The sequence below is a fragment of the Tsukamurella spumae genome, assembly GCF_012396015.1.
GTDB lineage: Bacteria > Actinomycetota > Actinomycetes > Mycobacteriales > Mycobacteriaceae > Tsukamurella > Tsukamurella spumae.
Map to the genome: position 1 here is coordinate 1 of NZ_JAAXOQ010000030.1, position 46,329 is coordinate 46,329.

The 46,329-nt window shown below is 71.1% G+C and carries 45 protein-coding genes, 1 other RNA gene and 1 pseudogene; 19 read left to right on the forward strand and 28 right to left on the reverse strand.

What is annotated here, in order from left to right:
* The 3 genes from sucB to lipB form a co-directional block, all read left to right on the forward strand.
* A partial coding sequence (sucB, locus tag HF999_RS18325; protein ID WP_168547288.1) for a 2-oxoglutarate dehydrogenase, E2 component, dihydrolipoamide succinyltransferase occupies window positions 1–1,039 on the forward strand: 1,039 nt, incomplete at its 5' end.
* Between the two features lie 22 nt (window positions 1,040–1,061).
* On the forward strand, window positions 1,062–1,979 hold the full coding sequence (locus tag HF999_RS18330) for a TIGR01777 family oxidoreductase (protein ID WP_168547289.1): 918 nt from the start codon (window positions 1,062–1,064) through the stop codon (window positions 1,977–1,979).
* A gap of 10 nt (window positions 1,980–1,989) precedes the next feature.
* Window positions 1,990–2,700, forward strand: a complete 711-nt coding sequence (lipB, locus tag HF999_RS18335) for a lipoyl(octanoyl) transferase LipB (protein WP_168547290.1) — start codon at window positions 1,990–1,992, stop codon at window positions 2,698–2,700.
* Between the two features lie 25 nt (window positions 2,701–2,725).
* Here lipB and HF999_RS18340 read toward each other — a convergent pair whose 3' ends face one another.
* Both HF999_RS18340 and HF999_RS18345 read right to left on the reverse strand, forming a co-directional pair.
* The gene (locus tag HF999_RS18340; protein WP_168547291.1) at window positions 2,726–4,492 is read right to left on the reverse strand and encodes an HNH endonuclease signature motif containing protein; all 1,767 of its coding nucleotides are present in this window, start codon (window positions 4,490–4,492) and stop codon (window positions 2,726–2,728) included.
* Window positions 4,493–4,543: 51 nt separating this feature from the next.
* Window positions 4,544–4,942: a winged helix-turn-helix transcriptional regulator gene (locus tag HF999_RS18345; protein ID WP_312854197.1), complete on the reverse strand. Its 399-nt coding sequence runs from the start codon at window positions 4,940–4,942 to the stop codon at window positions 4,544–4,546.
* A 143-nt stretch (window positions 4,943–5,085) separates the two neighbouring features.
* Between HF999_RS18345 and HF999_RS18350 the strand changes: the two genes are divergently transcribed.
* From HF999_RS18350 to HF999_RS18360, 3 genes are read left to right on the forward strand one after another with little or no spacing between them, the layout of a single operon-like run.
* A complete protein-coding gene (locus HF999_RS18350; protein ID WP_312854198.1) occupies window positions 5,086–8,136 on the forward strand; it encodes an MMPL family transporter in 3,051 nt (1,016 codons plus the stop codon).
* 59 nt (window positions 8,137–8,195) lie between these two features.
* On the forward strand, window positions 8,196–9,224 hold the full coding sequence (lipA, locus tag HF999_RS18355; RefSeq protein ID WP_168547292.1) for a lipoyl synthase: 1,029 nt from the start codon (window positions 8,196–8,198) through the stop codon (window positions 9,222–9,224).
* A gap of 51 nt (window positions 9,225–9,275) precedes the next feature.
* Window positions 9,276–10,037, forward strand: coding sequence for a DUF4191 domain-containing protein (locus HF999_RS18360; protein WP_168547293.1), 762 nt, complete (start codon window positions 9,276–9,278; stop codon window positions 10,035–10,037).
* Window positions 10,038–10,089: 52 nt separating this feature from the next.
* Here HF999_RS18360 and HF999_RS18365 read toward each other — a convergent pair whose 3' ends face one another.
* Complete coding sequence (locus HF999_RS18365; RefSeq protein WP_168547294.1) at window positions 10,090–10,572, reverse strand: RDD family protein; 483 nt, start codon at window positions 10,570–10,572, stop codon at window positions 10,090–10,092.
* Window positions 10,573–10,760: 188 nt separating this feature from the next.
* Between HF999_RS18365 and glnA (HF999_RS18370) the strand changes: the two genes are divergently transcribed.
* From glnA (HF999_RS18370) to HF999_RS18385, 4 genes are all read left to right on the forward strand, one after another.
* Complete coding sequence (gene glnA / locus HF999_RS18370; protein WP_168547295.1) at window positions 10,761–12,194, forward strand: type I glutamate--ammonia ligase; 1,434 nt, start codon at window positions 10,761–10,763, stop codon at window positions 12,192–12,194.
* A 128-nt stretch (window positions 12,195–12,322) separates the two neighbouring features.
* Complete coding sequence (locus HF999_RS18375; RefSeq protein ID WP_168547296.1) at window positions 12,323–12,868, forward strand: FKBP-type peptidyl-prolyl cis-trans isomerase; 546 nt, start codon at window positions 12,323–12,325, stop codon at window positions 12,866–12,868.
* A 79-nt stretch (window positions 12,869–12,947) separates the two neighbouring features.
* Window positions 12,948–13,424: a nitroreductase family deazaflavin-dependent oxidoreductase gene (locus HF999_RS18380; protein WP_168547297.1), complete on the forward strand. Its 477-nt coding sequence runs from the start codon at window positions 12,948–12,950 to the stop codon at window positions 13,422–13,424.
* 260 nt (window positions 13,425–13,684) lie between these two features.
* Window positions 13,685–14,368, forward strand: a complete 684-nt coding sequence (locus HF999_RS18385; protein WP_168547298.1) for a hypothetical protein — start codon at window positions 13,685–13,687, stop codon at window positions 14,366–14,368.
* Between the two features lie 9 nt (window positions 14,369–14,377).
* On the opposite strand, the gene HF999_RS18390 is transcribed toward HF999_RS18385, so the two are convergent.
* Genes HF999_RS18390 through glnA (HF999_RS18400) form a run of 3 tightly spaced genes read right to left on the reverse strand, consistent with a single transcriptional unit; the run spans window position 14,378 to window position 19,721 of the window.
* On the reverse strand, window positions 14,378–15,316 hold the full coding sequence (locus HF999_RS18390; protein ID WP_168547299.1) for an endonuclease/exonuclease/phosphatase family protein: 939 nt from the start codon (window positions 15,314–15,316) through the stop codon (window positions 14,378–14,380).
* A gap of 24 nt (window positions 15,317–15,340) precedes the next feature.
* Window positions 15,341–18,370, reverse strand: a complete 3,030-nt coding sequence (locus HF999_RS18395) for a bifunctional [glutamine synthetase] adenylyltransferase/[glutamine synthetase]-adenylyl-L-tyrosine phosphorylase (RefSeq protein WP_168547300.1) — start codon at window positions 18,368–18,370, stop codon at window positions 15,341–15,343.
* A gap of 10 nt (window positions 18,371–18,380) precedes the next feature.
* Entirely contained in the window at window positions 18,381–19,721 is a 1,341-nt protein-coding gene (glnA, locus tag HF999_RS18400) for a type I glutamate--ammonia ligase (protein WP_168547301.1), read from the reverse strand.
* A gap of 101 nt (window positions 19,722–19,822) precedes the next feature.
* Between glnA (HF999_RS18400) and HF999_RS23080 the strand changes: the two genes are divergently transcribed.
* Complete coding sequence (locus HF999_RS23080) at window positions 19,823–20,407, forward strand: FKBP-type peptidyl-prolyl cis-trans isomerase (RefSeq protein WP_168547302.1); 585 nt, start codon at window positions 19,823–19,825, stop codon at window positions 20,405–20,407.
* Here the strand turns inward: HF999_RS23080 and HF999_RS18410 are convergent, their stop codons facing one another.
* The gene (locus HF999_RS18410) at window positions 20,408–22,015 is read right to left on the reverse strand and encodes an alpha/beta hydrolase (RefSeq protein ID WP_168547303.1); all 1,608 of its coding nucleotides are present in this window, start codon (window positions 22,013–22,015) and stop codon (window positions 20,408–20,410) included.
* Between the two features lie 54 nt (window positions 22,016–22,069).
* Here HF999_RS18410 and HF999_RS18415 point away from each other — a divergent pair, with 54 nt between their 5' ends.
* The 4 genes from HF999_RS18415 to HF999_RS18430 all read left to right on the forward strand — a co-directional run bounded on the left by HF999_RS18415 (window position 22,070) and on the right by HF999_RS18430 (window position 27,188).
* A complete protein-coding gene (locus tag HF999_RS18415) occupies window positions 22,070–23,803 on the forward strand; it encodes an NAD+ synthase (protein ID WP_168547304.1) in 1,734 nt (577 codons plus the stop codon).
* A gap of 62 nt (window positions 23,804–23,865) precedes the next feature.
* Window positions 23,866–24,723, forward strand: a complete 858-nt coding sequence (gene panB / locus HF999_RS18420; protein ID WP_168547305.1) for a 3-methyl-2-oxobutanoate hydroxymethyltransferase — start codon at window positions 23,866–23,868, stop codon at window positions 24,721–24,723.
* Window positions 24,723–25,715: a prolyl aminopeptidase gene (gene pip / locus HF999_RS18425; protein ID WP_168547306.1), complete on the forward strand. Its 993-nt coding sequence runs from the start codon at window positions 24,723–24,725 to the stop codon at window positions 25,713–25,715. The genes panB and pip overlap by 1 nt, the downstream gene beginning before the upstream one ends.
* A 3-nt stretch (window positions 25,716–25,718) precedes the next feature.
* Window positions 25,719–27,188, forward strand: coding sequence for a CYTH and CHAD domain-containing protein (locus tag HF999_RS18430; RefSeq protein ID WP_168547307.1), 1,470 nt, complete (start codon window positions 25,719–25,721; stop codon window positions 27,186–27,188).
* Between the two features lie 12 nt (window positions 27,189–27,200).
* On the opposite strand, the gene HF999_RS18435 is transcribed toward HF999_RS18430, so the two are convergent.
* The 11 genes from HF999_RS18435 to HF999_RS18485 form a co-directional block, all read right to left on the reverse strand.
* Window positions 27,201–27,935, reverse strand: coding sequence for a cutinase family protein (locus HF999_RS18435; protein ID WP_168547308.1), 735 nt, complete (start codon window positions 27,933–27,935; stop codon window positions 27,201–27,203).
* A 9-nt stretch (window positions 27,936–27,944) separates the two neighbouring features.
* Window positions 27,945–29,360: an RNB domain-containing ribonuclease gene (locus tag HF999_RS18440; RefSeq protein ID WP_168547309.1), complete on the reverse strand. Its 1,416-nt coding sequence runs from the start codon at window positions 29,358–29,360 to the stop codon at window positions 27,945–27,947.
* A gap of 4 nt (window positions 29,361–29,364) precedes the next feature.
* The gene (locus HF999_RS18445) at window positions 29,365–30,147 is read right to left on the reverse strand and encodes an acyl-[acyl-carrier-protein] thioesterase (protein WP_312854199.1); all 783 of its coding nucleotides are present in this window, start codon (window positions 30,145–30,147) and stop codon (window positions 29,365–29,367) included.
* 9 nt (window positions 30,148–30,156) lie between these two features.
* Entirely contained in the window at window positions 30,157–30,999 is an 843-nt protein-coding gene (locus HF999_RS18450) for an ABC transporter permease (protein ID WP_376766504.1), read from the reverse strand.
* Complete coding sequence (locus HF999_RS18455) at window positions 30,990–31,976, reverse strand: ATP-binding cassette domain-containing protein (RefSeq protein ID WP_168547311.1); 987 nt, start codon at window positions 31,974–31,976, stop codon at window positions 30,990–30,992. Before HF999_RS18455 ends, HF999_RS18450 begins: the two co-directional genes overlap by 10 nt.
* A 34-nt stretch (window positions 31,977–32,010) precedes the next feature.
* A complete protein-coding gene (locus HF999_RS18460) occupies window positions 32,011–32,484 on the reverse strand; it encodes a DUF6194 family protein (protein WP_210733945.1) in 474 nt (157 codons plus the stop codon).
* Window positions 32,485–32,493: 9 nt separating this feature from the next.
* A complete protein-coding gene (locus HF999_RS18465; protein WP_168547312.1) occupies window positions 32,494–33,231 on the reverse strand; it encodes a DUF2127 domain-containing protein in 738 nt (245 codons plus the stop codon).
* A 61-nt stretch (window positions 33,232–33,292) separates the two neighbouring features.
* Window positions 33,293–33,706: RNase P RNA component class A (rnpB, locus tag HF999_RS18470), an RNA gene on the reverse strand.
* Complete coding sequence (locus HF999_RS18475) at window positions 33,699–34,361, reverse strand: histidine phosphatase family protein (protein WP_168547313.1); 663 nt, start codon at window positions 34,359–34,361, stop codon at window positions 33,699–33,701. The genes rnpB and HF999_RS18475 overlap by 8 nt, the downstream gene beginning before the upstream one ends.
* On the reverse strand, window positions 34,358–35,116 hold the full coding sequence (locus tag HF999_RS18480; protein WP_168547314.1) for a zinc ribbon domain-containing protein: 759 nt from the start codon (window positions 35,114–35,116) through the stop codon (window positions 34,358–34,360). Before HF999_RS18480 ends, HF999_RS18475 begins: the two co-directional genes overlap by 4 nt.
* A 10-nt stretch (window positions 35,117–35,126) precedes the next feature.
* On the reverse strand, window positions 35,127–36,242 hold the full coding sequence (locus HF999_RS18485) for a Nif3-like dinuclear metal center hexameric protein (RefSeq protein ID WP_168547315.1): 1,116 nt from the start codon (window positions 36,240–36,242) through the stop codon (window positions 35,127–35,129).
* Window positions 36,243–36,315: 73 nt separating this feature from the next.
* Here HF999_RS18485 and HF999_RS18490 point away from each other — a divergent pair, with 73 nt between their 5' ends.
* Window positions 36,316–36,786: a low molecular weight protein-tyrosine-phosphatase gene (locus HF999_RS18490; protein WP_168547316.1), complete on the forward strand. Its 471-nt coding sequence runs from the start codon at window positions 36,316–36,318 to the stop codon at window positions 36,784–36,786.
* Window positions 36,779–37,660, forward strand: coding sequence for an SURF1 family cytochrome oxidase biogenesis protein (locus HF999_RS18495; RefSeq protein WP_168547317.1), 882 nt, complete (start codon window positions 36,779–36,781; stop codon window positions 37,658–37,660). Before HF999_RS18490 ends, HF999_RS18495 begins: the two co-directional genes overlap by 8 nt.
* On the opposite strand, the gene HF999_RS18500 is transcribed toward HF999_RS18495, so the two are convergent.
* The 6 genes from HF999_RS18500 to HF999_RS18525 form a co-directional block, all read right to left on the reverse strand.
* Entirely contained in the window at window positions 37,599–38,531 is a 933-nt protein-coding gene (locus tag HF999_RS18500; RefSeq protein WP_068569273.1) for a cobalamin biosynthesis protein, read from the reverse strand. The genes HF999_RS18495 and HF999_RS18500 overlap by 62 nt on opposite strands.
* Before the next feature lie 23 nt (window positions 38,532–38,554).
* A complete protein-coding gene (locus HF999_RS18505; protein WP_068569274.1) occupies window positions 38,555–39,811 on the reverse strand; it encodes an NAD(P)/FAD-dependent oxidoreductase in 1,257 nt (418 codons plus the stop codon).
* Window positions 39,808–41,232 carry a cytochrome P450 gene (locus HF999_RS18510; RefSeq protein ID WP_068569275.1) on the reverse strand — a complete coding sequence of 475 codons (1,425 nt, stop codon included), beginning with the start codon at window positions 41,230–41,232 and terminating at the stop codon, window positions 39,808–39,810. The genes HF999_RS18505 and HF999_RS18510 overlap by 4 nt, the downstream gene beginning before the upstream one ends.
* A gap of 70 nt (window positions 41,233–41,302) precedes the next feature.
* Entirely contained in the window at window positions 41,303–41,623 is a 321-nt protein-coding gene (locus tag HF999_RS18515) for a 2Fe-2S iron-sulfur cluster-binding protein (protein ID WP_068569276.1), read from the reverse strand.
* Between the two features lie 204 nt (window positions 41,624–41,827).
* Window positions 41,828–43,093: a PucR family transcriptional regulator gene (locus tag HF999_RS18520; RefSeq protein WP_068569277.1), complete on the reverse strand. Its 1,266-nt coding sequence runs from the start codon at window positions 43,091–43,093 to the stop codon at window positions 41,828–41,830.
* Between the two features lie 97 nt (window positions 43,094–43,190).
* Complete coding sequence (locus HF999_RS18525) at window positions 43,191–43,334, reverse strand: hypothetical protein (RefSeq protein WP_156485737.1); 144 nt, start codon at window positions 43,332–43,334, stop codon at window positions 43,191–43,193.
* A gap of 382 nt (window positions 43,335–43,716) precedes the next feature.
* Between HF999_RS18525 and HF999_RS18530 the strand changes: the two genes are divergently transcribed.
* Window positions 43,717–44,214: a hypothetical protein gene (locus HF999_RS18530; protein ID WP_068569279.1), complete on the forward strand. Its 498-nt coding sequence runs from the start codon at window positions 43,717–43,719 to the stop codon at window positions 44,212–44,214.
* Window positions 44,214–44,696, forward strand: coding sequence for a hypothetical protein (locus HF999_RS18535; RefSeq protein ID WP_068569280.1), 483 nt, complete (start codon window positions 44,214–44,216; stop codon window positions 44,694–44,696). The genes HF999_RS18530 and HF999_RS18535 overlap by 1 nt, the downstream gene beginning before the upstream one ends.
* Before the next feature lie 79 nt (window positions 44,697–44,775).
* Here HF999_RS18535 and HF999_RS18540 read toward each other — a convergent pair whose 3' ends face one another.
* The 4 genes and pseudogenes from HF999_RS18540 to HF999_RS23180 form a co-directional block, all read right to left on the reverse strand.
* Window positions 44,776–45,393 carry a VOC family protein gene (locus tag HF999_RS18540; RefSeq protein WP_068569905.1) on the reverse strand — a complete coding sequence of 206 codons (618 nt, stop codon included), beginning with the start codon at window positions 45,391–45,393 and terminating at the stop codon, window positions 44,776–44,778.
* 67 nt (window positions 45,394–45,460) lie between these two features.
* Complete coding sequence (gene infA, locus HF999_RS18545) at window positions 45,461–45,685, reverse strand: translation initiation factor IF-1 (protein WP_068569281.1); 225 nt, start codon at window positions 45,683–45,685, stop codon at window positions 45,461–45,463.
* The gene (locus HF999_RS18550; RefSeq protein ID WP_068569282.1) at window positions 45,682–46,155 is read right to left on the reverse strand and encodes a hypothetical protein; all 474 of its coding nucleotides are present in this window, start codon (window positions 46,153–46,155) and stop codon (window positions 45,682–45,684) included. Before HF999_RS18550 ends, infA begins: the two co-directional genes overlap by 4 nt.
* Before the next feature lie 47 nt (window positions 46,156–46,202).
* Window positions 46,203–46,329: pseudogene (locus HF999_RS23180) on the reverse strand (IS630 family transposase); the annotation flags it as partial.

The window sequence follows — 46,329 nt, forward strand, 5'->3', positions numbered from 1 at the left end:
GGCCCCTGCCGCTCCCGCTCCCGCGGCGCCTGCGGCGCCCGCCGCTCCGGCACCCGCGGCGGCTCCCGCCCCGGCCGCCTCGTCGTCGGACTCGACGCCGTACGTGACCCCGCTCGTCCGCAAGCTGGCCGCGGAGAACAACGTGGACCTGAACGCGGTCAAGGGCACCGGCGTCGGTGGGCGCATCCGCAAGCAGGACGTGCTGGCGGCGGCCGAGTCCGCCAAGGCCCCCGCTGCAGCGCCTGCCGCTGCCCCCGCGGCTGCCGCACCGGCGGCACCGTCGGTGCCGAAGGGCGTGCGTCCCGAGCTGGCGGCGCTCCGCGGCACCTCGCAGAAGACGAACCGCATCCGCCAGATCACGGCGCGGGTCACCCGGGAGTCGCTGCAGGGCTCCGCGCAGCTCACCCAGGTCTTCGAGGTCGACTTCAGCAAGATCGTCGCGCTGCGCGCGCAGGCGAAGGCCTCGTTCAAGGCCAACGAGGGCGTCAACCTCACGTACCTCCCCTTCATCGCGAAGGCGGTCATCGAGGCGCTCAAGGTGCACCCGAACGTCAACGCGTCGATCAGCGACGACTTCAAGGAGATCACCTACCACGGTGGCGTGAACCTCGGCATCGCCGTCGACACCCCGCAGGGCCTGCTGTCGCCGGTGATCAAGAACGCCGACGACCTGTCGCTGGCCGGCCTCGCGCGGGCCATCGTGGACCTCGCCGACCGCACCCGCGGTAGCGGCCTCAAGCCCGACGAGCTGTCCGGCGGCACCTTCACCATCACCAACATCGGCAGCGAGGGTGCGCTCTTCGACACCCCGATCCTGGTCCCGCCGCAGGCGGCGATGCTCGGCACCGGTGCGATCGTCAAGCGCCCGGTCGTGGTCAAGGACGCCGCGGGCACCGAGTCCATCGGCATCCACCCGATGGCCTTCCTGCCGCTGACCTACGACCACCGCCTCATCGACGGTGCCGACGCGGGCCGCTTCCTCACCACGGTCAAGCACCGTCTCGAGGAGGGCGCGTTCGAGGCCGACCTGGGCCTGTAGGCGCAGGACGCACCCGGAACCCATGGAACGACGGGTCGCCCTCGCCGGATCGTCGGGGCTCATCGGCAGCGCGCTGTCGAGAGCACTGACCCGGCGGGGCGACACCGTCGTTCCGCTCGTTCGGGGCGATGCCCTCGTCCCGGTCGGTGCGCTCCCCTGGAACCCGCGACACGGCGAGGTTCCGGACCTCACCGGTTTCGACGCGGTGATCGTGCTCAACGGCTCCCCGATCGCGGGTCGCCGGTGGACCGGTGCGGTCAAGCAGGAGCTGCGCGATTCGCGGATCGAGCCCGCGGCCGCGCTCGCCGAGGCGGCGGCGCGCGACGGCGTCCCGGTGTTCCTGGGCGCCGGCGCGATCGGCGTCTACGGCGACGCGGGCGAGGCCGAGTGCGTCGACGGCACCGTCGGCACGCCGCCCGGCTCGGGGTTCCTCGCGGGGCTGTGCGTCGAGTGGGAGGCCGCGGCGGATCCCGCCCGTGCCGCGGGGGCCACCGTCGCCCACCTCCGCTTCAGCCACGTGCTCTCCGGAGCGGGCGGGCTGCTGCCCGTGCTGCGCCGGGTCTACCGGCTCGGCCTCGGCGGACGCCTGGGCAGCGGCCACCAGTGGATGTCCTGGATCGCGCGCGAGGACGCCGCGCGCGCCGTCCTGCACGTGCTCGACGGTGCGCTCGCCGGCACGATCGCCGGTCCCGTCAACATCACCTCCCCCGCGCCCGTACGACAGCAGGCCTTCAACGAGGCCCTCGGTCGCGAGCTGCACCGCCCCGCCCGGTGGGTCGTACCGCGGTTCGCCCTGCGCGCGGCGGTCGGCGAGATCGCCGACGAGGGCCTGCTCGGCTCCCAGCGGGTCGTGCCGCGCGTGCTGCACGAGAGCGGATTCCGCTTCGCGCACACCGCACTTCCCGGCGCTCTCGCCGTGGCGATGACCGACGAGGCGTAGCGTCGACGGCATGCCTGCACGCTCCGCCCGCGCCGAATCCACGCCGATCGTCGTCGAGGACCTCGGCACCATCGGCTACCAGGAGGCCTTCGACCTCCAGCACGATCTCGCCGGCCAGCGCGCCGACGGCACGATCGACGACCGGCTGCTGCTCCTCGAGCATCCCCCTACGTTCACGGCGGGTAAGCGCACCGAACCCCAGGACCTGCCCACCGACGGCAGCACCGTCATCGACGTGGACCGCGGCGGCAAGATCACCTGGCACGGCCCCGGCCAGCTCGTGGGCTACCCGATCATCAAGCTCGGCTCGGCGATGGACGTGGTCGACTACGTGCGGCGCATCGAGCAGGCCCTCATCGAGGTCTGCCGCGGCCTCGGGCTCGACGCCGGGCGGGTCGAGGGCCGCTCGGGCGTCTGGTTCCGCGCCGACGGTGCGCGCCCCGAGCGCAAGGTGGCGGCGATCGGCATCCGCGTCGCGCGCGGCGTCACCCTGCACGGCTTCGCCCTCAACTGCGACAACACTCTCGGCGGCTTCGATGCGATCATCCCGTGCGGCATCCCCGATGCGGGCGTCACGACGCTGAGCGCCGAGCTCGGCCGCGATGTCACCGTCGGCGAGGTCCGCGACGCCGTGGTCGACGCGGTGCGGCGCGCGCTCGACGGCGACCTGCCCGTCACGGACGAGTCGCTGCACCAGACCTCGGCGCCGACCGCGCGCTGAATCCGCGCCGCCCGGACCACCCCGGTCAGTACGGGGGCGGCTCGTCGGCGGGGTGCGCCGGCTCGGGTTCCCGACGGTGCCGCCCCTCCGGAGGGAGCAGCGCGGCGCGCTCCGCGCGGATCTCGGCGCGAACGCGCCGACCGTGCGTGCGCAGCACGCATCGCAGTCGCTCCTCGACGATGCTGATACCGGTGCCGGTGCCGGTGCGCGCAGGCGGGTCCGGGGGCGACACCTCCGACCGCGGCTCGCGCAGCCGCTGCGCTGCGTCGCGATTGCGTTCGCGGATCTCCTCGCGACGCCGGTGCTCACGCTGCAGCTTGGTGGGCCCGTTCCGGACCCGATACTTCGGGTCCGGCAGGTCCGGCACCGTCCATTCCACCCGTGTCAGGTCCGGGAACAACGTCAGCACGATGCCGGCCGGGTCGACGATGATGCGCTCGCCGTCCGGGGTGATCCACAGGATCCGGCCGTCCGCGAGACGCGCGTCGATCCACCCGCCCGCCGTCTTGAGCTGATGGTGCTTCACGCACAGCGGCTGCAGGTTGTCCGCCGCGGTCCGGCCACCGCGGGCGGGATCGGCGTGATCGAACTCGCGTGAATGATCGATCTGGCACCGACGCGCAGGCCGGGTGCACAGCGGGAACACGCACCGCGGGTACAGGATGGTGAGATAGCGGGCGAGGTCCGCGGTCAGGCGATAGCTCGCACTGCCGCGGGCCCGCACGAGGGCGGCGGAATCCGCACCGGCGTCGGTCCGCTCGCCGAACTCCCGGACCACTGCGTCCTCCCGGCCGGCGAGATCGCGGGCGTGCGCACCGGTGATCGGGCCGTACCCGATCAGGTACCCCGATTCGTCGTTTCCGGGCTCGGCGAGCGTACGTTCGTTCACCACCACCTGCACCAGCGCGCGGTACCGCACGATCACGCCGTCCTCGACACCGCTCTCGGCGGCGCGCGCCTCGGCCCTGCCGCACACCCCGCAGTCGCACCCCAGCGTCACGTACCCGCGCAGCAACATCATGAGCCCGTCGGCACGTCGCTGCGCCACCGTCCGCGAATCCGCGTCGCAGACCGTCGCGACGATGTCCTCGAGGCGCCGCGCGAACTCCACCCCATCCTCCGCGGGCAACAGCGCGAACGCCGAGGCCAACCCGTCCTCCTCGGAACGGAACGTGACCGTGCGATCATCGCGGCATCGCTCGCGGCGCTTCACCGCCGCCTCGGGGTCGATCCGCTGGACCAGCAGGTCCGCGAACTCCCGCAACGCCGGGATCGCCAGCAACTCCCGCGCGTCGGCCTCCAACCGGTCGGCGAGAGCATCGTCGAACTGGCGAACCTGCGCCCTTCCGAGCGCCCGCGACCGGGCGAGCGCCTCACGACCGCCCTGCACCGAGATCACGCCCGTGGCGATCAGCCCGAACACCCGCGGCAGCCGCTCGACGAACCCCACCGCCTCCTCCACCGCGCGGTCCGCCGCGGCGGAACCGACCCGCAGCACCACGGACACCTGCGCCTGCAGCGCGGTCTCCCGCAGTCGCAGGTCCCGCCGACGCGCCCGAAGATCCGCGATCTCCGCATCCGCGGGCAGCCCCAGCAGCTCCGCCTCGGCGTCGGCGTACATCGTGCGATAGAGGCAGTACAACGTGGCGACGCGACGGCAGTAGGCCGCGTTCTCCGCGTGCCGCTGTTCGAACAACAGCTTCGATAGCTGGTCCCGATAGCCGTGCACACCCGCCAACCCCTCGGGGATCACTTCCCCAGGTAGATCGCGGATCAGGTGCGGCAGCTCCATGACTTCATGATACGCCTGTTCGATATGTCGGGCAACCAATCGAACGGATAACTAACCTGCGGGCGGTGCCGGTCGCGCCTCATCGTCCGGCACGTCCTCCGCGCCGTCGCGGACGCCGCGAGCCCACGCCTGCGCCCACAGCTCCAGCGGCCCGAGGGCGATCAACAGGGCCTTGCCCTGGTAGCTGAGGCGGTAGGCGCCATCAGTCGTCTGCGTGACGATGTGCGCGGCCGTGAGCTCCGAGAGGCGCTGCGAGAGCGTGCTCGACGAGATCCCCTCGATCCCCGTGCGCAGCTCCGAGAAGCGGGTCCTGCCGAACCGCAGCTCCCAGACGATGCGCAGGGACCAGCGCCGGCCGAAGAGGTCGAGCGCGGCCATCATCGGGCGGCCGCTGTCCGAGCCGCGGACCGGCCGGCCCGGTAGCGGACGATCGACCTCGTTGTGATCCACGTCACTCCCCCTACTGCTGTGCGTCCGAACCCACACCCGGACTCGCTAGGCGAACTCCGGCGATAGGGATACCGTTCACACCTATCAGTTCGGTTCGATTTTTGGACCACGGCCGGGATCCCCCCGGCGGAGCGGAGGCGACCGTGATCGACACCCATGATAATTCCGCGGCCAAGACCACGGTCTTCGCGCGGATCGGCCGGCTCTGCGTGCGGTACGCCGCATGGATCCTGCTGTTCTGGGTCGCACTCGCGGGCATCCTCAACGTCGCGATCCCGCAACTCGAGCAGACCGTGCATCGACACTCCGCGCCGTTCATCCCCGGCGATCTCCCCGGCGTCGACGGCCTGCGCGCCATGGCCCAGGAGTTCGGCACCCCGTCCTCGACGGCGCAGGGCAATGTCATCGTCGCCGCCGAGGGGAGGATCGGACCGGAGCAGGAGCAGTACTACCGCGCCCTCACCACCGCGCTGCAGGCCGACCGCGAGCACGTGGCCTATGTCATCGACACCTTCGGCAAGCCCGCCGCGCGCGAGGTCGGCCTGAGCCCCGATGGCAAGGCGATCAACCTGCTCGTCGCGGAGGTCGGCGACATCGGTTCCACCCGTGCGCAATCGAGCACCGAGGCGATCCGCGCCACGATCCGGTCGATCCCCGCGCCACCCGGCACCACCGTCGAATTCACGGGCACCGCACCGACGCTGTCCGACCTGTTCACCGCGATCGACTCCTCGCTGCTGGTGATCACCGCCGTCTCCGTGGCACTGATCACGGCGCTACTGCTCATCACCTACCGGTCCGTGGGCGCCGCGCTCGTGCCACTGCTGACGATCGGCCTCTCGCTCGCCGTGGCGCGCCCCATCGTCTCGCTGCTCGGCGAGCACGAGGTGATTCCCGTTTCGAACTTCTCCATCGCGATCATGACCGCGATGGTGCTCGGGGCCGCCACCGACTACGCGATCTTCGCGGTGGCCGGCTATCACGAGGCACGCCGCGCAGGGAGCTCCTCCGACGAGGCCGTGGTCGCGGCGTCGTCGCGCGTCGGCCGCATCATCGCCGCCTCCGCGCTCACCATCGCCGTGGCCAGCGGCGCCATGATCTTCTGCAAGGTGGGCATCTTCGTCACCGCGGGCCTGCCCACGACGATCTCGATCATCACCACCTGCCTGATCGCCCTCACCCTGCCGCCGGCCCTGCTGCGCTACCTCGGCGCCCGGGGCTGGGTGGAGCCGCGGGCGGGCACCGAGAAGCGCTGGCGACGCACCGGCGCGCGGGTGATGCGCCGCGCGGTACCGCTGTCGGCGGCCGCCCTGGTCGTTCTGCTCGCCGCCGCGGCGGCGCTCCCGAGCATGGTGATCGGCTTCGACGAGAATCGGATGCAGTTGCGCGCCACCGACTCCCGCAAGGGCTACGAGACGGTGGTCAAGCACTGGGGCGTGAACGAGGCGGTGCCCGAGTTCCTCCTGATCCGCACCGACCACGACATGCGCAACACCCACGACCTCGCGGCGCTCGAGGCGGTCGCGATCGGCGTGAGCAACCTGCCGCAGGTCGCGTACGTCCGGTCCATCACCAGGCCCGACGGTAAGCCCATCCCCGAGTCCGCGGTCGGGTATCAGACGCAGCAGGTGGCGAACGGCCTGGGCGATGCGAACCGTCAGCTGACGGAGGCGTCGCCGCAGCTCAAGGCGCTCGCGGCCGGCGTCGATCAGCTCAACGCCGGGGCCGGCGAGGCCGCGCGCCGCGTGCCGGAGCTCGTCGCGGGCACCCAGCGGGTGACCGGCCTCGCCTCGGGTGTGCTGGACGCGCTGACCTCCGCCCAGCAGGCGCTCGCGACCGCGAGCGGGGGCACCGTCGACGTGAACGCCGCGACGGCCCTGCTGCGCACCGCCGTGTCCACCCTGACCACCGCCGCCGATGCGGTGCGCGCCGCGCAGCGGCAGCAGTCGGCCGCCGGCATCGGCGAGGTCCTCGGACCGCTGGTCGGCCCGATCTCCCCGTCGTGCGCCGCCGACGGTGCCTGCGCCGCCGCGCATCGGGCCTTCGCCGAGCTCGACCGCGCGACCTCCGGGCGGGCGGCCACGGCGGTGCGTGCGGCCACCGTCGTCCTGCCCGCCGGCACGACCGATCGTGCCGCGACCGCCCTCGCGCAGGCCGACGATGCCCTGGCCCGGCTGCAGGGCCTGCTCAAGGGCCTGGGCGGGCTGAGCCCCGAGCAGGTCAAAGCGCAACTCGCCGAGCTCACCTCGGGTGTCACGCAGTTGAGCACGGGCCTCGCGCAGCTGAGCACGGGCCTGGGCCAGGTCAAGACCGGCACCGACCAGGTGGTGGAGATGACGGGCCGCCTGCAGGTCGGCCTCGGGACCGCCACCGACTACCTCACGGGGCTCAGCGCCGGCACCACGTCCGGCCCGGGCCGGGGCTTCTACCTCCCCGAGCAGGGGCTGCACTCGGACCGCTTCATCGACGGCTCGCGGGTGCTCCTGTCGCCCGACGGCCGCACCGCCCGCATGCTGGTGGTCTGGAACATCAACCCGTACTCGGACGAGGCCCTGGGCACAGCGGCGTCCATCCCCGCCGCCGCGCGGGCCGCCGCGAAGGGCACCGTCCTCGAATCGGCCGCCATGGACGGCTTCGGGCTCGGGTCGATCTCCGCGCAGATGCGGGAGCAGGTGCTGCGCGACTTCCTGTTGTTCGGCGTGGTCGCGGTGATCGGCGTCTTCCTCGTGCTGCTGGTGCTGCTGCGGTCCGTGATCGCACCGCTGCTCATGGTCGCCACGGTGGTGCTCTCCTTCGCCGCAGCCGCGGGGGCCTCCGTCCTGCTCTGGCAACACGGCCTGGACATCCCGGTCGATTGGTCGGTGCTGCCGATCTCGTTCATGGCGCTGGTCGCCGTGGGCGCGGACTACAGCATGCTGTTCGCCGACCGCATCCGGGAGGAGGCCGCGGGCGATTCGACGGTGCGCGGCGTGCTCCGCGCGTTCGGCACCACCGGCAGCGTGATCACCACGGCGGGCCTGGTCTTCGCCATCACCATGTTCGCCCTCATGAGCGGCAGCGTGATCAACCTGCTGCAGATCGGGTCGACCATCGGCATCGGGCTGCTGCTCGACATCGTGGTGGTGCGCACCGTCTTCGTCCCCGCCGCGATCACGGCCCTCGGCGACCGGGTCTGGTGGCCGTCGAAGCCCTGAGGGCGGGCGGTCGCGCGGCGTGACCCGCAGCACCGTCGAGCTGCGGGACCGGGCGTAGCATGGGGCGGGTGAGTACCCCGGAGAACCCCCGCAAGCTACTCCGCCTCGAGGTCCGCAACGCGCAGACCCCGATCGAGCGCAAGCCGAACTGGATCCGCACGCGCGCGAAGATGGGCCCTGAATTCACCGAGCTCAAGGGCCTCGTCAAGCGTGAGGGCCTCCACACGGTGTGCGAGGAGGCGGGCTGCCCCAACATCTACGAGTGCTGGGAGGACCGCGAGGCCACCTTCCTCATCGGCGGCGAGCAGTGCACCCGCCGCTGCGACTTCTGCCAGATCGACACGGGCAAACCCGCAGAGCTGGACCGGGACGAGCCGCGTCGCGTGGCGGAGTCCGTCCAGGCGATGGGCCTGCGCTACTCGACCATCACCGGCGTCGCGCGCGACGACCTGCCCGATGAGGGCGTGTGGCTCTACGCCGAGACGGTCCGCCAGATCCACGCGCTGAACCCGAACACCGGCGTCGAGAACCTGATCCCCGACTTCCACGCGAAGCCGGAGCTGCTGGCCGAGGTGTTCGAGTCGCGCCCCGAGGTGCTGGCCCACAACCTGGAGACGGTGCCGCGCATCTTCAAGCGCATCCGGCCCGCGTTCCGCTACGAGCGCTCGCTCGACGTGATCCGGCAGGCCCGCGACTTCGGCCTGGTCACCAAGTCGAACCTGATCCTCGGCATGGGCGAGACCCCCGAGGAGGTCACGGCCGCGATGCGCGACCTGCACGACGCGGGCTGCGACATCATCACGATCACCCAGTACCTGCGCCCCTCGCCGCGGCACCACCCCGTGGAGCGGTGGGTCAAGCCGGAGGAGTTCGTCGAGCACACCGCCGCCGCGGAGGAGATGGGCTTCGCCGGCGTCATGGCCGGGCCGCTGGTCCGCTCGTCCTACCGCGCGGGCAAGCTCTACGCCAAGGCGATGGCGCACCACGGCCGGCCGATCCCGGAGAACATGGCGCACCTGACCGCTGAGGGCGACGCGGCGCAGGAGGCCACCTCCGTGCTCAGCCGGATGGCCGCGGCGGCCAAGTAGCCCGGCACTCGGCCGCAGGGCCCCGAACGACCGCACATTAAGCTGGGAGACATGGCACAGGACAAGGCAGCCGCCGACAAGCTCAAGGCGCAGAAGGCCGAGGCGAAGCGCGCCCGCAAGGAGAAGTCCCGGGCGAGCCGCAAGCAGATGTGGCAGGCGTTCCAGATGCAGCGCAAGGAGGACAAGGCGCTGCTGCCGATCATGATCGGCGTGTTCGTCGGCGCGATCGCGCTGTCGCTGGTCATCGGCTTCCTCATCAAGCCCTGGTGGATGTTCCTGATCCTCGGCGTCCTGCTGGGCGCGCTGGGCGCGTTCATCGTCTTCACCCGTCGCCTCGAGCGCAATGTCTACAGCAAGAACGAGGGCCAGGTGGGCGCCGCGGGCTGGGCGTTGGAGAACATGCGCGGGTCGTGGCGCGTCACGCAGGCCGTGGCCCGCACCACCCACGCCGATGCCGTGCACCGCGTCGTCGGCAAGCCGGGCGTGATCCTGGTGGCCGAGGGCAACGAGGGGCGGGTCAAGGGCCTACTCGCGCAGGAGAAGAAGAAGACGGCGCGCGTCGTCGGCCAGACCCCGATCTACGAGTTCGTGGTCGGCTCCGAGGAGAACCAGGTCCCCCTCCGCAAGCTGCAGCGCGCGCTGAACAAGCTGCCGTCGAACATCAGCGGCAAGAAGATCGACGAGTTGGAGGGTCGCCTCGCTGCCCTGTCCAACCGGGGCGGCGGCGCACAGATGCCCCGCGGCCCGATGCCGCAGGGCGCCAAGATGCGCAGCGTGCAGCGCACCGTCCGGCGCAAGACCGGCTCGAACTGATCACGCCTCCGGGGCCCGCACCTGCGGGCCCCGAGTGCTGTCCGGACCGGCGCTACCGGGACCGGACGACGACGGTGCCGGTGGCCCGGTCCTGCATGCCGCGCCCGTCCACGTCCTGGATGAGCGGCGGCACGATGAACAGGATCAGCAGGTTCCGGGCGAGGGCCCGGACGATGCCGACCCGCATCTGCGGGTTCTCGATGCGCGCCACCCGCAGGCCGGCGAAGTACTGGCCGGGCGTGAAGCCGAACAGCGTCACCGACAGCACGCCGACGACGAACCAGATGCCGAGCGCCAGCGTGTCGTAGGACGTCGGCTCCCCCGCGAACACCTTGTTCGGGCCGACCACCGCGACCGCGATCAGCGCGGACGGCACCCAATCGAGGAACAGTCCGAGCACGCGGCGACCGGCACCCGCGACCGAGCCGGCACCGTCGCGCGGGAGCCCCAGCTGCTGGCCCCGGTAGTCACCGTGGGCGCCCTCCGGCAGTGCCGCAGAGGCTCCGGAGAGCCATGATCCCGTTTCTCGACGCATGCGACCCAGGGTACGTGGGCGAGCTTTCCCACCGTGTTCCGGACAGGTCCCGATGTGTAACACCGTTGAAACATTGCGTTAGTTCCCGGGCAACACCTCGTCCATACCGTTCATTCTCGTAACCTCGATGGTGGTGGTCACGGTTCAGACCGTGTCGCACCACCGGACGACGAAGGAGCAAGTAACAGGTGTTCACTACCAAAGAGGAACTTCTCGACTACCTGAAGAAGGAAGACGTCGAGTACGTCGACATCCGCTTCTGCGACCTGCCCGGAACGATGCAGCACTTCAGCATCCCCGCCTCGGCATTCGACGAGAGCGTCTTCGAGGACGGCCTGGCGTTCGACGGATCGTCGATCCGCGGCTTCCAGTCGATCGACGAGTCCGACATGATGCTGCTGCCGGACGTCACGACCGCGCGGATCGACCCGTTCCGCGCAGCGAAGACCCTGAACGTCTCGTTCTTCGTGCACGATCCGTTCACCCGCGAGGCCTACAGCCGCGACCCGCGCAACATCGCGCGCAAGGCCGAGGAGTACCTGCTCAGCACGGGTATCGCCGACACCTGCTTCTTCGGTGCCGAGGCCGAGTTCTACATCTTCGACTCGGTCTCGTACGACTCGTCGATCAACGGCTCGTTCTACGAGGTCGATTCGATCTCCGGCTCCTGGAACACCGGCCGCCCGATCGAGGAGGACGGCTCGCCTAACCGCGGCTACAAGGTCAAGACCAAGGGCGGCTACTTCCCCGTCGCGCCGTACGACCACTACGTGGACCTGCGCGACAAGATCTCGACCAACCTGCAGAACGCCGGCTTCACGCTCGAGCGCGGCCACCACGAGGTGGGCACCGGCGGCCAGGCCGAGATCAACTACAAGTTCGACACGCTGCTGCACGCGGCCGACGATGTCCAGCTGTTCAAGTACATCGTGAAGAACACCGCGTGGCAGGAGGGCAAGACCGTCACGTTCATGCCGAAGCCGCTGTTCGGTGACAACGGCTCGGGCATGCACGCCCACCAGTCGCTGTGGAAGGACGGCAAGCCGCTGTTCTACGACGAGGCCGGCTACGGCGGCCTGTCGGACCTGGCGCGCTGGTACATCGGCGGCATCCTGCACCACGCCCCGTCGCTGCTCGCCTTCACCAACCCGACGATCAACTCGTACAAGCGCCTCGTGCCGGGCTACGAGGCCCCGATCAACCTGGTGTACAGCCAGCGCAACCGCTCGGCGTGCGTCCGCATCCCGATCACGGGCAACAACGCCAAGGCCAAGCGCATCGAGTTCCGCTGCCCCGACAGCTCGGGCAACCCGTACCTGGCCTTCGCCGCCATGATGATGGCGGGCCTGGACGGCATCAAGAACAAGATCGAGCCGCACGCCCCCGTCGACAAGGACCTCTACGAGCTGCCGCCCGAGGAGGCCAAGGGCATCCCGCAGGCCCCCACGCAGCTCGCGGACGTGATCGACCGTCTCGAGGAGGACCACGAGTACCTCACCGCCGGTGGCGTGTTCACCGAGGACCTCATCGAGGAGTGGATCTCCTACAAGCGCGAGAACGAGATCGCGCCGGTGAACCTGCGTCCGCACCCCTACGAGTTCGAGCTCTACTACGACGTGTGAGTCGTAGCCCCGCACGACGATTCGAGCCCGCACCGGTTCTCCGGTGCGGGCTCGTCCCGTTGGTCGGTACCGGAAGGATCGACACCACGAACTTCCAGTACCCCCGCCGCAGACGGTAGGTTCGGGGGATGCGCCCCTCCCGCCTGCTCCTCGCCGCGACCGCCGTCACCCTCGTCACCGGGACCCTCACGGCGTGCTCGTCGAACGCCGCGGCGACGTGCCCGACCGCGGCGCCCAGCACCGCGAACGCGCCGGACTGGACCTACCAGGGGCAGACCGGTTCGATCGTCGTCACGGGCCCCTCCGACAGCGCCTCCCCGCAGATCACCGTCGAGAAGCCCTTCGCCGTCGCGGAGACGCACGTCCAGGCCTTCAATCCGCCCGGCGACGGTGCCGTGGTCGGCGCCGGCGGGACCGTCTCGGTCTGCTATCTGGGCGTCAACGGCCGCACGGGCGAACGTTTCGACAGCACCTACGACCGCGGCAAGCCCGCGTCCTTCTCGCTCGACGGCGTGATCCCGGGCTTCCGGAAGGCCCTGACGGGACAGAAGGTGGGCAGCTCCATCGGGGTCGCCATCGCACCGGCCGACGGCTACCCCACCGGTCAGCCCTCGGCGGGCATCCTGCCGGGCGACACCCTGATCTTCGTCATCAAGATCCTGTCCGCGAAGTAGGCCCGCAACCAGGGATTCACCCGATGTGCCGGACCGGTCCGCACGGTAGGACTGGAGGCACACCGAACCTGGAGGCCTCATGCGCGTACTGTCCGCCGTCGTCGGAGCCGTGGTGCTCCTCCCCCTCGCGGCGTTCGCCGTGATCCTGGCGGGTATCCGATTCCGGATCCGGCCCGTCCTCGACCTGGTCCGCCGCTTCAACCGGGACGTCACCAATCCACGCGCCGTGCACGGCGCGCAGTCCCCGGACTCGACGCGGACCGTCGTGCGCCACCTGGGACGACGCAGCGGGAAGGCCTACGAGACGCCCGTCGACGCATTCGCCACCGACCGGGGCACCCTGCTCATCGCGCTGCCCTACGGCTCGGAGACGGACTGGGTCCGCAACATCCGCGCGGCGGGCACCGTCGAACTGGTGCGGCAGGGCGAGACACTGACGGCGAGCGAGCCCCGGACGGTCGCAACGGCGGACGTACTCAGCGAGATCCCGCCCGGCGCGCAGCGCACGCTGCGGCTGTTCGGCGTCGAGCAGTGCCTGGAGCTGCGGCTGCCCTGATCCGGCAGCGCCACCGGTGGATTCGTCCGTTCGGGGGACTGTGCGGCGCATCGGCCGCACGTAACCTGGGCGGATGAACGCCCCCCGGCCCCCACTACGGCGCTCGTTCGTACGGCGGCCCTCCGCCCACCCGGCAGGCTCCGCCCGGTGGTGCGCCGCAGTACGGCTATCGCCCCGTTCCCGGCCCGGCTCCGCTCCCCGGCCCGGCTCCGCTCCCCGGCCCGGCTCCCGCGCCGGACCGCCGCGGCACCCCCACTGCGGTGATCGTCTCCTGCGCACTGGGTTTCGCGGCGCTCGCCGCCGTGGGCGGGTTCGTCCTGGGCCGGAGCACGGCACCGCGTTCCGCCGCGCCGATCGTGGCCGCGGAGCGGACCACGTTGTCGCCGACGATCGCCGCGGTCCCCACGGGCGCGAGCACCTCGGTCACCCCCACCGGCGGAATCACGCTGACGGACAGCGCCTCCGACGCGCAGCCGCACCCGGTCCGCGATGGCACGGTGTACGGCCCGAGCGACCTGACGGCGATCACGGTGACGGCCAACGGGTCGCGCCTGGTCTCCACGATGACCTTCAAACCCGGCACGAACATGGCGGCGATCTCCACCGAGATCGCGATCCGGACCGACCCGGACCGGTTGCGCGGCTGCGATTTCAGCGTCCTCGCCGACTCGGACTGGGCCCTGAGCTACGACATCGACGGAGCCGAGATCCTGTCGGCGCCCTCCACCTGCGACGGCAGGTGGACCAGTACGTCGATGTCGCTGGAGGCCTCGGTGTCGGGTACCACCCTCACCCTCAGTGCGCCCCTGTCGAGCCTGAATCTCAGCGCGGGGCAGCGGGTCACCGTGCGCGGGTGCGCCAGCACGCGGATCGATTCGACCTCGTCCACGTTCATCCAGGACTACGTGCCGGACGTGGCCTCGGGGGCCGTCGGAACGATCTGAGCCGGGCGCTCAGCCGACCCGGGCGAGCAGCGCCAGGTGATCCGCGCCGGACACCTCGTGTGCCGTGACCTCGGCCGCGCCGAGCCCGCGCAGGAGCACGTGATCGATCCCCACCAGCGGCGGATAGGCCTTGTCCGTGGGATAGGTGGGGAGCCATCCCGCGCCGGCCAGTTGCCCCGCGTCGCGGTAGCCGCCGGCGAGCAGGCGACGGAACTGCACGTGGTCGTAGGTGGCGTTGTAGTCGCCCAGGGCGATCACCGGTCGCGGCTCGGGGACACCGTGCAGCAGCGCCCCGATCTTCGACAGCTCATCGGCCCAGTCCGAGGGTTCCAGCGGCGGCACCGGGTGCACCGCGAACAACTGGACGTCACCTCTGCCGGGCACCGCCGCGACCGCCGTGAGCGCGGCGAGCGCGAAGCCGGGGACCGTCGCCGTGCTCGAGAGCGGATGGCGGCTGTAGAGCCCGGTGCCGTAGGCGAGCCGGTCCGGGTGCACGAAGGAGTACGGGAGGTCGGCCGCGATGGTGCTCCCGGCGATCCGCTGCGCCGCCTCGGGCGTGAGCTCCTCGACGGCCAGGAAGTCGACACTGTTCTCGCGCACCAGCTTCGCCAGCTGGCCCGCGTCCCCGCCGCCCAATTGAATGTTGGACGTGAGCACCGTCAGCGTCTTCCCGCTCGGGGCGGCCTCGCCGCGCCAGAGCGGCGCCTGGACCCCGATCGCGGACACCGCCACGGCGATCGCGACCGCCAGCCGGATGAACGCCCCCGCGTACAGCAGGCACACCACTGCCAGCGCCACGGTCGCCGCCAGGAGCACGGGCACCATCGCCGCGGCGGCCACCGTGACCTTCTGCGCTCCGGGCCAGTAGTGCAGTCCGATGGTCGCGAGCGCGGCGAGCAGCGCCACGGTGCCCACGATGCCCGCCACCGGCCGGATGAAGATCCTCATGCCGACAGTCTGCCGGGCGAACCGCTATTCGCCCCAGAACACCCGGTCGACGACGGCCCGGGCGCGCCGCGTGGTGCGCAGGTAGTCCTCCAGGAAGTCCAGCGCGGGACCCCGCCAACCGGCCACGAAGGCGACGTTCGCGAGGACCGCGCCCGGTCCGGGCAGCTGGTCGACCGGCTTGCCGCGCACCAGGAACAGGGCGTTGCGGGAGCGGGTCGCGGTGAGCCACGCGTCGCGGAGCAGTTCCACGTCGCTCTCCGGCTCCAGCTCCGCCGCCCCGATGACGTCCAAGGACTCCAGGGTGGACGTGTTCTTCAGCGCGGGCACGGCGCTCGCGTGCCGCAACTGCTCGAGCTGCACCGTCCACTCCACGTCGGAGAGCCCGCCGCGACCGAGTTTGGTGTGGGTGGCGGGATCGGCGCCGCGGGGCAGCCGCTCGGAGTCGACGCGCGCCTTGATGCGGCGCAGCTCGTTCACCGTCGCCGCCGAGACGCCGCCGTCCGGGTAACGCACCTCGTCGACCATGTGCAGGAACTCGAGCGCGAGCCCCTCGTCGCCCGCGACGTGGGTGGCGCGCAGCAGCGCCTGCACCTCCCAGGGCTGCGCCCATTCGTGGTAGTAGGCGCGATACGCCGCCAGGGTGCGCACGACCGGCCCGTTGCGGCCCTCGGGGCGCAGCCCGGTGTCGACCTCCAGGCCCGGGTCCACCGACGGTGCACCGAGCCGCTTACGCACCGCGTCGGCGACGAGGTTCGCCCAGCGCACGGCGTCGGACTCCTCGTACCCCTCGTTGGGCACGCAGACGAACAGGACGTCGGCGTCCGAGCCGTAGCCGATCTCGTGCCCGCCGAGCCGCCCCATGCCGATCACCGCGAGCCGGGCGGGCGCGCCGGGCTTGTAATCGCTTCTGCTGGATTCCCGTTCGACGACCGAGGTCGCGATCTCCGACACCAGTGCCGCGTCGAGCGCCGCGCCCCACACCGAGGACAGCGCGGTGCAGACCTCGGGCACCGTCATCATCCCGAGGATGTCGGCGGACGCGATGCGCGCGATCTCGCTGCGGCGCATGGCGCGGGCCACCGCGATGGCCCGGTCCCGGTGGTGCGCACGGCTGACCGCCGCGAGCATGCCGTTGTAGACCTCGTGCGGGGAGGTCTCCGTGAGCTTGGGTCCGGCGGCGCCGTCGGCGTAGAGGCGGATCACCTCGGGCGAGCGCCCCAGCAGCTCGGCGACGAAGGTCGAGGAGCCCAGCACCGTCATCAAGCGCTGCGCCACGACGGACTCGTCGCGCAGCACTCGCAGGTACCACTCCACATCGCGCAGGTCCTCGGACAGCTTGCGGTAGTTCAGCAGGCCGGCGTCGGGGTTCGGTGTCTCGCTGAGCCATTCGAGGAGCGTGGGCAGCAGGATGGTCTGGATGCGGCCCCGGCGCGACGAGTCGGCCATCGCCTTGAGATGCGCCAGGGCGTGCTGCGGCTGGTGGAAGCCGAGGGCCCCGAGTCGCGCGATGATCGCGTCGTCGGACAGGCTCACCGCATCGGCGTCGAGATCGGCGATGGAGTCGAGCAGCGGCCGGTAGAACAGCTTCGTGTGCAGCCTTCGCACCCGCGCCGACTGCCGCTTGAGTTCGGCCCGCAGCACCCCCGCGGCGTCGCGGTCGCCATCGGGCCGGATGTGCGCGGCCCGGGCCAACCAGCGCCAGGCCTCCTCGTGATCCTGCGGCGGCAGCAGGTGCGTGCGCTCCATGCGGCGCAGCTGCAGCCGGTGCTCGAGGCGGCGGAGGAACTCGTACGAGGCGGTGAAGTTGGCCCCGTCCTCGCGGCCCACGTAGCCGCCCGTCGTCAGGGCCTCCAGGGCGTCGACGGTGCTGCGCTCCCGCAGGGTCTCGTCGGTGCGGCCGTGCACCAGCTGGAGGAGCTGGACGGCGAACTCGACATCGCGGAGGCCGCCGCGGCCCAGCTTGAGTTCGCGCTCGCGCAGGTCGGGAGCGATGTTCTCCTCGACGCGGCGACGCATCTCCTGCACGTCCTGCACGAAGTCCTCGCGCTCGGACGCCTCCCACACCATGGGGCTGAGCGCCGCGAGGTAGTCGTGACCGAGCTGCATGTCGCCGGTCTGCGGCCGAGCCTTGAGCAGCGCCTGGAACTCCCAGGTCTTGGCCCACCGCTTGTAGTACGCCACATGCGAATCCAGGGTGCGGGTGAGGCTGCCGGCCTTGCCCTCGGGGCGCAGGGCCGCGTCCACGTCGAAGAAGGCGGCGGAGCCGATCCGCATCATCTCCCCCGCCAGCCGCGCGGACGGACCGTCGGCCGGCTCGGCCACGAAGATCACGTCCACGTCGGAGACGTAGTTCAGTTCTCGCGCACCGCATTTGCCCATCGCGACCACGGCGAGCCGACCCTCCGGATCGGCGTCGGGGAACACCGTCGCCACGGCGACCGACAGGGCGGCCGTCAACGCCGCGTCCGCGAGGTCGGCGAGGTGCGCACCCACGACCGGGAAGGGCAGCGTGGGCTCGTTCTCCACCAGCTCGGCGAGGTCGCGCGCGGCCAGCACCATCGCGAGGTCGCGGTAGCCGTCCCGCAGCCGCGCGATCGCCTCGCCGCCGGTGACGGCGGCGCGATACAGGAGGTCGTCGTCGCGCCGCCCCGGCACCTTCACGGCGTCGACGGTGGCGAGCATCGCCGTGATCAGGTCGTCCCGCGATTTCAGCGGCGCCGTGTCCTGCAGCAGCCGCCAGGATCCCGGGTGGCTGATCAGGTGATCGCCCAACGCGTCCGAGGCGCCGAGCAACCCGAACAGGCGGCCGCGGAAGGTGGTGTCGGAGCGGATCAGGCCGTCGATCTCGGCCCAGTCCTCGCCCGTCGTCTCCCGCAGCCGCACCAGGGCGCGCAGCGTCCAGTCCGGATCGGCGGCACGCGAGAGCGCCCACAGCACGTCGGAACAGGCTGTGTCGGCCCATTTCAGGAGTTCGAGGTTCGACTCCGCTGCGGGGTCCAGCAGGCCGAGCCTGCCCGCACTCGGACGGCGGACCTCACGACTGGTCGGCGGCACCGTCGGCCCCCTAGAGGGAGAGGAAGCGGTCGAGCTCGAACGGAGTGACCACCGAACGGTAGTCGTTCCACTCCGCCCACTTGTTCCGCAGGAAGTACTCGAAGACGTGCTCCCCCAGCGTCTCCGCCACGAGCTCGCTCTTCTCCATGAGGACGAGGGCGTCGTCGAGGCCGGACGGGAGGTCGCGGAAGCCCATCGAGCGGCGCTCGCGGGCCGTCATCTGCCGCACGTCGTCCTCGGCGGCCTCGGGCAGCTCGTATCCGCCCTTGATACCGGCCAGGCCCGCGGCGCACAGCACCGCGAACGCGAGGTACGGGTTGCACGCCGAATCGGGCGACCGGACCTCGATGCGGCGGCTGCTGGACTTGTTCGGCGTGTACAGCGGCACGCGCACCATCGCGGAGCGGTTGGCTGCGCCCCAGGTGGCGGCGGTCGGCGCCTCGTCCCCGGTCACCAGGCGCTTGTAGGAGTTCACCCACTGGTTCGTCACGGCGGAGATCTCGGGCGCGTGGTGCAGGATGCCGGCGATGAAGGCCTTGCCCGTCGCCGAGAGCTGCAGCTCGTCGTCCGGGTCGTGGAAGGCGTTGGAGTCGCCCTCGAACAGGCTCATGTGGGTGTGCATGCCCGAACCCGGGTGGACCGAGAAGGGCTTCGGCATGAACGAGGCCTTGACGCCCTCGGTCATCGCCACCTCCTTGACGAGGTAGCGGAAGGTCATCACGTTGTCGGCCATCGAGAGTGCGTCGGCGTAGCGCAGGTCGATCTCCTGCTGGCCGGGCCCGGCCTCGTGGTGGCTGAACTCGACGGAGATCCCCATCGCCTCCAGTGCCTCGATCGCCTTGCGCCGGAAGTTCGGCGCCGACTCGTGCACCGCCTGGTCGAAATAGCCCCCGGTGTCGGCGGGGATCGGCATGCCGTGCGGCCCGGACTCCTTGGACAGCAGGTAGAACTCGATCTCCGGGTGCACGTAGCAGGAGAAGCCCAGATCGGCGGCGCGGTTGAGCTGGCGCCGCAGCACGTGCCGGCTGTCGCCCCAGGACGGCGTCCCGTCGGGCATCGCGATGTCGCAGAACATGCGGACGGAGTGCATCTCCCCGTCTCCGCTGGTCCAGGGCAGCACCTGGAAGGTGGACGGGTCGGGCTTGGCGACGGTGTCGGCCTCCGAGACGCGGGAGAAGCCCTCGATCGAGCTGCCGTCGAAGCCGATGCCCTCGGTGAACGCGCCTTCCAGCTCCGCGGGCGCGATCGCCACGGACTTGAGGAAACCGAGCACATCGGTGAACCACAGCCGCACGAAGCGGATGTCCCGTTCCTCGATGGTGCGAAGCACGAACTCCTGCTGCCGATCCATGCTCACGACCCTAGGCGAGAAGGTGTTAACGGCGTGTTACATATGGGCTTGTCGTACCGGCGTGGATCACCGGAGGGGACTTCCGCGCTAGGGTCCGGGACGTGTACACACCGTTCGCTCGGCTCACCGCCGCCGCAGCCTGCGCCACGGCGCTCGTCGGGATCGCCGGCTGCGGCGCGGCATCGGAGAAGCACTCCGCCGGCAGCAGCAGTCGCGCCCACTCGATCGACGCGTGTCCGACGTCCGCGCCCGCGGAGAACGCACGGACGATCACGCTGGCCGGAGTCACGGGGAGCGCGTCGGTCGTCGCGCCGGCCGCCGACTCGGCGCCGAGGATCACCGTCACCACGCCCTTTCAGGTCGATCGACTGCACACCGAGACCGCACACACCGGGACCGGGCAGACCGTCACCGAACAGTCCGTCGTGACCCTCTGCTACCAGGGCGTCAACGGCCGGACGGGCGCGGTCTTCGACGACGCCTTCGCCCGTGCGACCTCCGCGGAGATGGCGCTGCCGGATCTCGTCCCGGGATTCCGGGCCGCGCTCGTGGGACAGCGGGCCGGCGCCGCCGTCGTCACCGCGATCCCCGCCGCGCAGGCCTATCCGAAGGGCGAGCCCGACGCCGGCATCGCGCCCGGCGACAGCCTGATCTTCGCGATCAGCGTGATCGCCACGAACTCCTGACTACGCGGTGCAGCGCAGGTCGGCCGGCGGGATCGTGAGGTTCCGGAAGTACGCGCCCACCGCACCGTCGACGCATGCATTGCCCTCCAGCGAGACGGTGTGCTGGCTGCCCTCGTAGCTGATCAGCGACGCGCCGAGCTGCTTGGCCAGGCTGACGCCGTTCGCGTAGGGCGTCGCCGGATCGTGCGTCGTCGAGATCACGACCAACTTGGGAGCGCCGACCGCGTGCACCTCGTGCGGCTTGAGCGTGGGCGCCGCCGCCCAGAAGGCGCAGGTGCCCTTCGCGGCGCGACCGGTGCCGCGGCCGTCGTCGAGGAAGGGCGCCGCCTTGCGGATCCCGGAGTCGAGGCGCGACAGGTCGGCGGGATCGGTGACCGCCGGACCGTCGACGCAGTTGATGGCGGTGTTGGCGTCCATCATCGGCGAGTAGTGGCCCAGCTCGTCGCGGTTGAGGTAGAGGTCGGCGATGCGCTGCAGCAGTGAGCCGTCGCCCTTCTGCAGGCCGGTCAGGCCGCGCCGCAGCGGCTCCCACAGCTGCGTGGCGTACATCGCCTGGATGGTGGCGGTGGTCGCGTCGCTGTAGCTCAGCTGCCGGCCGCCCTGGCCGCGCACCGTCTTGTCGATGAGCGGGCGCGTCAGCTGCTGGAAGCGCTCCGTGGCCTTCGACGGGTCGGTGCCCACCGGGCAGGTCGGGTACTTGGCGCAGTCCTTGGCCCAGTCCTCGAACACCGTCTGGAACCCGGCCATCTGCTGGATCGACGATTCGATCGGATCCTCCGCCGGGTCGACGGCACCGTCGAGCACCATGGCCCGCACCTTCTCGGGGAAGGTCTCGGCGTAGATCGCGCCGATGAACGTGCCGTAGCTGTACCCGAGGTAGGTCAGCTTCTCGTCGCCGAGCACGGCCCGCAGCACGTCCAGATCACGGACGGTGTCCGCGGTTCCGACGTGCTCGAGGAACTTCTTGCCCATCTTCTCGGCGCACAGATCGGCCTGCGACTTGTTGAACTCCTCCTGCTTGGTGATGCCCGCCGGGGAGTTGTCGTAGCCGATGGTGGAGAGCCGGTTCTCGTCGCGCTGCTCGTCACTGAAGCACTTGACCGCGGGCGAGGACGCGCCGATGCCGCGCGGGTCCCAGCCCACCAGGTCGAAGGTCTGCGCGATGGGCAGCTTGTCGGCCTCCAGCGACTTGCCGGCGATCTGTTGCACGCCGGAGCCGCCGGGACCGCCCGGGTTCATCAGCAGCGAGCCCTGCTTCTGCCCGGTGGCCTTGACCCGCGCCACCGCGAGGCTCGTCTGCCCCGACCCCGGATCGTTGTAGTCGATCGGCACGGTGAGGCGCGCGCACTCGAGCTTGGTCTTGTCGTACTCGTCGATGTCGTCGGCGCGCGCCATCTCGGCGCACGACCCCCACGACAGCCGCTGCCCGTAGTACTTCTGCAGGCCCGACGGGGCGCCCGGGACGGTGCTCGTGGGCTCGGCCGGGCCGCCGTCCACCGTCGAACTGTCCGACGGTGCGGGGCTGCCCGCGATCTGGACCGAGCATCCCGCAAGGGCGACGACGGACACGACCGCGAGCGCGGCGAACGGGAGCTTCCTGGCCTTCACCCTGTCGATCCTGCCACGCGGCGGGCGCGGTTCCCGGGACGCTAGGGTTGAGCCATGACGCCCCTTCGTGTCGCGGCATGCCAGATCAACCCCGTCGTGGGCGACCTGGACGCCAATGTCACTCGCATCACTGCCGCCGCCCGGGACGCCGCCCAGAGCGGCGCGCAGGTCGCCGTGTTCGGCGAGATGGCCCTGACGGGCTACCCCGTCGAGGATCTGCTGCTGCGCCGGTCCTTCGCCGTCGATTCGCGGCAGGCCGTGCAGCGCCTCGCCCGCGCCCTCGACGACGCCGGCTGCGGCGACCTGATCGTCGTCGTCGGCTTCCTCGACCGCGACCCGGATGCCCCCGAGACCAGCACGAACCCCACCGGCGGCGCCCGCAACGCCGCCGGCGTGCTGCACGGCGGCGAGCTCGTGGCGCGCTACGACAAGCACTTCCTGCCCAACTACGGGGTCTTCGACGAGAAGCGCTGGTTCACGCCCGGCGACCGGCTCGTGGTCCTGGACGTCGACGGGGTCCGGCTCGGCCTGGCCATCTGCGAGGACGTCTGGTGGCCCGACGGTCCCGTGGCCGGGCTGGGCGAGCTCGGCGTGGACGCGGTGCTCTGCCTCAACGCCAGCCCCTTCGAGGTGGGCAAGCCGGCGCAGCGGCGCGAGGTGGTCGCGCAGCGCGTGGCCGAGGGCGGGGCGCCCGTGATCTACGTCAACCTCGTCGGCGGGCAGGACGAGCTCGTCTTCGACGGTGACTCGTTCATCCTGGACGCCGACGGCGCGCCCGCCGTCGGGCCGCAGTTCATCGAGTTCACACAGGTCGCGGAGGTCCGCCCGTTGGGGCGCCCCACGGCGGAATCGGTCGACGGCTGGACCGTCGAGACGGTGTCGCTTCCGGCTCGGCCCAACGCGCAGTACCCGCAGCAGGTCATCGGCTGGTCCGAGCTCGACGAGCTCTCGCAGATCTGGGCGGCCCTGGTCACGGGTACCCGGGACTACGTGCACAAGGTGGGCGGGCGCACCGTCGGGCTGGGAATGTCCGGCGGCATCGACTCGGCCCTCGTGGCCGTCATCGCCGCCGACGCGGTGGGTGCGGACAACGTGTACGGCGTGGGCATGCCCTCGAAGTACAGCTCCGACCACTCCAAGGACGACGCCGCGGATCAGGCGCAGCGGATGGGCATCCACTTCCGGTTCGAGCCGATCGAGCACATGGTGGAGGCCTTCGTCGGGCAGCTGAACCTCAGCGGCCTGGCCGAGGAGAACATCCAGGCGCGGTGCCGCGGCATGACGCTGATGTCGCTGTCCAATCTGGACGGCCACCTCGTGCTCGCCACCGGGAACAAGAGCGAACTGGCCGTGGGCTACTCGACGATCTACGGCGACGCCGTGGGCGCCTACGCCCCCATCCGCGATGTCGAGAAGTCGCTCGTGTGGGAGTTGGCCCGGTGGCGCAACGCGGTCGCGGTGGAACGGGGGCAGACGCCGCCGATCCCGGAGAACTCCATCACCAAGGAGCCGTCGGCCGAGCTGCGGCCCGGGCAGAAGGACAGCGATTCGCTGCCCGACTACGACGTGCTCGACGACATCCTGCGCCGCTACGTCGAGCAGGACCAGGGCGTCGCGGAGATCGCCGAGGCGGGCTACGAGCCCGAGCTCATCCGCAAGGTGGCCCGGCTCGTGGACCGCGCCGAGTACAAGCGGCGCCAGTACCCGCTGGGTCCCAAGATCACGCCGAAGGCCTTCGGCCGCGATCGACGGATGCCCGTCACGAACCGCTGGCACGACCCGGCCTGAGCGCCGGACCTGAGACTGCCCGGACCGGAGACACCGGCTGGGACTGTGAAAGGGAGAGATCCATGAGCGAGAACCCGTTGTACGGAGGCGGATCCGGCACTGCGCCCGATGCCGAGCGGCCGCCCCGCAAGAAGGTGCGCATCCACCACCTGGCCGAGCTCAAGGAGCGCGGCGAGAAGTGGGCCATGCTCACCAGTTACGACCACATGACCGCCTCGATCTTCGACGAGGCCGGCGTCACCGCCCTGCTCATCGGCGACAGCGCAGCGAACACCGTGTACGGGTTCGACTCCACGCTGCCTATGGAGCTGGACGTGATGGCCGCGATGACGGCCGCGGTGCGCCGCGGCACGAGGTACGCACTCGTGGTGGCGGACATGCCCTTCGCGAGTTATGAGGAGTCGCCCGAGCAGGCCTACCGGAGCGCCGCGAAGCTGATGAAGGCCGGCGCCGAGGCGGTGAAGCTCGAGGGCGGCATGCACATGGCACCCACCATCGAGTTCCTGCAGCGCCGCGGCATCCCCGTGATGGCGCACATCGGCTTCACGCCCCAGTCCGTGAACTCGTTGGGCGGCAACCGGGTCCAGGGGCGGGGCGATGCGGCGGCCGACAAGATCCGCCTCGATGCGAAGGCCGTGGACGCCGCCGGCGCCTTCTCCGTGGTGCTGGAGATGGTGCCCTCGGACGTGGCCGCGCAGGTCACCCAGGAGATCTCGATCCCCACCATCGGGATCGGCGCGGGCAACCAGTGCGACGGCCAGGTACTGGTGTGGCAGGACTTCTCCGGCCTCAACCGCGGCCGCACCGCGCGCTTCGTCAAGCGGTTCGCGAACATCGGCGACGAGCTGCTGCGCGGCGCCCAGGAGTACGTGGCGGAGGTCGCCTCGGGCGAGTTCCCCGGACCGGAGCACGGATTCTGATGCGAGAGTTCTACCCCGAGATCGAGGCCTACAGCACCGAGCTGCTGGACGTGGGCGACGGCCAGCTCCTCCACGTGGAGCAGAGCGGCGACCCCGAGGGCAAGCCCGTGGTGTTCATCCACGGCGGGCCCGGCGGCGGCACCTCCCCCGAGTGCCGGCGCTTCTTCGACCCGGCGGTGTACCGCATCGTCGTGTTCGACCAGCGCGGGTGCGGGCAGTCCAAGCCGAACCTCGCGGATCCGCCGTCGGGAGCGGGGGATTCGCTGGCGGACAGGCTGGCGGTGAACACCACGCCGCATCTCATCGCGGACATCGAGAAGATCCGCGAGCACCTCGGCATCGACCGATGGCAGGTGTTCGGCGGATCGTGGGGCTCCACGCTGGGCCTGGCGTACGCGCAGGCCCACCCGGAGCGGGTCACGGAGCTGGTGCTGCGCGGGATCTTCCTGCTCCGGCGCAGCGAGCTCGACTGGTACTACAACGACGGTGCCTCCCACGTCTTCCCGGACAATTGGGAGCACTACCTGGCCCCGCTCGACGAGGCGGACCGGGCACCGTCGGCCGACAAGATCGCGGCCTACCACCGGCTCCTGCACTCGGACGACGAGGCGGTGGCGCTGCGCGCGGCGAAGGCCTGGTCGATGTGGGAGCGCAGCACCAGCCACCTGATCAACACGGCCGAGAGCTCCGCCGACGCCGACGACCCGCGGTTCGCGATCCCCTTCGCCCAGATCGAGAACCACTACTTCGTGCACGGAGGCTTCCTCGACGAGGGGCAGCTGCTGCGCGACATCGATCGCCTCGCCGGGATCCCCGGCGTGATCGTGCAGGGCCGCTACGACGTGGTGTGCCCCGCGCGCAGCGCGTGGGACCTGCACCGCGCCTGGCCCACCGCCGATCTGGTGATGGTGCCCGACGCCGGCCATTCGGCCTTCGAGCCGGGCATCCGCTCAGCGCTCATCGAGGCCACCGACCGATTCGCGAAGGGCTGACCGATGCCGGAGCAGCGTGAGATCGAGACGAAGTACGAGGTCGGCGCCGACACCGTGGCGCCCGCGCTGACCGCGGTGCGCGGCGTCGACCACGTCACGACCGACCAGGTCTTCCACCTGGTGGCGGTGTACTACGACACCGACGCCCTGGACCTGGCCGCGAGTCGGATCACGCTGCGCCGCCGCACGGGCGGCAAGGACGACGGGTGGCACCTCAAGCTGCCCGACGGTGCCGACCGTCGCGAGGTACAACTCCCGCTGGGCGGCGAGGACATCCCCGCGGAGCTCGTCGAGCGCGTCCGCGCCCTGGTGCGCGGGCGCGCCCTCGCCCCCATCGCCATCGTCGAGAACGAGCGGCACACGACCTACTGCCACGCGGTCGACGGGGAGCTCGTCGGCGAGTTCGTCGACGACCACGTGCACTCGGTCTCCCTGCTCCCCGACGGCCCCGAGAAGACCTGGCGCGAGTGGGAGTTCGAGGTTCCGGACACCCCACTGGGCCGCAAGGCGGCGATCGCCGTCGACCGGGCGCTGCGCGCCGCGGGTGGCGAGCGGCCCGATGCCGCGTCGAAGCTGGCGCGCGCCATCGACGCCGACGTGGCCCGGGTCCCGGTCCGGCTTCCGAGGCGGATCGCGCACGCGAGCGCCGGGCAGTTGCTGACCGCCGCGCTCGCGGCGTACCGGGACAAGCTCCTGCAGGAGGACCCGAGAGTCCGTGCCCGCGCCGAGGATTCGGTGCACCAGATGCGCATCGCCACGCGCCAGCTGCGCAGCGTGCTCACCGAGTTCTCCGGGTTCTTCGACGGGCCCGCCCGCGCCGCGCTGAGCTCGGAGCTCAAGCTCCTGGCGTCGATCCTGGGCGCCGTGCGCGACGCCGAGGTGCTGGCCGAGCGGTTCGAATCCCTCGACGCGGCCGGCGAGTTCGGGGGCGCCGGAGCGGTGCTGGCGCAGCGGCAGCACGCGGCGCAGGCCCGGGGCTGGGGCCGGGTCGATCTGGCGCTGGACTCCGACCGGTACTTCGTGCTGCTGGACGCGATCGACGCGTTCATCGCGGACCCGCCGCTGCGCGAGCGCGCCGAGCAGCCCGCCGTCAAGAGCCTGGCGCCGCTGCTGGACAAGCGGATCCGGTCCTTCGCGCGGCAGTCCGTCGTCCTGCTCGCCGACCCGGCGTGCACCGACCACGACGTGCACGCGATCCGCAAACACGCCAAGCGGCTGCGCTACGCGTCGGCCGTCGTCGACCCGGTGGTGCGCGGCGACCTGCGATCCGAGGTCAAGGGCCTGGCGAAGGTGCAGGGCCGGCTCGGCGAGTTCCAGGACGCCACGATCGCCCGCGACGCCATCGCCGACCTGGCGGCCGAGACGACCGACCCGTCGATCGCGTTCCGGCTCGGCCGGGTGGACGCCATCGAGGAACGGCGGGCCGCGCAGGCCCGCGACAGCCTGCCCGCGCTGCTCCGCAGGCTCCGCTAGGGGCGCCGCGGCCTAGAGACCGGCGATGCTCGCGACCCTGCCGCCGATGTCGGCGCCGGAGTACGAGCTGTGCGAGTTCACGACCGTGTCGCCGAGGTTGCCGGTCCACTGGCACACCGGATCGCCCGTGTTGCAGATCGTGATCGTCCGGCTGCCCGTGCGCGCCGGCAGCGGGGCGGGGTTCGCGCCGCTGACCAGTGCCGAGGCCTGCGCCATGCCCTGCGTCCGCGGGGCGGTGCCCAGGTAGCGGGTCGTGTCGTTCGGGATGCGGTCCGGATCCGCGATGAGGCCGGCGGCCACGATCTGCTTGGTGTCGCCGAGGCGCTGCAGGGCGCGGTGCACCGCCGCGGCCCCCTGGGAGTAGCCGACCAGCACGATCTTCGTCGACGGGCAGGCCTTGAGGACGATGTTCACATCGCCCTGCGTGTTCGCCGCGCCCGTGTTCATGCTGGCCAGGAACCCTCCGAGCTTGTCCAGGCTGGTGGGCACGGGCGCCGCGGGGTAGTAGATCGGGCGGATCGCCACCGTCTTGCCGGCGGCCCGGGCGCGGGCGGCGAAGGCCTGCGCGGCGGAGTTCACCGTCGGGCCCAGTCCGCCGGCCTCACCCCCCTCGCCGGAGCCGGCGGCGCCGATGAAGGTGTAGTCCGCGCACGTCGGCGCGGCCGAGGCGGGAGCGGCGATCAGGGCCGGCACGAGCGGCGCGACCAGTGCTGCGAGGGCGGGGATGAGGACGAGGCGGCGGCTCATGCGCCCAAACTAGCGCGTCCGGTACGCGAAAGACACCTTTCGGGTGGTCACGTCCGCCGTCTCCAGGCGCACCGTGACCCGGGCGCCCTCCGGCGGCCCACCGGTGCACGGAGCGATGACCGCCGGATCGTCGAGCAGCACCTGGTCCGCGCGCATCGTGATCGCCGGGAAGTCCTCCCCCACGCGGCCCGCCAGGATCACCGCCTCGGTGAGGTCGATGCACGCGCGATCCACCTTGCTGGCCAAGGAGTTGGTGCGCTGCATGATCTCGGCGACCTCGTCGAGCGCGCCGCGGGCCCAGTCCGGGACGGGCTCGCCGGCGCAGGCGGCGAGGCACACCTCGGTGGCGTACCGGTCCGCGAGCCGCCGCAGCGGCGCGGTGGCGTGTGCGTACGGCGCCCCCACCCCCGCGTGCCCGGCGTCCGCGGGAGGCTGCGGCGCGGCATCGGTCCCGAACGCGGCGTAGCCCGAGCCGCGCAGCAGGCGCGCCGCATCGGTCATGACGGCGAGGCCCTGCGGGGTGTTCACGTCCAGGCCCGCCAGGAAGTCGCCGACGAGGACGTCGTCCGGCCACTCCTGCCCGAGCGCCGCGGCGGTGCGGCGCAGATCCGCGACCGCAGCGGCGGGCGCGGCGGGCAGCGTGCGCAGCAGCCCGACGCCGGCCTTGAGCATGATCGCGGCCGCGCACACCCCGGTGAGCAGCGAGATCTGCGCATTGAAGGCGTCGAAGTCGGTGCGCGGCTCGATCCGCACGGTCCAGCCGTCCGGGCCCTCTACCGCCTCCTGGGCGGGGAGCCGCAGGTCGATGGCGCCGTGCGCGCGGCCCCAGCGGGCGCGCAACCCGCCGACCGCGGGCAGCAGCGCGACGCTCGGATGCACCCGGCCGGCGTCGAAATCCGCCTGCACCCCGGCGTAGTCCAGCCGGGCGCGCGACCGGACGACGGCGCGCTGCACGGTCGCCGAACGCACCTCGCCCGCGGCGTCGAGCCGGATCTCCCAGAGCGCGGCGGGCCGGTCCTGTTCGGGCAGCAGGGATCCCGCGCCCTCCGACAGTGATCGCGGGTGCAGCGGAACCGAGCCGTCGGGCAGGTACATCGTCTGGCCCCGTCGGCGGGTCTCCGCCTCGAGCGGGCCGCCCGGCTCGACCAGCGCGCCCACATCGGCGATCGCGTAGTGCACGAGGTAGCCGTCGCCGTCGGCCGCGATGTGGACGGCCTGGTCGAGGTCCTTGGACCCGGGCGGATCGATGGTCACGAACTCGATGTCCCGACGGTCCGCGCGGCCCGCCGCGAGCCGGTCGGACGCGGCGTCCGCCGCGGCCTGTGCATCGGCGGGGAACTGCTCGACCAGCTCGAACTCGGCGCGCACCGCACCGAAGTCGACGGCACTGGACGGGACGGGGCCGCGCATCGGGATCCCGGGCATGCGCCTACTCCGCCAGCGCCTCGACGCTCATCGCCGCGGCGGTGCGGTCCCCCGCCATGAACCAGACGTACAGCACGTCACCCTCGCGGTGTGCCAGCAGCCGGGGCTCGTCCTCGAGCTGCAGCGCGGAGTTGTGCTCGACGATGCCGCGCAGCGGGAGCCGCTCGCGGAGGTCCGGCTGGGTGGCCAGCGCCTCCTCCAGCGCGGTCCAGTACACGGCGTTGTTCACGTGCTGGATGATGTCGAGATCGGCGGCGCGCAGGAGGAAGGGCACCTCGACGGCGTCGGGGTGCGGCTTAGGGTCCAGCCACTGCTTCCAGCGCAGCACGCCCGGCTCGGCGGCCGCGCCGAAGGTGCTCAGGAAGGTCTCGCTGAGCGCCGAGGGGGTGAGCGTGTCGATGTTGAAGTTGATCCAGAAGGCCTCGGTCTCGATCCGGGTGCCCTTCTGCCCGTCGATGCCGATCCGCACGTTGCACCAGCGCGAGCCCATCTTCGAGCCCCAGCGCTCGACGGTGAGGATGTCCGGCTGCTCGCCGCCCTCGAGGATCTCGATGACGGTGCGCCGCACCACCCAGTAGGGGTGGACGACCTCGTAGTCGACGTGGCGCAGGTGGTCCTGCCCCGTGTCCTGCAGGTACCGGGCCACCCCGTCGAACTTGAGCCGGCGGTCGGGGCTGACGGCGTCGCCCCGGACGGAACGCTGGGCGGTGTAGATGGCGCCGCTCTCGAGCAGCTCGGCGCGGCGGCCGGGCTCGGTGATGCGCGGGGGCAGGGATTCTCCGATCACGCCCCGAGCCTAATCGACGGTGCGCCGGTTGAACGCCCGCACCGCGAGCGGCGCCCAGACGGCGGTGAGCACGACGGACCAGATCACGGTGGCGAGCACGGGGTGCTGCAGCGACCATGGCGCGCCCTCGCGCAGCGGCAGATCGTTGCCCCACAGCTGCCGCATGGCCTGGACCAGGGAGGAGACGGGGTTCCACTCCGCGATCGCCCGCAGCCACGGCGCCATGCCCGCGGTGGGGACGAAGGCGTTGGAGAGGAAGGTGATCGGGAACATGGTGGCGAACATGAAGCCGTTGACGGCCTCGATCGACTGCATCAGGCAGCCGACGAGGATGCCGAACCAGATCATGGCGAAGCCGAAGACCAGCAGCACGACGAAGCCGAGGATCGCGTCCAGAGGGTTCGTCCGGATGCGCCAGCCGATCGCCAGGCCCGTCAGGCACATGACGACGACGCCGATCGACGAGTGCAGCAGGCTCGCGATGCTGCGCCCGATGAGGACCGACGCCCGGCTGATCGGCAGCGACCGGAACCGGTCGATGACGCCCTTCTCCAGGTCAGTGGTCAGGCCGCCCGCGACGACGAAGCAGGTGAACACCATCGTCTGCCCCAGGATTCCCGGGAGCAGGTACTCGCGGTAGGACACGCCCTGGGTGGGGATCGCGGAGCCGAAGACGAACGCGAACAGGACGGTGAACATGATCGGCTGGATCGTGACGTCCGAGAGCATCTCGGGCATGCGCTTGGTGTGGATCATGCTGCGGCGAACCATGATCCAGGACTGCTGCCACAGACTGGTCTGATGCGTCTCGACGCCGCCGACGCCGGCCGCGGTGCTGGCGGTCATGCGGATGCCTCCTCGGTGTGCGTGGTGTCGGTCTCGGTGCGGTGACCGGTGAGCGAGAGGAAGACATCGTCGAGGCTAGGCCGCGAGAGCCCCAGATCGTCGACACCGATCCCGCTCTCCGCGAGCAGCGCGGCGACCCGGTTCAGATCGTCGAGGCCGCCGGCCGGGCTGCTGATCCGGCGCGCTCCCTCGTCCACGAAGACCTCGCCGCCCAGCTGCGCCAGGATGGACCGGGCCCGCGGCAGGTCCGCCGCGGCGGACACCGTGAGCACGAGGCTGGCGGCGCCCGCACGCTCCTTGAGCTGCAGCGGGGTGCCCTGCGCGATGATCCTGCCCTTGTCGATCACGATGATCTCGTTCGCCAGCTGATCCGCCTCCTCCAGGTACTGCGTGGTGAGCAGCAGCGTGGTGCCGTTGGCCACGAGCGTGCGCAGCACGTCCCACAGCTCGGAGCGGGCGCGCGGATCGAGGCCGGTGGTGGGCTCGTCGAGGAACAGCACGGGCGGGGCCGTGAGCAGGCTGACGGCGAGGTCGAGCCGACGGCGCATGCCGCCCGAGTAGGCCTTGACCTGCTTATCGCCCGCCGCGGTCAAGGAGAACTGCTCGAGGAGCTCGGCACTGCGCCGCTTGAGCGCAGCCCGTGGGATGCCGTAGAGGCCGCCGATCATCGCCAGGTTCTCACGCCCGGTGAGGATCTCGTCCACCGTGGCGGCCTGGCCCGTGAGGCCCATGTGGCGGCGCACCTCGATCGGGTTCTCGATCACGTCGTACCCCGCGATGCGCGCGGTGCCCTCCGTGGGCGGCGACAGCGTGGTCATCATGCGCACCGTGGTCGTCTTGCCCGCGCCGTTGGGCCCGAGCACGCCGAGGACCGACCCCCGGGGCACCTGGAAGCTGACCCCGTCCACCGCCGTGAAGTCACCGAACCGTTTCACCAGGCCGATGGCTTCGATCGCCCAGTCACCGCTCCCACCGTGTGTCATGGACCACACGCTAGTGCGGACCACTGACAGGTTTCTACAGGTTTTGTGCGTGGGCGTGGGCGCGCTCGATCAGCGCGACCACGTCGGGCCCGGTCCCGGGGTTCACCACGGACACCCAGCCGAGCTTGGCGTACAACGGATGCGGGATCACGGCACCGTCGGCGGCGTCGTCCCACTCCCCTGCCCGCGCGGCGTGCTCGGCGGGCGGGTAGCCGATCAGCTCGGCGAAGGCCTCGCGCCCCACGTTCGCGTTGAGCCGGAAGGCGCCCGCGCGGTCCAGGCGCGAGCCCGCGTCGTCCGGATAGTCCTTGGTGATGATCGTGAGATAGGGCATGACACCGGGCTCGCCGTTCGGCGTGTAGTAGACGAAGGTGTCGCCCCAGGCGATCTCGGGGATCGGGGTGACCCCGTCGGGGGCGAGCGCGCCGGGGGCGACGGTGTCCACGGTCGATCCGGGCAGCTTCTCGAGCAGTGCGATGACGGCCTCGCGGGCGTTCGATTCGGGCACCTCTGCAACCTACTCGCCGGCGCGGCGCACCGTCAGGACGCTCTCGGACTCCCGTTCCGCCCGGTACGCCGCCGCGCCGCCGTTGACCCCGAACAGCCGCTTGCTCCACACCAGCCACACGACGGCCGCGATGTTGATCAGCAGCGCGCCGGCGCGCAGCACCGTGACCTTCTCGCTGATCTCGTAGATCTCGAGCGGTAGGAACGCCGAGGTCGCGATCACCGCGAAGTACTCGCCCCAACGGTGGCCGAGCCACAGGCCGACGGCCTCGATCAGCTCGATCGCCGCGTACGCCACCAGCGCGACGGCGATCCACATCAGGGCCGTGCCCGAGAGCCCGAGCGCCCTGTCCACCGTGTGCACGATCTTCGACTCGCCCACGTTGAAGCCCAATTGACTGAGCACCGGCAGCTTCTCCTGGAAGACCTCCCGCAGGTGCACCCGCGAGTCGCGGAACTGCCACACCACCACGCCGGCGGCGACGAAGACGAGGCCGCGCAGCACCCGCTCGACCGCGAGGAAGCGCATGATCAGCTCGTCCCGCAGCGCCCGTCCGCGCGGGACCGACGGTGCGTGCCCCGCCGGCCCGGAGCCGTGCGGATCGCCGACCACGAAGTCGTCGCAGCGCAGGCAGCGCCAGGCCTCGCCCTCGGGGGTGTCGGTGCGGACGCGCTCGCGCAGGTGCGTCTCGTCGGGCGCGTAGGTGACATGACCACGAAGGCCGCAGGAGAGCACGGAGAGGTCCATCGGATCAGGTTAGCGCCGGTCCGCCGCGCGGGCCCGCCGCGCGATCGGCGTCGATGGTGGGCGGACGAGCTGACGTGTAAGCCGGATCCTGTCCCCCGCCGCATCGCTGCGCCGGGGTGGCGACCATCCATCTGGACACACCGTTGCCGGGTGCCTCGAGCGGTCCACCCGCACGCTCGGGCGAGCAGCCCTCGAACACGCGCGCAGCGCCACCGTGAGGTGGCGCCTTCGACCTTGCTCCGGGTGGGGTTTACCGAGCCGCGGCGGTCACCCGCCGCGCTGGTGCGCTCTTACCGCACCGTTTCACCCTTACCCGGGCCGAAGCCCGGGCGGTCTGTTCTCTGTGGCACTGATCCCGCGGGTCACCCCGGGTTGCCGTTAGCAACCACCCTGCCCTGTGGAGTCCGGACTTTCCTCGACCCGGGCGTACTGGTCACCCAGCCGTTCCCGATGCCGCGGCCGCCCGGTCAGCTCGTCCGCGCCGACCAGGATACCTGGTTGACCCGCTGCACCGACGCCCCGCCGTCGGGGTAGAAGTCGGCGACGGAGACGGAGGTGAGATCCAGGTGCAGCCGGTAGAGCAGCTGCGGCCCCACATCGAGCGCGATGCGCAGCGCGGTCTTGATCGGTGTCACGTGCGAGACCATCAGCAGGGTACGGCCGGGATGGTCGACGACGACCCGCTCCAGCAGCGCGGCGACGCGCGCATGGACCTCATCGAAGCTCTCCCCGCCGGGCGGCGCAACGGTGGTGTCGCCCAGCCAGCGGCCGTGCAGCTCGGGATCGCGCTCGCGGGCCTCGCCGAACGAGAGCCCCTCCCACGCACCGAAGTCCGTCTCGATCAGCCCGTCCTCGATGTCGACGGTGAGCCCCCGGGTCGCGTTCACCGCCTCCGCCGTCTGGCGGGCGCGCTCCAGCGGCGACGACAGGATCGCGTCGATGTGCGTGTCCCGCAACAGGTCCGCGGCGGAGCGCGCCTGCTCATGGCCGAGCTCGGTGAGCGACGGATTGCCTCGGCCCGAGTACAGCCGGCCGACGGACGCCGGGGTCTGGCCGTGCCGCAGCAGGATCAGGCGGGTGGGTTCGTGCGCCGAGACGGTCCAGCCGCCGCGCTGGCCTGCGCCGGTCACTCTTCCGGCTTACCCTGCGGCAGACCGGATTCGAAGGTGCGCACCAGAATCGCGCCGCACTCGTCGCAGTGCACGACCTCGTCGGCCGGCTTGCGCGCCACGGCGTCGAGGAAGCCCCGGTCCAGCTCGAGGCGGCACGCGCCGCACCGTCGGGCCTGCAGCAGCCCCGCCCCCGTACCGGAGGCGGCCCGGCACCGTTCGTACTCGGCGGCGAGATCCTCCGGGAGGGTGGCGACGAGCTCGGCGCGGGACGCGGCGGTGCGCGCCTGCGCGACGGCGATGTCCTTCATCGCCTCCTCGCGGCGGCGGGCGACGCCGGCGATCTCCTCGTTCGTGGCGTTCACCGTGGCCTCGGCGCGCTGCTGGTCGAGCTCGACCGCCTCACGCTTCTCCATCAGTTCCAGCTCCTCGTCCTCGAGGACGGACTGACGCCGCTCCAGGCCGCGCAGCTCGTGCTCGATCTCCGTGAGCTGCTTGGCCGGAACCGCGCCGGAGGCCAGCAGCTCGCGGTCCTTGCGCTCGCGCAGGCGGGTCTGCTCGACCTCCTTCTCGACCTTGGCGATGTCCCGGTCCAGGTCCTCGACGAGGATCGACACGCGCACGGACTCGTCGCGCTCGGTGGTCGCACGCTTCTCGAGCTCCGCGATCTCGGCGTCCTCCGGCAGGTGCGTGGTGCGGTGGGCGAGCCGCGAGATCTCGGCGTCGACCTCCGCGAGGTCGAGCAGGGATTTCTGAGCGGCCGGATCAGCGTTCATCTGCGCCACTCTACGCATCCGCCGCGGGCGCGGCCCGCACCGTGAACGGATCCGTGGGCGGCTCGTGCACCGCGACCTCGAGGAAGGGCCAGAGCAGCTCGGCGACAGCTCCGCACCAGGGGAATTCGGTGCCCCAGTGCCCGGCGTCGATCAGCGCAGGTCCGCCCGCACGCAGGTGCTCGTCGACGGGGTGGTGCCGCAGGTCGCCGGTCACGTAGGCGTCCACGCCGAGCCGCGCGACCGCGCCCAGCAGCGAGTCGCCCGCGCCGCCGCAGACCGCGACGGTGCGGATCAGCGCGCCGGGATCACCGGCGGCCCGTGCGGGCGCGCCGAGGGCGTTCGCGACGTGCTCGGTGAACGCGGTGAGCGGGAGCGGCTCGGGCAGCGCGCCGACGCGGCCCAGGCCCCACTCCCGATCGCCGTCCACGAGCTCGATCACGTCGTGGGCCGGCTCCTCGTAGGGGTGGGCATCGCGCAACGCGGCGAGGATCTCGGCGCGGCGGCCGCGGGCGGCCACCAGTTCGACCCTGGTCTCGACGACCGTCGTCAGCTCGCCGGTCGCGCCGATCGCCGGATTCGCCGACGCGCCGGGCCGGAACTGACCGACACCGTCGACCCGCCAGGCGCACTCGGAGTACTCGCCGACCTCGCCCGCTCCGGCCTCGAACATCGCGGCGAGGACCTCGTCCGCCTGTGCGGGCGGGACCATGACGCCCCAGCGGTCCAAGCGCGGCTGCGCGTCCAGGTACTCGACGGGGCCGGTGACCTGGAGCCCGAGGGTCGCCGCGAGGGCGTCGTTGACGCCGCCCCGCGCGCGATCGGCGTTGGTGTGCGCGGTGAACAGGGCGCAGCCGCCGCGGATCAGCCGATGGATCAGCGCCCCCTTCGGGGTGCTCGCGGCCACCGTGTCCACGCCCCGCAGCAGCAGCGGGTGATGGGCGATGACGAGCTGCGCGTCGCGGGCGAGCGCCGCGTCGACCACGTCCGCCGTCACGTCCACGCACACGAGCACCCGCTCCACCTCGGCCGCCGGGTCTCCGCACACCAGCCCGACGCTGTCCCACCCCTCCGCGAGTCGCGGCGGATACGCCTGATCGAGCATCTCGATGACCTCAGCCAGCTTCATGGCTGCCAGCGTAGGCGGGCCGGCGGCGACCACACCGGATTCGCGCCTCGCCGCGGTCGGGCAAGATGGTGGGGTGAGTACCCCGTTGCATGTCACGTTCGTGTGCACCGGCAACATCTGCCGGTCACCGATCGCCAGGATCGTTTACGAGCAGGCGGTGGCCGACGCCGGGCTCGCCGCCTCCGTGCGGGTCACCAGCGCCGGCACGGAGGGCTGGCACGAGGGTGCCCCGGCGGACTCCCGCGCCCAGGACGTGCTCGCCGAGGCGGGCTACGCCACCGGGCACAGCGCCGCGGAGATCACCGACGACCATCTCGGCGCCGACCTGGTGGTCGCGCTGCACCGCTCGCACGTGGCTCCGCTGCGCGGTCGCGGCGTTCCCGACGAACGACTGCGGCTCCTGCGCAGCTTCGACCCCGACGCCTCGCACGAGAGCGTGCCGGACCCGTTCTACGGCGACCACGACGACTTCCGCACCACGCTGGCGCAGGTCGAGGCCTCGATGCCGGGAATGCTCGAGTGGACGCGAGAGCGCCTTGCCTAACTGGGTCAAGGTGGTCTTCCAGCCGCGGTGGATCGCGCTCGCCATCGCGGCGTTGGCCTTCACCGCGCTGTGCTGGTCGGTGCTCGCGCCCTGGCAGCTCGGCAAGAACAGCTCCACCAGCCAGCGCAACCAGGCCATCACCGACTCCGTGAACGCGACGCCCGTGCCCGCCGCGCAGCTGCTCGGCGGCCGCACGACGGTCCCGAAGGACGCGGAATGGCGCAAGGTCGTGCTCACGGGGCAGTACCGCGCGGACCAGCAGTCCCTCGCCCGGCTCCGCAATCAGGACGGCAAGCCCGCGTACGAGGTGCTGGTCCCGTTCGCCGCGAGCGACGGCGCGACCTACCTCGTGGACCGCGGCTTCGTCGCGACGCCCACCGGCGGCGTGGTGCCCGAGTTCGCGCCGCCACCGTCGGGCGTCGTGACGATCCAGGCCCGCGTCCGCGCCCCGGAGCAGACCGATCCGGCGCGGGGCCCGCGCACCGAGGGCGGCTACCTGCAGGTGTTCGCGATCGATCCGGCGGCCATCGGGCCTGCTCAGGGCATCACCCTCGCCCCCGGATACCTCAACCTCAGCGACGACCAGCCCGGCGGTCTCGACCCCGTGCCGCTGCCCATGCTCGACGCCGGGCCGTACCTGTCGTACGGCCTGCAGTGGCTGGCCTTCGGGATCATGGCGCCGCTCGCGATCGGCTACTTCGTGTGGGCCGAGGTCAAGCGCCGCCGGGAGGACAAGGCGGTCTTCGACGCGGGGACGGCGGACCCCTCCGCCCCGGTCGACGGTGCCGAGGTCGTCGAGGACGCGCCCGAGATCACGCCCGAGGCCGCGCGCGCCGCCAGGCTCGCCGACCGGTACGGACGCAGAGGACAGTAGCGACCAGCGCGCCGAACTCGACGTTCCGCGACAGGGCCGCTGCCCGCCGCAGGTCGCCCGGCTCCGGCGCCCGGCCGTCGCCGAGTGTCGGCCGCAGCTCCACGCCGTGCGCGTACTGCGTGCAGCCGCCGAGCTGCAGCCCCAGCGCCCCGGCCGCCGTCGCCTCCGCCACGCCCGCGTTGGGGCTCGGGTGCTTGCGTGCGTCGTTCCGCCACGCGCGCAGGGCGTCCGACGGTGCCCCGCCCACCGTCGGGGCCAGGGCGACGGTGACGGCACCCGCCAGCCGGGCGGGCACGTAGTTGAGAGCGTCGTCGAGCCTGGCGGACGCCCAGCCGAACTCGGCGTACCGGTCGTTGCGGTAGCCGACCATGGCGTCGAGCGTGTTCGCCGCGCGGTACGCGAGCAGGCCCGGGAGGCCTGCGACGGCGCCCCAGAACAGCGGAGCCACCGCGGCGTCGGAGGTGTTCTCGGCGACGGATTCGGTGGCGGCCCGGGCGAGTCCGGCGGTGTCGAGGACCGACGGGTCGCGGCCGCAGAGGCTCGGCAGCAGGGCTCGCGCGGCGGGGAGGTCGTCGCGCTCGAGGTCGGCACCGAGCGTGGCGCCGACCCTCCGCAGTCCCGCTCCCCCGACGACGGCCCACGTGCCGATCGCGGTGGCGCCGGGGACCTTCCGCGCCGCGTACCCCAGCGCCGCGGCGCCGCCCACGAGGATCGCGGTGTGGGCGGCGCCCCGGAACTTCGACGGGGCGTACATCCTGGCCTCGAGAGCCAGTGCCGCGGTGCCGAACCCGGCCACCGGGTGATAGCGGTGCGGGTCGCCGAGGAGCTCGTCGGCGAGGACGCCGAGGGCCAGTTCGGTGGAGCGGTTCACGGCTCGATCCTGCCAGCCGCGATTCAGCCGGCGGGCTGCGCCTCCAGGAGGGACCTCAGCGGGGTCTCGAGGTCCGCCAGCAGCGCCCGGTCCGGAGCGAGCCCCTGCGCGATCGCGCGCTTGCTGAACATGAACTCCTGCGCCCGGTTGACGCAGTCCGCCGCGATGAGGCGGCCCTGCGCGAAGTAGAAGCACGCGAAGCCGCGCCCGTCGGCCGGGTCACCGCGCAGCACGATCTCGTCGTACCCCGCGTTCAGGCCCGCGATCTGCAGTTTCAGGTCGTACTGATCGGACCAGAACCACGGCAGCGCGGCGATCTCCTTCTGCCCGCCGCAGATCGCGGCGGCGACGCTCTTGGCCTGCTCCATCGCGTTCGGCACCGACTCCAGCCGCAGCCGACGGCCGTAGCGCGTGTCGTGGTAGCTCGCGCAGTCCCCGGCGGCGAAGACGTGCGGGTCGCTCGTGCGCCCGTACGCGTCGATGACGACGCCGTTGTCGACCGGCAGCCCCGCCGCCGCCGCGAGTTCGACATTGGGGACCACGCCGACGCCGACGATGACCAGCTCGGCGCGGACGAGCTCACCGTCGGACAGGCGGACGCCCGTGACCCGGCCGTCGTCACCCTCGAGGCCCGCGACGCCGACGCCCACGCGGATGTCGACGCCCTCCTCGCGGTGCACCCGGTCGTAGAACTCGGAGACCTCGGGCGCGGTGACGCGCTGCAGCACACGGTCGGCGACCTCGATCACCGTGACCCCGATCCCGAGCTTGCGCAGCGAAGCGGCCGTCTCCAGCCCGATGTAACCGGCGCCGATGATGACGGCGTGGCGCGCCGTCGCCGTGTCCTCGCGGATGCGCCCGATGTCGGCGGCGTCGCGCAGGTAATGGACCCCCTCGAGGTCGGCTCCGGGCAGCTCCAGGCGTCGCGGCCGGGCTCCGAGGCACAGCACGAGCTCGTCGTAGCCGAGGCTCTCCCCGTCCTCGAGGTCGACGGTGCGGGCCTCGCGGTCGATGCCGACGACCCGTCCCTGCCGGAAGTCGACCCCCTCCTTGGTGTAGAAGTCGGGCTTGCGGATGAGCAGGTCGTCCAGCGTCGTCGTGCCTGCCAGGTAGGTCTTCGACAGCGGCGGGCGCTGGTACGGCAGGGAGGGCTCGTCGCCGATCAGCAGGATCCGCCCCTCCCATCCGTCCTGGCGCAGGCCCGCGCACAGCTGCGCGCCGGCGTGGCCGGCGCCGACGATGACGACGCGCTCGGGCTTCGGGAACCGTTCGTCGTTCATCGGGACGCCTCCTCCGAGTCGTCCGAGCGACGTGGCGTGAGGGTGACCATCATCTTCTCGTAGCCCTTCACGAAGTTGGACTGCACGTACGCGGGCTCGCCGATCACCGTGATGTCCTCGAAACGCGGGAGCAGTTCCTCCCACAGGATGCGCAACTGCATCTCCGCGAGGCGGTTGCCCATGCAGCGGTGCACGCCGAAGCCGAAGGCGATGTGGTTGCGGGCGTTCTTGCGGTCGATCACGAAGTCGTCGGGATTCTCGAACTGGCGCTCGTCGCGGTTGCCCGAGGCGTACCACATGACCACCTGATCGCCCTTGCGGATGAACTGCCCGCCGAAGTGCACATCCCTCGTCGCGACGCGGCGCATGTACGCGAGCGGCGTCTGCCAGCGGATGATCTCCGAAACCATGTTGGTGATGAGCGACGGGTCCGCCTTGAGCTTGGCGAACTGGTCCGGGAAGCGGTTGAGCGCGAGCACACCGCCCGACATCGAGTTGCGGGTGGTGTCGTTGCCGCCCACGATGAGCAGCGTCAGGTTGCCCAGGAACTCCAGCGGCCGGTTGATCAGGTCCTTGGTGTCCTCGGAGGTCTGCATCAGCGTGATCAGGTCGAACCCGGGCTCCTCGCCGGCCTCCCGACGCGCGGCCTTGTCGTACCAGAGGTCCATGAAGGCGCGGGCCATCTCGCCCGTGGCCTCGTAGAAGCCGTCGAGGTCAGTGGTGCCGCCGGTGCCCTGCCCGGTGCCGCTGATCGTGTCGGACCAGTAGGTCAGCTTGCGCCGCTGGTCGTAGGGGAAGTCCAGCAGCGTCGCGAGCATGCGGCCCGTGATCTCCATCGACACACGATCGACCCAGTCGAAGGGCTCGCCGATCGGCAGGCCGTCGAGGACCTCCTGGACCCGCTCGCGGATGAGCGACTCCATCTCCTTGAGATTCTTCGGAGCCACCACGCCCTGCACGGCCTTGCGCTGCACGTCGTGCTTCGGCGGGTCCATGGCGATGAACATGGCGATGTCGAGCGGGGGCTGACCGAGCACGATGTACGGCTCCGCCGAGAAGGTGTCCGGATCGGTGTCGACGGCGCGGATGTCGTCGTAGCGCGTGATCGACCAGAACGGCCCGAACGGACTCTCCGACCGGTAATGCACCGGGGCCTCGTCGCGCAGGCGGGCGAAGTACGGATACCACTTGCCCTGCCGGTTCATGAACGGGTTGCTGACGTCGATGTCGGTGAGGGGCACGTCCGCCGGATCCGGGATCGGCTGTTCGACGAAGGTGACCGGCTTGCTGATGCCGGTGAAGCGCTTCGCACGCTCCACGAGGTGCGCCGCCTGCACCTGCCGGTCGACGGGCACCGTCGACTGCACCTTGTCCAGTACGCGGGCCTTGGCCCGCTCGAGAACGCTGTCCGTGGTGTTCATGATTCCGTTCGACCGCCTGTCTGATGGGAGAGTCTTTGGGCTGCTAGAATTTTCGGGCTGTTGAGCGCGGCTACATCTGGTACTCGGGCAGGTGCACCAGGATCCCGTCGAGCTTGGCCTGGGCCCGCACCTGGCAGGCGAGGCGCGAGTTCGGCACGCACTCCGGCGACATCTCGACCATCTGGCTCTCCTCGTCGGAGCGCGTGCCGGTGACGCCGATCCAGTCCGCATCGACGATGACGTGGCAGGTGCCGCAGGCGGATTCGCCGCCGCAGTCCCCATCGATGCCGGGGACGCCGTTGCTCGTCGCGATCTCCATCAGCGACTCGCCCTCGACGAGGTCGACGTCGTGGACGGTGCCGTCGTGTTCGACGAAGGTGACTGTCGACATGGTTCATCCCTCTTCCGTGTGCTGCTGGTCCCTGCGGTTCTCGCGGGCTCCGTGCTCCCCTTGCGGGTGAGGGGCCGCTGCGGGGCTGCTTCGGCCTGCTTACAACGCTATGAGCAGGTGACAGGGCTCACAATGGTGTCCCGCGCCATTCCGGGGAGCCGCGACTGGTGCGGGGAGCCACCCCGCCGAGAGCGGGCGCGGAGGTCAGTCGTCGGCGACGGGATCGGCCGCGGCGAGGCGGAGGGCGGCCTCGATCTCGCGCCGGCGGCTGAGTACCGCGTGGCCGAGGAGGTCCTCGACCTTCTCCATCCGGTTCACCACCGTGTTCTTGTTGACGCCGAGTCGTCGGGCCGTCCGGATCGGGCTGAGGTTCTCGTCCAGGTAGACCTGCACCGTGCTGCGCAGCCGCGCCGCCTGCTCGTCGTCGACGGCAAGGGGGCCGAGCTCCGCGCGCACGAATCGCTGCGCAGCAACGGGATCCGCGGTGAGCAACTCCAGCAACGCGACATCGTGATGGAACACCACCCGCTCGCTCCGGTTCCCCGCGAACCGCGCGACGCGGCGCGCCGCAGTGGCCTCGTCGTGCGTGCGGATCAGCCCGTCGATGCCGGGCGACGCATCGCCGACGGTGACGTGAACCGGGTCGGGAACCACGAGTTCCGCACGGACGCGATCGAGGTCGTGCGCGATGACCCGTGCCCACCCCCACACGACCCAGTTCCCCACGGGCACGAGCATGACCTCTCCCCCGCGACCGACGACCGATCCGACTCGAGCGGCGACGGATTCCAGGGTCACGGCGTGCCGGCCGTCGGGTTCGGACGGTTCCATCCAGACGATGAACCCCACATGGGTGCCACTGACGTCGTAGCGCAGCGCGGCCGACGCCCGGTCAGCCGGCATCGAGCCGCCGTCGAGAAGCTCGCGGACGGTCTCGGCGCGCAGCACGGCCGCGCCGCGGTTCCGCCGAGCACGTTCCTCGATGTAGGTATGGGTGAGCTGCACCGACACGGCGTCGACGTAGGCGAAGAAGAAGCGCGACGCGCGGAGCAACGCCTCGGCTCGCACGTCGTCGTCGGCCTCGAGCCTGCTGATCGTGGTCTGCCATGCGGCCTCGACGAGCTCATGACCGAGGCGGTAGGCGCGCAGCATCGCGTGCAGCTCGATGCCGCGGTGGACCAGCTCGGCCGGCCAGGCGGCGGCGACGGGCGGGGGGTCGAGCTCCGCGGTCCGCGAGCTGCGCCGCAGCCCGCGCCACACGTCGTGCAGGGTCCGCGTGGCGACGGTGCCGGTCATGCGGCGCAGGTCCTCGTCGCCGTCCTCCGCGAACTCCTCGACGCGGGTGTAGATCGCCTCGAGGATCTCGTCGCTCAGTCGGTCGGGGTCGATGGCGTCCGCCAGGCCGCCGAGGAGCGCCTCGATGGCCCGATCGCGGTCGGTCCCCGCGGAGCCGAGGTCGATCTCTGCCATGCGTTCCCGTCCCGATCCGAGGCGCCCACGACGCCGGCCTGCCCGATGCGCCGCTCATGGTAGCCACCCGCGCCGCCCCGGCGGGCCGCCTCGCCCATCAGCCGTGCGGTACGCGGCGGCGCCACCACGACTGCGACCGCCAGGAGTACGGGTCCTCCACGGTCACGAGCAGGAATCGGCGATCCAGCTCCTCGACCGCGACTCGCAGTCGCCGAGCTCTGCGACCGCCGTTGCGCATCATGCTCTCAAGGCGATCCCGTGCGTCCGTGAGCACGTTGCCGTCGCAGCACTCACATCCCGTGCGATAGCCGTAGTCACCGTCGCGGACACGTTGTTCGGTCCGCTCGACGTGCTCGCGCCATTCGTTCAGCAACGTGATGGCGGGAACCGCGGGCCGCGGTTTCCGCGGCCGATGCGGATTCACCGCTGCGGGGCGGACGCCCCGTTCTTCGAAGAGAGTGTCATTCGCGGCGCCGTGACGTGGCGCGGCCGGTGCGGGGCGGCCGAGTCGCCGCAGGGAATACCGTAGCGCAGCACATCGGGAACCGAACCGCCTCCTGATGCGTCCAATGTATAGGGGGACCGCCGACCGCCACCGAGGTCTCCCGACGAAGGAAGCGTCGATGGTGGAACCCCGTTCATCCTGCTGGGACGAGCCCCAGCAGCGCCCGTTCGCAGCAGTTCCCGCGGATTCGGTACTCACTCACCTCGGCAAGATATCGGCCGGCGTCGCCGTGTTCAACGAGGTCCCGCTGTGGCGCGAGCATGCGGTGGAACGTTGGGTGGAGGTCGATGTCTCCATGATCGAGGGAGCACAGACCATCGAGGAAACGGTTCGGCAGGTGCGGCGGAGACCGCAGTCGGCACGATCGCGGAAGAAGGACTGCGTTCGCTACTTCCGCGCCGGCGACCTGATGGATGCCGGATACTTCCCGATGCGCACGCCCTCGATCGGCATCCCTCGACACGTGAGTGTCTACGGCGACATGACGGACATGATGGCCCGAGCGGACAAGGATTTCGGTGCGACTCTGATCGATCAGGCCGTACACCGCTGGTGGTGGGACCTGCCCGGTCGTGCCACACTGGAATCGATTGAACTTGCAAGGAGGCTCCCCTGATGCCTGACACCTCATGGATGCACGAATCGCCGGTCCAGGCTCCGACGGTCATTCAGCATTGGGACGGCCTGACGTCGATCACACTCTCCAAACTGCCCGACTCCTCGGCTCGACTGCTGTGGGTGTTCGAGGAGGACCATCCTGATCAGCTGGGGATCTTCGTCCATCTGACCACCGATGAGGCACAGGTGGTGTTCGACACTGCCCCGGAGGTCGGACTACTCGAGAAGGTCCGCGGCACCCTGGCCGACAACACCGCACTGATCTGGCACATCGACCAGCAAGTGATGAGCGCGAAGGTCATCGAGCTGCCGCGTTCCGGATCCGAATCGGACCTGTGGGAGTTCATCGACGGGCAGATCGATGCGGGCTTCGATCGATCATTGAGCATGCGCGATCCCGACTTGCGCATCGCTTCCGATGACATCGCTCTCATCGCGCTGCAAGCCAGAGAAGCCACCTTGATCGGCGCAGCGTCCTAACACGATTCATTCGCAGGATTCCGGCCGAAGGCAAGAGGCGGCAGGTCATCGAGGGCGATGGCCGGTAGCCCAGGCCGACTCACTGCCAGACGAAGCCGTCGGGGTCGGTGAGGGCCCCGAGGACACCGTCGATGCGCAGGCGGTGGGAGCCGCTGCCCTCCGCGGGCACGCCCGCGTCCTTCGCCGCTGCCCTCCGCCCGTACAGCGCGAGTTTCACCGCACCGGGCGCTGCGTCGAACTCGACGTACTTGCGGCCGAAGCTCTTCGCGACCGTGAGGCCGTGCTCGACGTAGAACGCCTTGGTGGCGGCCACGTCGTCCACGCCCAACAGGAGGACCACGTCGTCGATGACGCGCAGCGGGGCGCCGGTGGTCTTCTTCGAGGAGGAGGCCACCTTCCAGATCGTGCCGTCGGGGGCTCGGAACACGCCGCCGTAGCCCCAGAAGGACTTCCGCGCGGGCTTGATCTCCGTCGCGCCCGCCGCAAGGGCGGGCTCGACGAAGGAGTCCACGACGGCCGGCTCGGCCACGACGAGCGAGACCACGCAGCCGCGGAAGCCGGTGGACTCGCCGGCGGCGGGCGCGACGCGCAGTCGCTCGTCGGGGCCGAACGCGGTGTCGTAGAAGGCCCGGGCGGCAGCCGGATCGGCGACCTCCAGGGTGAGGGAACGGACCGGGGTGGAAACTGATGTCGTCATGCCCACAACGCTATGAGCTGGCCGTTCCGGGTGCTTCTCGATTCCTGACCGATCCGCTCCCCGCCGGTCAGCTGCGGTACCGGAACAGGATCCGGCCGCGCGTGAGGTCGTAGGGGCTGATCTCCACGAGTACCCGGTCGAGCGGCACGATCTTGATGTAGTTCTTCCGGATCTTCCCGCTGATGTGGGCGAGCACGACGTGCCCGTTGTCCAGCTCGACCCGGAAGGTCGCGTTCCGCAGCCCTTCGACGACGGTGCCTGAGGCCTCGATGCCGCGCGCTGTCTTCGTCATGCCCGCACCAGCTCGACCGTGGTCTCGACGGCGGACCCGCCCGCGGCCTCGAGGGCGTCGATCGTCGCCCGGTCGGCGGCGTCGACGTCGGCGGCGAGGAAGGGCGTCGGCCGTCCCGCGTGCGGCCGGACCGCGCGCACCACGGGCAGGTCCGCGATCGGCGGAGGAGGCCCGTCGGGGTCGAACGGGATGCGGTACAACACTTCCCGACGGCGCTCGGCGAATCCGTGGCGGCGCCAGGCGGCCAACAGGTCGTCGTCGCCGGCGGCGACCAGGGTGCACAGAGGCAGGGGCAGCTCGGCGAGGATCGCCGCCGCGATCAGGTCGAAGGCCGGTGCGCTCCAGGCGTCGACGCTGATGAAGCCGGGCCTGCGCGAGGTCCCGCCGCGGCCGATGACCAGGCCTTCGGCATCGACGGCGAGCCAGTCACCGTCGTCGGCGCGCTGCAGAGTGAGAGAGGAATCGTTCATGGTGGTGCCTTTCAGGAAAGCCTGTGCGGCGCTCCTGGTGATGACACCTAGTGGCGCGGGTTTGAAGTTGTTGGACGGTTCGCCTTCTCGAGGATCTGTTCGGCGGTCTTGGTCCAGACGAACGGGTGGGCTCTGGGGTTCCAGCCGTCGATGAACGCTCGGATCTTGGTGTTG

What these genes read in the sequence shown, in the direction of transcription:
- pip (WP_168547306.1), top strand. Translation starts at nt 24,723, where the DNA reads ATGCGAGAGTTCTACCCCGAGATCGAGGCCTACAGCACCGAGCTGCTG.
- lipB (WP_168547290.1), top strand. Translation starts at nt 1,990, where the DNA reads ATGCCTGCACGCTCCGCCCGCGCCGAATCCACGCCGATCGTCGTCGAG.
- HF999_RS18440 (WP_168547309.1), bottom strand. Translation starts at nt 29,360, where the DNA reads ATGCCCGGGATCCCGATGCGCGGCCCCGTCCCGTCCAGTGCCGTCGAC.
- HF999_RS18530 (WP_068569279.1), top strand. Translation starts at nt 43,717, where the DNA reads ATGGTGGAACCCCGTTCATCCTGCTGGGACGAGCCCCAGCAGCGCCCG.
- HF999_RS18330 (WP_168547289.1), top strand. Translation starts at nt 1,062, where the DNA reads ATGGAACGACGGGTCGCCCTCGCCGGATCGTCGGGGCTCATCGGCAGC.
- lipA (WP_168547292.1), top strand. Translation starts at nt 8,196, where the DNA reads ATGGGGCGGGTGAGTACCCCGGAGAACCCCCGCAAGCTACTCCGCCTC.
- HF999_RS18550 (WP_068569282.1), bottom strand. Translation starts at nt 46,155, where the DNA reads ATGAACGATTCCTCTCTCACTCTGCAGCGCGCCGACGACGGTGACTGG.
- HF999_RS18430 (WP_168547307.1), top strand. Translation starts at nt 25,719, where the DNA reads ATGCCGGAGCAGCGTGAGATCGAGACGAAGTACGAGGTCGGCGCCGAC.
- HF999_RS18510 (WP_068569275.1), bottom strand. Translation starts at nt 41,232, where the DNA reads ATGAACACCACGGACAGCGTTCTCGAGCGGGCCAAGGCCCGCGTACTG.
- HF999_RS18520 (WP_068569277.1), bottom strand. Translation starts at nt 43,093, where the DNA reads ATGGCAGAGATCGACCTCGGCTCCGCGGGGACCGACCGCGATCGGGCC.
- HF999_RS18415 (WP_168547304.1), top strand. Translation starts at nt 22,070, where the DNA reads ATGACGCCCCTTCGTGTCGCGGCATGCCAGATCAACCCCGTCGTGGGC.
- HF999_RS18515 (WP_068569276.1), bottom strand. Translation starts at nt 41,623, where the DNA reads ATGTCGACAGTCACCTTCGTCGAACACGACGGCACCGTCCACGACGTC.
- HF999_RS18455 (WP_168547311.1), bottom strand. Translation starts at nt 31,976, where the DNA reads ATGACACACGGTGGGAGCGGTGACTGGGCGATCGAAGCCATCGGCCTG.
- glnA (WP_168547301.1), bottom strand. Translation starts at nt 19,721, where the DNA reads ATGGATCGGCAGCAGGAGTTCGTGCTTCGCACCATCGAGGAACGGGAC.
- HF999_RS18365 (WP_168547294.1), bottom strand. Translation starts at nt 10,572, where the DNA reads ATGCGTCGAGAAACGGGATCATGGCTCTCCGGAGCCTCTGCGGCACTG.
- HF999_RS18540 (WP_068569905.1), bottom strand. Translation starts at nt 45,393, where the DNA reads ATGACGACATCAGTTTCCACCCCGGTCCGTTCCCTCACCCTGGAGGTC.
- HF999_RS18375 (WP_168547296.1), top strand. Translation starts at nt 12,323, where the DNA reads ATGCGCCCCTCCCGCCTGCTCCTCGCCGCGACCGCCGTCACCCTCGTC.
- HF999_RS18340 (WP_168547291.1), bottom strand. Translation starts at nt 4,492, where the DNA reads ATGGAGCTGCCGCACCTGATCCGCGATCTACCTGGGGAAGTGATCCCC.
- HF999_RS18480 (WP_168547314.1), bottom strand. Translation starts at nt 35,116, where the DNA reads ATGAACGCTGATCCGGCCGCTCAGAAATCCCTGCTCGACCTCGCGGAG.
- HF999_RS18525 (WP_156485737.1), bottom strand. Translation starts at nt 43,334, where the DNA reads ATGATGCGCAACGGCGGTCGCAGAGCTCGGCGACTGCGAGTCGCGGTC.
- HF999_RS18390 (WP_168547299.1), bottom strand. Translation starts at nt 15,316, where the DNA reads ATGAGGATCTTCATCCGGCCGGTGGCGGGCATCGTGGGCACCGTGGCG.
- HF999_RS18485 (WP_168547315.1), bottom strand. Translation starts at nt 36,242, where the DNA reads ATGAAGCTGGCTGAGGTCATCGAGATGCTCGATCAGGCGTATCCGCCG.
- HF999_RS18465 (WP_168547312.1), bottom strand. Translation starts at nt 33,231, where the DNA reads ATGGACCTCTCCGTGCTCTCCTGCGGCCTTCGTGGTCATGTCACCTAC.
- HF999_RS18505 (WP_068569274.1), bottom strand. Translation starts at nt 39,811, where the DNA reads ATGAACGACGAACGGTTCCCGAAGCCCGAGCGCGTCGTCATCGTCGGC.
- HF999_RS18360 (WP_168547293.1), top strand. Translation starts at nt 9,276, where the DNA reads ATGGCACAGGACAAGGCAGCCGCCGACAAGCTCAAGGCGCAGAAGGCC.
- HF999_RS18380 (WP_168547297.1), top strand. Translation starts at nt 12,948, where the DNA reads ATGCGCGTACTGTCCGCCGTCGTCGGAGCCGTGGTGCTCCTCCCCCTC.
- infA (WP_068569281.1), bottom strand. Translation starts at nt 45,685, where the DNA reads ATGACGAAGACAGCGCGCGGCATCGAGGCCTCAGGCACCGTCGTCGAA.
- panB (WP_168547305.1), top strand. Translation starts at nt 23,866, where the DNA reads ATGAGCGAGAACCCGTTGTACGGAGGCGGATCCGGCACTGCGCCCGAT.
- HF999_RS18435 (WP_168547308.1), bottom strand. Translation starts at nt 27,935, where the DNA reads ATGAGCCGCCGCCTCGTCCTCATCCCCGCCCTCGCAGCACTGGTCGCG.
- HF999_RS18535 (WP_068569280.1), top strand. Translation starts at nt 44,214, where the DNA reads ATGCCTGACACCTCATGGATGCACGAATCGCCGGTCCAGGCTCCGACG.